The organism is Rothia mucilaginosa ATCC 25296, from assembly GCF_000175615.1.
GTDB classification, from domain to species: Bacteria; Actinomycetota; Actinomycetes; order Actinomycetales; family Micrococcaceae; genus Rothia; species Rothia mucilaginosa.
This window is the reverse complement of the sequence record NZ_ACVO01000010.1, coordinates 1-57,671: the sequence shown is the minus strand read 5'-3', so window position 1 is coordinate 57,671 and position 57,671 is coordinate 1. Positions and strand designations below refer to the sequence as shown.

Here is a 57,671-nt window from a genome sequence, read left to right as displayed (position 1 = left end):
TCAACAGCGCCGTATTACGGGCCTCAGCGCGGAAACGCTCCAAGAAGCCCGGGTCACCGGTGTACTCCTCCTTGAGGATCTTGACCGCAACGATGCGCCCAAGCACCTTGTCGCGAGCTTTCCACACCTCGCCCATACCGCCAATTGCGATACGTTCGGTTAGGGTGTAGCGCCCGCCCAAAGTGATATCAGCCGCAGGCCTCACTTGTTCAACACCGCCTCAAAGAGTTGCTTACTAGTACTGGTTGCCAACTGGGCACCGGTCGCCACATCAATATCCTCATAAACCACAGCAATCGCAATCTGAGGATCATCAGCCGGCGCGAAACCGGTAAACCAAGAATTATTCAAACCTGCCGTGGTCTCCGCGGTACCGGTCTTACCCGCCACCTTCACACCGGAGACACCAGCATTACGTGCAATACCATTATCAACCGCATTCACCATCCACTGCTTCACCTGGTTGGCAATTTCAGGGCTAGTGGACGTACGCAGCTTCTCAGGAGAGAACTCCTGCAAAGTGCTCAGGTTGCTGGTCTTCACCGAACGAATCAGGTTCGGCTTCATCTGCACGCCGCCATTCGCAATCGCCGCAGAAGTCATCGCCACCTGCAGCGGAGTGGTCTTCACGTCGTACTGACCAATCGCCGACTGAGCCAACTGGCTCTGCGTCAGATTCGACGGGAAAGACGACTTAGAAACCGTCAAAGGAATCTTCAAATCCTGGCCGTAACCAAAATTCTCAGCGGTCTTCGCGATACGCTCCTGACCCAAATCCATCGCAATCTGCGCAAACGGCGTATTACAGGACTGAGCCAAAGCCCACTCAATCGTCGCCTGAGTGCGGGTCGAACACTGACCGCCCGTATAGTTCGGCAGGCTGATGTTCGTGCCCGGCAGCGGCAACTGCGCGGGGTTCGCAATGACCGAAGATGCGTTGTACTTGCCGGACTCCAGCGCCGCCACCGCATCAATAATCTTGAAGGTCGAACCCGGCGAATAGGTGTTACCCGCAATCGCACGGTTAAACAGGGGACTGTCCTCGTCAGAAGTCAGCGCCTGGTAATTCGCCAACACCGAAGAGCTCGTATGAGACGACAGAAGATTCGGATCATAGGACGGCGAAGAAGCCATCGCCAGAATCTCACCGGTCTTCGGGTTCAACGCCACCACAGCACCCTTACGGCCCTGCAACGCGTTGTAGGCAATATCCTGAAGCTTCGAATTAATCGTCAGCTCCACGCTAGCGCCCTGCGCGGAAGAACCACTGAACAGCTGCGCCACACGGTCGTAGAACTGGCTATCGCTCGTGCCCGCAAGCTCCTTATCGAGTGCAGCCTCCAGACCGGTCGCGCCATAAATCGTGGAGAAATAACCCGTCAGAGCCGCATACTTGAGCGGGTGGTTATACACACGCTGGTAGTTGTACTCATCATCGGACTTCACCGACGAAGCAATCTCCGTACCGTCAACCACAATCGAACCACGTGCCGAACCGTAATTGTCGTAGAGCGCTCGAGAATTCCACTGATTATTCATCAGCGTCTTCGAATCGAAGAACTGAATATAGCTGAGGGTACCCATCAGCAGGACAAACACGCACGCGGCAGACATCCACATGCGGCGAATAGCCCTATCCATTCTTCTCACCTCCAGAATCCTTAGCCGTAATACGCGCCAGAACGCTAGTAGCACCCTCCGGCTCGTAGCTAGTGTCCGCATGGTCAATACCCTGCGGCGCATCATAACCAGCCACCAGGTGAGGTGCGCGGGCACTATGAGAAATAGACAACCACAGCGCCACAATAATCCAGTTAGCCACCAACGAGGAGCCACCGGCAGACATGAAAGGAGTCGTCAGACCAGTCAGCGGAATCAAACGAGTCACGCCGCCAATCACCACGAACAGCTGCAAAACCATGACCGTAGACAGGCCGGCAGCCAACAGCTTGCCGAAACCGTCACGAGTACCCAACGCCGCACGGTAACCGCGCGAAACCAGAAGCATGAACATCATCAGGATCGCGCCCAGACCCACCAGGCCAAGCTCCTCACCCAACGAGGAAATAATCATGTCCGAATTAGCGTACGGGACGAGGTTCGCGCGGCCCTGGCCCCAACCGCGGCCAAAAAGACCGCCGTAAGCCAGACCGAAAACGCCCTGCAGAATCTGACCCGAACCGCCAGGAGACGCCTGGTAAATCTCCGGATCAAAAGCATGCACCCACGCATAAATACGGGCGTGCACGTGCGAGACATAGTGGTACGCGAAATAGCCACCCACAGCCATGCCGATACCCGCAACCACCAGCCACGAAATACGGCCGGTCGACAGGTACAGCATCGCCATGAACAGGCCAAAGAACATAATTGCCGAACCAAGGTCCTTCTGGAACACCAGAACACCCAGGCTCACAATCCACGCCAAGAACACCGGCGCCAAATCACGCAGACGCGGCAGATTGATAGGGCCGATGCGGCGGCCAGCCACCAGAATCAGGTCACGGTGCGTCGCCAAATAGCCGGCGAAGAAAATCGCCAAAGTAATCTTCGCGACCTCACCCGGCTGGAACGTGCGGTTACCGATATGAATCCAAATACGAGCACCATTGAGTTCCATACCCAGACCCGGAACCAGCGGCATGATGAGCAGAATCATCGACAGCACCAGAGAGGTGTACGTGACCTTACGCAGCAGACGATAATCCCTGAGCACGAACACGATAATCGCGCACAGCACCATAGACACGCCGGTCCACATCAGCTGACCATCACCCACCGGAGCCGCAATCTGCGGGTCCAGACGATAAATCATGGTCAAACCAATACCGTTCAGAGCCACCACCAGCGGCAGAATAAACGGATCAGCATAACGGGCGCGGAACTGCATGACCAGGTGAATCAGAAGAGCACCAGCACCCAGCACCACCGTGCACGGCAGCCACTGGCTCTTCGACGTATCAAAAGCATGCTCCGGATCAATCAGGTACATGCCGAACGAGCTGATACCTACCGCCAAAACCAGCAGGAAAAGCTCCGTGAAACGGCGTGCACGAGGCGCATCCGACTCACGACGGAACGAGAACTTAGCCATTGTTCTCACCGCCCTCTGCCACAGGCGCGGAGGAAACCGTAGCCAGCTCAGGAGCCGGGGACGCCGAGTCAGAACTCGGAGCCTCAGAGCTTGGAGCCGTAGCGGGCGCCTCAGCACTTGGGGAAGCAGATGCCGAGGCAGAAGCGGAAGCAGACGCAGCGGCCTGCTCCGCCTTCTCACGAGACTGATCTGCCTGAGTCTTCAAACGAGTCACAATCTGGTGCGCATCATCCAGGTCCTTCGCCGTAATCGCATTACGCAACAAAGAACGAGTATGATCGCTCAGCTCACTCGTAGGAATATCGGTATTCTCCACCACGTAAGAAAGACGAATCGGACCCAACGCATGCGGAATACCGTTGTACACCGCAACCGTGCCGTCACTCTCACCCACATAGTAGCTACGCTCCACATAGCGCAGACCAGTCCACGCAGCCAGCGTCACAATAGCCGCAACCAGCAGAGTAATGAACAGGCGAATCGACCACGACCGCGGACGCGAACGCTCAACAGTATCCTCAGCGATCAGCTCCTCCAGCTCAGCCGGCAAGGTCGCCTCATCAGACTCAACCTTCAAAGGCACACGCTGAGCCACCGTCGCACGATGCTCCAGGGTACGCGAAGTCACCGCCGGAATCATGCCGGTCTCAGTAGCCACCGAAGCGGCACCAACCAGCTGATGCGGGCGGGAACCCAATTCGCTACGCAAGATCGCAGCATTCGTAAGAGCCGCATCCACGGCGTTATCGTACGTACCGATATGGTGACGCACCGCCCCAGAACCACTGTGCAACAGGGTTCCAGAGAAGTCACGAGCACGACGGAAACGGCGCAACGACCGACGATGAGGCTCCTCAGAGTCCTCATCATGGTGCGCACCCAAAATAGCCTCAGCAGCCTCAGCCGTGGCAGCAACCTCGGGAAGCTTCTGAGTATTCGTGCTGACCTCCTGCTCCGCCACAATCGAATCAGGCAGAGCAGACTCAGGCAGGCTCGAAGGACCCACCGGCTCATCCACCGGCAGAACCTCACGGTCAATCACCTGCAGGGACACAACCGTCACGTTATCCGGAGCGCCACGCTCCAAAGTCATCGCAATCAGAGTGTCAGCAATCTCAGACAGGTCATCAGTAGAACGCATCACCTGCTCAATCTCCGATAGGGACACCACAGCATCCAAACCGTCAGAAGAGAGCACCCAGCGCTCGCCGGGAACAGCGTCCAGAGTCTTCAACTCCAGCTCAGGGGACGCGTCAACGTCACCCAGAACGCGCATAATCACGTTCTTATGCGGGTGGTTCTCCGCCTCCTGCGGGGTAATACGACCCTCATTGAGCAGACGCTGCACAAACGTATGGTCAGTAGAAATCTGCTCAAACTCACCATCAGCACCCGGGCGCAGACGATACGCACGCGAGTCACCAATATGAGCCAGCTCAATACAATCGCCATCAATCAGCAGGGCAGTACAGGTCGTACCCATACCCGCCAGCTGCGGGTCATTCGCCGCCAGCTCATTAATAATCAGGTTCGCACTCTGAATCTCATCAGCCAGATAAACGCCGCCAGTACCATCCTCAAAATCAGGGTGATCAAGCGGAGTCAGATTCAGAACCGTCGTAGCCGACGCAACATCGCCGCCTACGTGGCCGCCCATGCCGTCAGCAACGACAGCAAGGAAACGACCACCGTAGCCGGAGTCATCATTCTTCGAGCGTTTCAGACCCGTATCAGAGCGGGCCTCAAAACGAAAAGCAATCTTCATACACTAGCCCCTCAACTGCATGGTGGTACCGCCAACGCGGAAATCATCACCGGGCTCAATCGGGGTCGCACGAGTCAGACGCTCGCCATTGACGAACGTACCATTAGTAGAATTCAAATCCTCCAGGAACCAACGGGAACCCTGAGGGAACAGGCGCGCATGGCGACCCGAGGCGTAATCATCCTGCAGGGACACCTCAATGTCATTAGCGCGGCCAATAGTAATCGGGTGGTCCCCCAGCTGCATCATCGCGCCAGCCTGCGCCCCCGCAGTAATCACAAGCTGCGAAGGACGAGTCGGCGGAGGCGCAATATGGGTAGCCTCCGGAACCGCATCAACCGGTGCCGCACGATAGTTCTTACCCAAACCAAGGTCACGGCGAGCCGCCGAAACCACCAGGAAAACAAAGAACCAAATCAGAGCCAGAAAAGCGTAACGAAGGATAGTAACGGTCAATTCAGACGCCATTAACGGACACCTCCGGTCGAACTATGGAAGATGATGCGGGTATTACCCATGCGAAGCAGCGAACCGTTCGCCAGCACCACCGGCGCACGCAGAGGCGCACCATTAATCAACGTGCCGTTGGTAGAACCCATATCGGTGGCGACCACCGCACCACCCTGCATCGAAAGCTGCAGGTGACGGCGAGAAACGCCCTTATCGTCCAGACGAAGATCAGCATCAGAACCGCGGCCCAGCACAAACGGCAGGTGGTTCACCGGGTGCATGCGCCCCTCAATCTCCAAGAAGAAACGGGGAGCCGCCGCAGGGGGCGCTACAGGCATGTTCAGGCGAGCCGCAGGAGCCTGCTGAGGTGCAGGGCTGGGTGCAGGCTGAGCCGGCTGGGCAGCCGGCTTCGTAATGCGGGTCGGCAAAGAAGACTCACGCGGCGGACGCACCGGCGCGTAGTTAGTAGCACCGCGCAGAGACGGGGACGCCGGAGCCTCCGGCACAGAGAACGGCTCGAAAGTCGCAACAACCTCAAACTCGCCCTCAGAGAGAGAATCAAGAACGTTGAACGTCACGCGAACCGCGCCAATGAGGGTGTAACCCTGCGCGCGGGCGTGCGAAATCGCCAAATCGCACAGCTCAACAGCGAACGGGTTACCCCACTCGCGCACGCGCGGGAAATCGACCGGCGCAAAACGGAGAGTATAGACATTAGGAGCCATAGTGCGACCACTGCCGTCCACGTAGGACTCGTCATCCATCATGATGCGGACGCGGTTAGCGACATCCGCCTTCGCAAAGGTGCCGAAGCCCTTGGAAAGGCCGACAGTGCGGCCGATGCCTTGCTCCAGCTTGCCCAGCTTGTCGAAAAACTTCATGCCGCCTCCTTCTCAACGACCATTCCGAGCAACAGACCGCGCAAACGGTCTTTATCCGAAAGGCTCAGTTTAACGAGCGTGTCTGTGCGTTAGCTGTGTGTCCTGTGAATGAACACACCCGGTTCTATTTTAGGTGATGCACTCGCCATCGCTCTGGAACCCCGTCATTTAGCGGGGAATTGGTTATGGATATGAAAAAATCCCCGGTTCTTTCGAACCGGGGATCGTTGGTGCGCGAGGGGGGAGTTGAACCCCCACGCCCTCACGGGCACACGGACCTGAACCGTGCGCGTCTGCCTATTCCGCCACTCGCGCATGTGTCTTACGGTGTATCACCGCAGGCAACACATAAAACTATACGGACTGCATGCGGTGCTGTCCAATCGAGAATGTGTGACCTTCGTTACTTAGCCTTGGTGGGGGTGTCAGAAAGAGCCTCCGAAGCATTATCGGGGGCACTGTCGGTCACTCCACCGGAAGCAGCCGCGGAACCCCGCTCCCGCGCCGTACGCTCGTGTTCAGCACGCTCCCGGTCAATACGTTCCAAACGCGCACGCAACAACCACGTCACCGGACCCACATACGGCAGGCACAACACCAGCAGAAGCCACTTCAGCTTCTGTACCTCCGAAAAATGCGGGTTCCGATGAATCGTCACCAAGCACAGCAGCGCCAACGCAATACCTGCCAGAAAAACAACCGTGACCACCAATTCCAGTACGGCATGCCAATCCATAAGCCCTCCTAACATCCTTCCTAAGCATACAGACCCGGAGGAATCCACAAGCCCTCAGGGTAGTTCAAGGAGGCGTTCAGAGCCTACCCCGATGGGCAGCCCCATACGCCCCTCAAGCACGCAAAAGGGCCCGCCCCGCGCACAGCAGGACGGACCCTCCGCAAAGCCTTACGCAGAAACCTGCGTGTAGCTCACAAACTAGCGGCTAACCTTCTTAGCCTTCTTCGCTGCACGACGCTCAGCAGCCTTCGCATCATACTCAGCCCAGAACTCACGGGTAGTCACCGCATCGGTACCATCCCACGCCGCAAGATTCTTCAACTCAGGCATATCCGAAGCCTTGAAAATCGGCTCCAAACCAGCCTTACGCTGAGCCTCATAGTTCCTCAACACCGCAACAACCTGCGGAGTCATCAACAGAACCGCCGTCAAGTTCACAATCACCATGCCGGCATTCAACATATCCGCGGTAGTCCACACCAGATCCAGCGAAGAAATCGCACCGAAGAACACGAACACCAGAACCAGTGCACGGAAAATATTCATCGGCAGCTTACGCTCAGTCACGAAACGCATATTCGACTCGCCGTAGTAGTAGTTACCAATCACAGTCGAGAACGCAAACATGAAAATCGCGATAGTCAGGAAGTGAACCGCCCAATCGCCCAGCTGCATAGCCAACGCCGACTGAGTCAGCGACGCACCACGAGAACGATCACCATAAGTCGGGTTCGACAGCAGAACAATAAACGCAGTCACAGTACACGCCATCATCGTGTCAAAGTAAACACCCAAAGTCTGCACGTAACCCTGCTTAGCCGGGTGAGAAATAGTAGCGGTCGCACCAGCGTTCGGAGCAGTACCCATACCCGCCTCGTTAGTCAGCAGGCCACGCTTCATACCCCAAATCACGGCACCCATGGTACCGCCGGTCACAAACTCCTTAATGCCAAAAGCGCCCTGGAAAATCATCAGCAGCATATTCGGAACCTCGGTAATGTTCAGCAGAACAACCAGCAGACCCAGCAGCAGATACAGTACCGCCATAATCGGAACCAGCCACTCAGTCACCGAAGAAATCGCGCGAATACCACCGAAAATAATAGCCGCGGTCAAAGCCACCATAATCAGACCAATAGTGATGCGGAAGCCCATCGAGTTAGTACCCGAAACATCAATGCTGAACGAGTTCGCCGCAGCATCCACCACAGCATTCGTCTGAACCGCCACAAACACGAACGCATAAGTGACCACAATGAACGCCACAAAGATGTAACCCATCCACGGAGCATTCAGGCCGCGCTTCATGTAGTACGCCGGACCACCAATATAGGAATCCTTACCGCGCTCCTTATACAGCTGACCCAGAAGGGACTCCGCAAAAGCAGAAGCCGCACCAACAGCAGCAATAACCCACATCCAGAACACAGCACCCGGGCCGCCCATAGCAATAGCCAAAGCAACACCCGCAACAGTACCGGTACCCACACGAGAAGCCGCCGAAACAGTAAACGCACGGAACGAAGAAATGCTCTTCTTACCGTCAGCCTCACGAGCAACCGGGTCACCCAGGACACGGACCATTTCCTTAATGGAACGCCACTGCACACCGCGAGTACGGATCGTAATGTACAGACCAGCCGCAATCAGAGCGTAGTAGAGGAAATTACTCCACATCCAGTTCTGCACGGCATCCACGGAGGAAGTCAGTTCCGCAGTCTGCGTATTAATGTCCCCGATGATATTCAGAAGAAAATCCACTCGGCACTCCAATCTTGAAAGCAAAAAGCCCGCACGCTCAAATCCGAAAGACGGACAACGTGTGGGCTACATTGCTGGGTGGCGCGGACTCAAAGCCGCGTAACGGAGACAGATACACTCCGTATGATTAGTCACCTCATTGTGTCGGCTACGCCACCCGCTCGGCAACTTAAAAAAGGGGCCCAAGCCAAAATGTAACGAATACTTAATATATGGGCAGAGTAAATATAGACTCCGTGGAGGTGTTGACGGCACCGGCAGGGCGGGCACAAAAAGCCCGGTACAAGGCACAAAACCTCGCACCGGGCTTAGCGGAGAAGCGGGGGCATCGGATGGGCTATGAGCGTTCAGGCTTCACAAACGGGAACGACAACACCCCACGAATCTGCGTCTGAGCCAACAGCATCACCAAACGGTCCACGCCCAGACCCAAACCACCCGTCGGCGGCATACCCGTCTCCAAGGCGTAGAGGAAATCCTCATCCACCTCCATCGCCTCCAGATCACCCGAAGCCGCCTTCAACGACTGCTCCGTCAGACGCTCACGCTGCACCAGCGGGTCCGCCAGCTCAGAATAAGCACAGCCCATCTCCATGCCGTTAATCACCAAATCCCAACGCTCCGCCAAACCCGGAACACTACGATGCGGCGCCGCAAGCGGACTCGTCTCGGCAGGGAAATCCGTATAGAACGTCGGCTCCACCGTATGTGCCTCAACCAGCTCACCATACAGCTCCTCAACGATGGCACCCGGACCCATACCCTCATGAACACGCACACCGTGCTGCTGCGCCAAAGCCAGCAGCTCCTCAAAATCTGTCTGCACATCCACGCGGCGACCCAGCGCCTCCGACAGGGCATCACACACCGACACCACACGCCACGGACCCGACACATCAGATACCGTGCGCTCGCTCAAAGCCTTACGACCCAGCGGCAACGACACCGAACCAAACACCGCCTGAGCGGCATCCTTAATCAGACGCTCCGTCAACTCGCGCATCTGCACATAATCCGCATACGGACGATACGCCTCAAGCACCGTAAACTCCGGATTATGGGTTGCATCAGCGCCCTCATTGCGGAAATCACGACCCAGCTCATACACCGGACCGCTACCGCCCACCACCAGACGCTTCAAATACAGCTCCGGCGCAATACGCAGCGTCAAATCCTCGCCGTACGCATTGATATACGTGCGGAACGGGCGCGCGCTCGCGCCACCGTGCACCGTATGCAGAATCGGGGTCTCCACCTCAAGAAAACCCTCCGCATCCAGTCGGGCACGCAGCGCCTTAATGACCGCGGTACGCAGACGCAGATTCTGCATCTGATCCGGATGCACCAACAGGTCCGTGGAACGGCGACGCAGACGCGCCTCCGGATCAGTAAAGGAGTCGAAGGGGATGGGGTGCAGGCTCTTCGACGCCATGTGCCAGGAGGTGGCAATCAGCGATTGGGTACCGTTACGGCTCACCCCGTAGGTACCCTGCACGGTGATGATGTCACCGGTATCCAGATTGCGGGAGGCGAGGCTCAACGGGAGCTCGCCCACCAGGCCGCGTTCCATGATGACCTGCAGGGTTTCATCCCCTTCAATCAGAGTTGCAAAGAGGACTCCACCGTGGTTGCGAAGCGCGCGAATACGCCCCGAAACTATGAATTCTGAATCTGGAATATTTTCAGAAGAGAATATACGCAGGGCATCCTTCACACCCAGCACAGGAGCACTGGTACTGCCCAAAGAACCACCCAGCGGATACGGCTCCATGCCCGCCGCACGCAGCGCCTCCAAATGACGCAGACGGTGCTGAGTCTGATCGCTACGCGACACCTCAGGAAGCTCTTCCACAGTAGCGAGCTGCATCTGGCGAAGAGCCTCCAGCTCATCTGCAGAAAGAACCTGCTCCTGATCCTGCAAACGGCGCGCCGACAAATTCGGTAAAAAGCCCTCCGCCATACCCGACGCAACCACAACATTCGCCATCGCCAACGTCGGCTCCGTCGCCAAAAAACGAGGAACCCACAGCGGGGCAAACTTCAGATTGAAACGATACAGGCGGCGCAACTGCAGAAAACGATCCAGCACACCCAAAGAGCGGGAAGCAAAACGGTTCCACGCCGACGCACCCACCTGATCAGCAGCCTCAAAAATATGGCCAAACATCGCAAAATTCAGCGACACCCGACGCACACCCAAAGACGCCGCCTGCTCCATCAGCGACGCCACCATAAACTCCACCACACCATTAGGTGCCTCAGGGGAGCGGCGCATAACATCCAAAGACAGCCCCGTAGGACCCCACGGGACGAACGACAGCAGAGCCACCATCTGACCAGCCTCATCATGAGCCGACACCAGAACAGACGAAGAATCCGCCGGATCATTCACACGATTCAGCGCCATCGAGAAGCCGCGCTCCACACGCCCATGACGCCACGCAGAAATATTCTCCGCAACCTGCTGACGCTGCTGCTCATCCAGCTCCGCAAAGCGACGCATCTGCGCCGTGTACCCGCCGCGACGCACACGCTGAACCGCCTGACGCACCGGTAGCATCGACGTGTCATTGAGCGTGAAACGGTCCGCCTCAAGGACCGCCTCCTCACCCATCTGAATAATCGACAGGCCCGCACGGTTATAGGCGCGCGCACCCGCCTCACTCACGCTCAGCGCCGCAGGAACCCAACCATAGCTACGCGCCTGCAGCATCCACTGCTCAATGGCGGCATCCCACGAATCAGGGTCACCCACCGGGTCGCTCGACGCCAAACACACCGAACCCACCGAACGGTACGTAATCGCCGCCCTCTGATCCGGAGAGAAAATGACCTGCTTATCGCGGCGCGTCGCAAAATAGGAGAGCGAATCATTGGCACCGTACTGCTGCAGCAGAGCGCGAATCTTCAGCTCCTTCTCGCCGGTCCACGCATCCGGGGCACGGTAACCGCGCGCTAACAGGTACAGCGCCGCAACCAGTGAAGCACCGTAACCGAAGGACGCCAAGAAACCCACCACATCCGCAGACCAAACACCAGGATGGGTACGCTCAATACCCATGCCGTGCATCAGCAACTCCCACGGGGTCACCGAACGCAACGGCTCCCACACACCAATGTGGCAGAGGTACCAGAGCACCAGAGTAGTCAGCAGGATACCGCCAACGGCTGTCGACGCCGCACCCACCCACGAGAGGCGACCAATACGCGCCGGGAACGCTGAACGAATTGAGAAAAGGAAAGGCACCAGCGCGCACGCAAACACGATGGAGAGCGTATCGACCGTCGAGGAGAAAATACGGTCCTTCGGCATAATCCCCGCGGGGAACACCAGAGTGAATGCGCTATGGCTGGCGATCAGCACACCAAGCACCTGAAAAACGATGGCCGCAATGAGAGCGGCACGCTTGCGCACAATCAGCCCGGACACAAGCACAATCATCGTAATGGCGCTGGGTAGCGTGTGCGTGGAGGGAATATTCAGCAGGTCAGCGGTGACTTCCCACCAAGTGAAGCCGCGACCGTGCCGCAGAGGAGAAAGAATCCACGCGAACGTGGTCAGTAGCGCGGCAAAAGAATACACCCCAATCACCACGCGTGCTGATATCTCTGCATACCTTGAAGGAGGCGCGGGCGCCTGCCCTGCTCGTGCTGTACGGCGACGTGAGGTAGTGCGGTGAGACATCATTATCAGCGGGGGATTGGGGTGTAGGGAAGGTGCTAGACCTTAGGAGTTCTTACTAGGCTTCGGTCTTCGGGTCACGGTAGGTGCCCTCGAAGACGTCGGGGATGCCGTTGTCGTCAGCATCTACGCTTTCCTTCTCAGCCAGGGCACGGTAGTGCTTGTTACGGCGTGAAAGGATAACGGCACCAACAATCGCGGCGAGCACGGAACCGAAGAGAATCGCAATCTTTGCATCCTCGGTGTGCGGGGAGCCGTGCGGGAAGGACAGCTCAGCCACCAATAGGGACACGGTGAAGCCGATACCGCCGGTTGCAGCCAGGCCGACCACGTCAATCCAGGCGACGTCCGGGTCGAGGTTAGCGTTCTTGAAGCGAGTCACGAGCCAGGTGGTGCCGAAAATACCGATGGTTTTACCGGCGACCAGCGCAACCATGATGCCGACCGCCACCGAGTCGGTGAGGGCGCGTCCGAGGCCTTCAAAGCCGCCAACGGCCACACCCGCGCTGAAGAACGCGAAGACGGGCACGCAGATGCCCGTGGAGAGGGGACGGAAGCGATGCTCCAGCACCTCTGCCAGACCGTGTTCTGCGTGTGCCGCTTCGGAGCGTGCGGACATCTTCACGGGCACCAGGAAGCCCAGAACCACGCCGGAAATGGTGGCGTGAATACCGGACTCGAGGAAGAGTGCCCAGGTGATGATGCCCAGGGGCAATAGCAGAACCCATGCGGCGAGAGGCTTCAGATGCAGCATGGTCTCGCCACGGTAGGCGATGAACGCGAAAAGTGCGAGCGGAATCAGTGCGAAGAGCAGGTACTCGCCGTGGAAGTTATTGGTGTAGAAGATTGCGATAATGCAGATTGCGATCAGGTCGTCGACCACAGCCAGGGTCAGCAGGAAGACGCGCATCGCCGAGGGGAGGAAAGTACCCACGGCGGCGAGAACAGACACCGCGAACGCGATATCGGTTGCGGTGGGGATCGCCCAGCCGTGCAGAGCGGTGGGGCTGGTGAAGTTCAGCGCCGTGTAGATAATCGCGGGCACTGCCACGCCACCGAAGGCAGCCGCAATCGGCACAATCGCGGTGGAAGGCGACTTGAGGTCACCAATCACAAATTCCTTCTTCAACTCCAGACCTGTGAGGAAGAAGAAAACGACGAGCAGGCCGTCTGCCGCCCAGGTACCGATGCTCATCTGCAGGTGGTTGAAACCGGGGATGACCGGGCCAACAACGGTGTCTCGCAGACCGAAGTAGAAGCTGGATGCGGGGGTGTTGGCGAGTACTACTGCCAGCACCGTCGCAATCAGAAGTACGGTACCGCCGACTGATTCTGCACGCAGAATGTCGGCTACGCGGCGTGAGTTGCTATATGAGCCGCGGCTGAGGGTATCTGGGTTGGTGTGAGTCATTCTCTCCTCTTTCTGCCGCGATATTATGCGGCATCTAAGGCTTTTAAGTTTACTCTGCACTGTATGAGTATTCGAGTACCCGCTGGCGGCTTTTAGCTCCTGGACGATGCACCGCGGTGTGCTTTTTTGTCGTATATGCATAAACGTTCCGCCCTCGCCGCGTGGTGCGGTGAGAGCGGAACGTTTAGTATTTCTGCAGCTATTCTGCGTGTTCGACTAGCGCTCTAGTCGTGCGAATGCGAGATTATGCGCCTGCGATAGCGGGTGCGCCGGACTCCTGGCCGTGGTCGTGTGCCAGCTCGCGTGCAACGTAGTTCTCCAGGTCGAAGAGGTTGCCGTTTGCGCGCTTCACGATGGTCACCAGGGTCTCCATGGTTGCAACTTCCTCAACCTGTTCCTTCAGGAACCAGAGGATGAACTGCTCGCCCAGTGCGTAGTTCTCAGCGCGTGCTGCGGAGAACAGAGCCTCGATCTGACCGGTGACAACCTTCTCCTGTGCCAGGGACATGTCAACGATTTCCTGAACGTTCGCGAAGTCGTTCTTCACAGCGGGAACAGCGGGGATCTCGACCTTGTGGCCGCGGTCCAGCTTGTACTGAACCATCATGAGTGCGTGCTCGCGCTCTTCGAGGGACTGCTGGTAGAAGAACTTAGCCAGCTGGGGCAGGTCCTCACCGTCGAGCCAGATAGCCATGGACAGGTACTGGTGAGATGCTGCGAACTCGTGGCCGATCTGCTCGTTCAGAAGGTCGTAGAAAGACTTAGACATATGGTTTCTCCTTATGTGGTGGTTGCTTTTGGGTGCCGGGATGGCGCGGTGCAACCTGTTGATATTTATCGTAAGGGGTGGGGTGCGTCATGTACAGAGAGAAAAGGCTAATCGGTGAATCAGATAAGGTACCCCTGACATATTGTCACCACAACCCTTAGTGCGGATGCCCTGAATGCTTTCTTTGGGTTATGTGGTATTGGGTGGTTTTCCTTGAGATTTCGCGGTTTAAAGCGGTATTAGATACCCCAACATCCCGCGTATACGCATGATGCCCCTGCGCCCGACAGCCGGTCATCCGACATTTCATAGCGGTACGTGATGCCGCAAAAATTTTTTAAAATTCTTCGAATGTATCGATGCTCGGGGCAACTTTAGGCGGCTTTAAGGTTCGTGCGTACCGCAGCGCTCGCGGCTACAAGAGCCTATTTAAGAAATCTGTTAAAGAGATAAGGCACGTTCCCAGTGGGGAATGTGCCTTATCTCTGATTCTCTCAACTCTCGCCCGGGGCGAATCTTACCCGAAGGCGGAGGAGGTTATTGTGTGGGGTAGTCCCCACGCTGCAGTGCATCAATCGAGATGACGTTTGAGGGGGTGTTGCCGAGGACTGCCTCGCCAATTTCTGCGAGATGCTCAACCTGTTCGGTGGTCAGGTGGTCGAAAATCTGGCGGCGTACTTCGCTCACGTGGCCGGGTGCGACCTCCTGCACCTTCTGCTCGCCTGCGGGGAGCAAGTGGCAGATGCTGACGCGGCGGTCTTCTGCGCTGAGGGAGCGGCGGACGTAGCCGTCCTTCTCCAGGCGTGCCACAACGCGGGAGAGGCGTGCCGGGAGGGTGTTGGTAGTAACTGCCAGCTCGGTCATGGTGAGGGAATGATCCTTGGACTCGGAGAGCATCGCGAGCACCATGTATTCGACAAAGCTAATGCCAGCTTCGCTCTGCAACTGGTTTTCCAGTTTGCGGGTGAGGCTGAAGATGATGGAACTGATAAAGAGCCAGCCTTCTCGCTCTTGCGGGGAGAGCCACTGGATGGATTCGCTGTGTGCGGTATTGTCAGCCCGCTGCGCAGACGTGGTTGGTATGGACACGGGATTGGTTCCTCTTTTATCGGATATGGAGCTCCCTTATTAAGGGGAGGTGTGGTGTGCTGGCACCCATTGTAGCGAAAGGTCTTGCCCGGTAACCCTAAATTGGTACGGTCAAGTAATGGTTGACACTTTGGTGCTAATTTTTTGGAGGGTGCTAGGGTCATCTTTTTGCACGCAGTGACTATAAAAACCTAGGGTAGACAAGTGATGCACGACATATTTAAAAAGATTTCCGGTACAAGTATAGATGAGAACGTACCAAGAAGCATACTCATGAATTGAGTCAACTTCCGCGGAATATCAAGGGTTTTAGGGGTGTGGATGAAAATTCTAGGGAGTGTAAAGAGCTTGCCAAGGGTGAAAAATAACGAAACGATAACAAAATTTTTAAAAAAATCTCGGTTTTGGCTTTGCAACCGTAATGAAACCGTGTACACTAATTACATAACGGGGTCGAAGGAAGCCTCCGAGGCGAGACCGGAAGCTCGCTTCGATAGGTTCGACTCTCTATTTATCGGTGATTGTCGTCGGTGTACGAGTAACTCGTATTTCTACCGACGGATGTGCGGTGCGGGTGCAGTTCGTGGTTGGGCTGCATTCCGTACCGTATCTTTTTAACTGAAATCTCTATCAACTCACTCTAAGAGCATCCAATGGTCGGGTGCTCTTTTTCTTTGCCCTCATAGGGATTAGCAAGAGCGCCCCTGCGAACTAGGGGAGGAGCATGAGTTGGGGGGTCTGCGTATCTGCACTGTGCACCTTGCAGCTGTGGTGTTGCTGCGCCGTATCGCGCCAGGAATGTTATCCATAGGGGTTATCCACAATGGTTATCCACAGTGTGGAGAACTTACACGCATGTGATTTGGTGAAGCTGGCGATGGTGGCAATGCAAGATGCAAAGAGGGGCCCAGTCGAAAAATTCTTGTAATTACAGGCTTTCGAGGCTGTTAAAAGCGAGGGTAAGTTCTTAAATAGAAGACCTTTTCACCTTTAAAACTGCGGAACCCGAAAATTTCCACAGCTGTGGATAACCCTGTGCACTTAATCCACCGCCTCCGGCGTAAAGAGGCGCGTAAGATCGCTCGGCGGCCCTGTGGGCACTCAATATTTTGGCTAGTAGAAGGAAAAACACCCCGAATGAGGGCGAAAATTCTGCAGTTTATCCCCCTCGCATCCCCAAAATAGGATGTTATCCACAGCAGTTATCCACAGTGTGGAGAACTTACAGCACTGTTATTCATATGAGTGCATACCCCGGTATTTCAAGGCAGAATAGGGTGCCGGCCCTGAAAATCCTGTCGATACACAGGGTTATCCACAGCTGTGGGGAAAAGTCTCCGCCTAAAATCCACAGGCTCGAGCGAGGTCTTACATAAATGTGACGCTCCCCAACTCATGAAAAGTAAAGTAAACGCTACGCTGGTAATCTTTAATACAAGCCAAGTTTTCTAATGAAAGGCATCATCATGGCTGAAAAGTACACTCTCCCCGAACTCCCCTACGACTACGCGGCGCTCGAGCCCCACATCTCCGCAAAGATCATGGAGCTGCACCACGACAAGCACCACGCAGCATACGTTGCAGGCGCTAACGCAGCTCTCGAGCAGCTTGAAGAGGCACGCGAGAACGGTGCATACGGCAACGTCTCCAAGCTCTCCAAGGACCTGGCGTTCAACCTGGGTGGCCACACCAACCACTCCATCTTCTGGAACAACCTGTCCCCCGAGGGCGGCGACAAGCCCACCGGCGAGCTGGCAGCGGCAATCGACGAGTTCTTCGGCTCCTTCGACAAGTTCCGTGAGCACTTCACCAACGTTGCACTGACCATTCAGGGCTCCGGCTGGGCAATCCTCGCATGGGACACCGTTGGCAAGCGCCTCATCATCGAGCAGCTTTACGACCAGCAGGGCAACATCTCCGTTGCACTGATCCCCGTTCTGCAGCTGGACATGTGGGAGCACGCATTCTACCTGGACTACCAGAACGTCAAGGGCGAGTACGTCAAGGCATTCTGGAACATTGTGAACTGGGCTGACGTTCAGGCTCGCTTCGAGCGCGCAGTGTCCCAGACCAAGGGCCTGGTCCTCTAATCTAAGTTTTCGTCAGCGCGGTGAAGTAGCCGCGGTGAGATAACTGAAACGGGTGCCCGGCGCCTCCAATATTCGGAGGTGCCGGGCACCCGTTCGTTAAGCCCCGGGTAGCACCCGCGGGGTTGGGTTCGGAACCTTAGACGGAACCCTAGTTAGAGCGCCATCGTGCGGTCAATGCGGATGCGGCGGCAGAAATCCTCATCATGGCTCACCACGATGAGCGCACCGGTATAGGCTTCGAGCGCCTGCACCAACCAATCCACCGAAGAAATGTCGAGGTTATTCGTCGGCTCATCCAGCATGAGTAGCTGTGGTACCGGATCTGCCAGAAGCACCTGCGCCACCGCGGCACGGAAACGCTCACCACCGGAGAGCTCGCCGGTCTTATGGTGCACGCTCTCTCGGCGGAAAAGCAGGCGCGCCAACTGGTCACGCAGATGCTGCTCGCTCACTCCGGGGTTTGCCCGCTGCACGCTCTGTAGGAGGGTGAGCTGCGGGTCGAGGGTGATGCGCTGAGGAATGTACGCCCCCTCGATGCAGTAGTCGACGCGGTAGGCGGGCTGCACGGGGGAGCGGTACTCCGGGTCTTGTGCGTGGGCAATTGCCTCAAGGAGGGTGGTCTTGCCGCTACCGTTTGCGCCGGTGATGCGCAGATGCTCGGGGCCGCTGAGAATCAGGTGTTCGGGGTGCTCCGCAAGGGTTCCCTGCCGGCTCTCGCCATCTGCCTCAACGGGTGAAAAATGCAGAGAATCAACCTTAGTGGGTTGCTGAGCGGTAAATGTTTCACGTGAAACCTGCTGAGGGTTAGTCCCACGAGAATCAACCCTGTGCAGCTCCAGCACCTTGCGCCCCGCGGGTAGGGGCTGCTGGCTCAGCTCGGCATAGATTTTCTCCTGCACGCGCACCTCATCCTGGGCGTTCTGGTATTCCTCCTGAGCCTGCTCCTGCTTGCCGACGCGCAGAACTCGAAGCTTTGCCGCCGCCTGACGTGAGGCGTCCTTGGCGAGGGCAAGAATCGTATCCGGCTGGTCGTCCTTCCACACCTGCGCCATGTTCTTCGAGATAATCTCCTGCGCCTGCACCCACTCGCGATGCGCCGAACGCACCCGGTTCTTCGCCTCGGTCACGCGATGCTGAGCCGCCTGCTGTTCGGTCTCCAGCGCCTGCCGGTATGTGCTGTAGTTACCCTCGAAGAGGCGCAGATGCGCCAGCCCCTGGCGGTCGGCGTGAAGCTCCGCAATCATGTGCATGCGCTCCAGTAGGTCACGGTCGTGGCTAATGATGAGCGCCGGGCAGGGCAGCGCCTCCAGTGCGGTGAAGAGCTGAGCCTTCGCCGAGGAGTCCAGGTTGTTCGTCGGCTCATCGAGCAGAATGAACTCGGGGTCAGAAATCATCAGCGAGGCAAGCGCGGCAATGACCGCCTCACCACCGGAGAAGCTGCGCATGCTACGGGCAAAGAGCGCCCGAACCGCCTCCGAGTTGTCACTATTAACCACGGTCGCCGGGGTGAATCCGTAGGTCGCAAGAGCCGCGAGGGTGCGCTCCTCAACGTCCCAGTTATCCCCGATGGTCTCGTAGAGTTCGGGGGAGTATTCGCCGGATTCCACCGCCTGCAGTGCCCACAGAATCTCGGTGATTCCGCAGAGCTCGGCGAGGGTTTGATTCCGATTCAGACCCATATCCTGAGGTAGATACGCCATGTGTTCCGGCGCCGCCAAAGAACCGGAACTCGGGGCCAAATCGCCCAAAATCAACCGCATAAGGGTTGTTTTTCCGCAACCATTGTCACCAATGAGTCCGGTGAGTGGCGCAGAAAATACCGCCGAAAGATCCGCAAAAAGCGGAGGCTGGCTCGGATGCGCAAAGTGCAGATGAGCGATACTAATGTGCGCCGCTGCATGGGAAGTGGCGTGCGAGCGGGCATCGCGGGAAGAAGCGGAACGGGGAAAGGTCGCCTGCGGCTGAAGTACGTGTGTCATACGAGCTCCTTGAGGTATGGATGCTCGGGTGCTCTCAAACTCCGACGGTGGTGCGTTGCAGTAGTGTGCCGGCGGTTTGGGGGTGCCTATGCTGAGCGCGTGGCGGTAAGAGGATCGCCCCAAAAAGGGTGCGAAAAAACCCGAGCGTAACGGTGGATGTACCTGTGCCCGGGTGCGTGCGCGCTGATTGGAACACGTAGGAAACGTGTCCGTAGAGCTGTTGCGTGAGCGCGCGAAAAATTCTTCTGAGTCCGGGCTTATGCTCGGTGGGTCATTTCTTTGATGCCTCCTAGATTCCGAAGGGCACCCCGGTCGCGCCTTGGGTGGCTTCGGTCAAACGATACGTTCAGCTCCGCCAGCTACCCCCGTGGTGGGGCAACATGGATAGAGAGCTGAGGACTCCAGCATAGGAACTGACTGGGCGCTGAGTCAAACACCTTCTCATGTAGGAGAAGATTCAGCGTGCTGATTCCCCGAATGGTTCCTTCCCGAGAGTTTTTGTTGAAAGGTTGAGTGTGCGGTCAATGCGGATGCGGCGGCAGAAATCCTCATCATGGCTCACCACGATGAGCGCGCCGGTGTATGCTTCGAGCGCCTGCACCAGCCAATCCACCGAAGAAATGTCGAGGTTATTCGTCGGCTCATCCAATATGAGTAGCTGCGGCACCGGGTTGGCCAGAAGCACCTGCGCCACCGCGGCACGGAAGCGCTCACCTCCGGATAAATCCCCAATGCACTGATGTACGCTTTCGCGACGGAAGAGCAGGCGCGCCAGCTGGTCACGCAGATGCTGTTCACTCGCACCGGGATTCGCCCTCTGTACGGTTTCAAGGAGGGTGAGCTCCGGGTCGAGGATGATGCGCTGCGGCAGGTATGCGGTGTTGTCCAGGCGGTAGAGCACTTGGTATGCAGGCGGCACTGGGGAACGGTAATCAGGGTCATTCGCGTGCGCTATCGCATTGAGAAGCACAGTCTTGCCACTGCCGTTTGCTCCCGTGATGTGCAGGTGTTCGGGTCCGGTCAGGATAAGAACCTCGGGAAAATCTTGGATTTGAAGCAGATAATCAACTTTATAAGGTTGTGTTTCACGTGAAACAGTGTTTTGGGTGTATGCATTCTTAAGGTCGGCGCTCTGCGGTGTAGACGCGCAAGAGTCGTTCTTCACCCGATGTAATTCCAGTACCTTCCGCCCCAATGGGAGCGCATCCTGAGCAAGTTCCAGATAGATACGCTCCTGCATGCGCAGGTTCTCTTGGGCTTCTCCAACTGCCGCCCGCGCATCCGCCACCATGCTTTCGTGGGCTGTGTGAAGTTTCCCGGCAGAGCGCTCTGAACTGTTTTTATCCAGGCCCATAGCCATGCCAGGTTTCCGCTTTGACCGCTCAAATTCGCGACCTCGGCGGGCGTTGCGATCGAGCTTAATCTGGTTCTCGGCACGCTCACGCACAGCCTTACGCGCCTCATTCTTCGCCTCGGTCACGCGACGCTGAGCTGCCTGCTGTTCGGTCTCCAGTGCCTGCCGGTATGTGCTGTAGTTACCCTCGAAGAGGCGCAGATGAGCTAGCCCCTGGCGGTCGGCATGAAGCTCGGCAATTACGTTCACGCGCTCCAGCAGGTCACGGTCGTGGCTAATAATCAGCGCCGGGCAGGGTAGCGCCTCCAGTGTCGTGAAGAGCTGGGCTTTCGCTGCGGAGTCCAGGTTGTTCGTCGGTTCGTCGAGCAGAATGAACTCTGGGTCTGAATACAGAAGCGCGGTGAGTGCGGCTGTGACCGTCTGGCCACCTGAAAAGGTGCTAAGGGGACGCATCAGAAGGTTGCGACGGGCCTGTGTATCGGTCGTAGTGAGGGCAGGACCAAAACCATGTTCGGCAAGGGCTGCGAGGGTACGTTCTTCAATATCCCAGGCGTCGCCTATAGTGTCGTAAAGGCAGGGGGAATAGTCGCCCGATTCCAGCGCATCAAGCGCCTGCAGTATTTTTGTAATTCCAAAAATATCAGCAAGATGCTGATGCCCACTCAACCCTAAATCTTGCGGTAGGTACGCTATGCGCGGTGGGGTACTGATTGTGCCTTGACTAGGATTTATGTCGCCAAGAATAAGTCTGAAGAGGGTAGTTTTTCCGGCGCCGTTATCGCCGATAAGTCCGGTCAGAGGTGCCGAAAATACCGCCGAAAGATCCGCAAAAAGCGGAGGCTGGCTCGGGTGTGCGTACGAAATATGGTCGAGTGTAATGTGACGTGACATGGGCCGAGTTCCTTCGAGTAGGTGCTCGGATTCCTGCCAGCGCACATGAAGGCCTGAAGGCATGAAAAAACCCGAGCGTAACGGTGGATGTACCTGTGCCCGGGTGCGTGCGCGCTGATGGAGACACGCAGAAAAATGGACGTGCGCAGGGGAATATGTCTGCGCAAATAGCTGCGTGAGCGCGCGAAAAATTCTTCTGAGTCCGGGCTTATGCTCGGTGGGTCATTTCTTTGATGCCTCCTAGATTCCGAATACCGCCCCGGTCGCGCCTTGGGCGGCTTCGGTCAAACATTGCGTTCAGCCCCTTAGGTTACCCCCACGGCGGGGCAGTATGGATAGAGAGCTGATGGCTCCAGCATAGGGAGCGTGCGGGTACTGAGTCAAATACCCTCCCGCAAAACCGCCTGACAAGTGCCGATACCCCTTAGAGAACGCAAAAAGAGGGGCGACACCAATCGGTGCCGCCCCTCCTTTTAAGCATTAAATCTGCGCGCGTACAACACGCGAAACGCTATTACGCTTCGTGGCGTTCACGGTACATACCCAGCGGGCCCGCATCCGCGTACGCCTGAGCGTCGTTGTAACGGTACAGGCGCGGCGGGCGGTGACGGGTGCCCTCCACGCGGCGGCCGGTGTCAATAATCGACTTCGACGCCGCAATCTGGCGGCGGAAGTTCGCCGGATCCAGGGTGCGACCCAGAATCGCCTCGTACACCTCACGCAGCTGCGCCAGGGTGAACTCTTCACCCAAGAAAGAGTGCGCAATACGCGAGTACTCCACCTTGTTCTGCAGGCGGTAGAGCGCGTACTCAATGATTTCGTTGTGGTCGAAGGCGAGCTCGGGCAGCTCATCCACCGGGAACCAGCGGATGTTCTCGTGCACGCGAGTGTTCGCGACCTCGGTGGCGGGAATCGACGCCCAGTACACCACGGAAACCACGCGCTCGTGATCAGTACCGGGTGCCGGTTCAGGCTCGCCCACAACGCGGGCGGCACGCGCCTCGGGGGTGCGCAGAACGTCGCCGAATGCGTAGAGCTGCTCCAGGTAGCCGGGCTGCAGGTTGGTTGCGCGCTTCAGGGTCGAAGCCGCTGCCTCTTCGAGGGAAAGATTCGGGTTGAGCGGACCGCCGGGCAGCGCCCACTGGCCCTTATAGGGCTCGCGGAGGCGGCGAACCAGCGGCAGCCACAGGGTCGGGTGGATTTCGTTTTCCTTGGGGCGCAGTGCCAGAATAACGGTCGATACGGCGAGGGATACAGAGGTGTGGTCCACGTCGTTGTGCTCTTCAGCGGCGACTGCGCCGGGAAGAGGCTGGGATGCGATGCTCATTCAAGCCTCCTGTGCGAATGGGTATCGATAGGTGTGCATACTCTATCCATTTTAAGGGGTTAATAGGGTAAAAATGCACGCAAGGCACTCGCTGAGTCGAAAACCGGTACCATCCGCGTCGTATCAAGGGGAAAAGTTCAGGTACCGGACACGCCAAAGCACCCCTCCTACCTGTCCAATAGAACAGGCAGGAGAGGCGCTTTGGCGTCTACTTATGCAACATCTAACTATGCAATTTTAGATGCAGAGTAGGGGTGCAGACTAGTCGATCTGTAGCTCGCCCATAGCGTCCCAGCCGTCGCCGTCAACCAGGCGAGAAACAATCTTCGGGGTTGCGGTCAGCATGGGGCGCATGTCCTTCAGAGCCTGCTGGAAGTGGTCAGAGTTCACGTGCGGGCCAGCTGCGTCGTCGTTGAAAGCCTCGAGCAGAACGAACTCGTTCGGGTCCTCGATGCTGCGGGACCACTCGAAGAACTTGTTGCCTTCCTCGGCGCGGGTTGCCTCGGTGAAAGCGCGGGTCTTCTCAATCCACTGGTCGGCGTATTCGGGCTTGACGGGGAACTTTACAGCAATGAAAATCATCGGAACTCCTTAGGTTGAAGAGTAGATACGTACCCTTCCAGTTTAAGCCCCGGGTGCTCGCCGGCGCTGAAGAATAGGGTGTGAGGCAACGGTTTTAGCTTGTGGCTTTAACCGCTGTGTTGGGTGGTTTTTGTGGTCTAACGAGTCGCCGCCTTAAGGACATGCAGGGCGCATTCCAGCGCCGCTCGGTCTGCCGCGATGGCTGCAGCCCTCTGCGGGCTGGCGGAGTCACCTCCGAACGCCGCGTTGTAGTACATGCCGTCGCCCAAAAGCAACACGGTGCGGGCAATCTGTTCATCACCCAGCTCAGCGAGAACGAGCGCATGCCAGCCATCCTGTACGCGACTCATGGTCTGCTGGGCGAGCTCATTATTGTTCTGCGCCAGGCGGCTGAGGGCAATGAGGGCACGGTCGAACGGGGTGTTATCCGGCGTGGAGGAATTGATGTAGTAGGCGCTTGCCCCCTCGGGTGCCTGCTCCATTGCCGCGAAGTCCTCTTCAGCCAGGGTGAGGGTGCGTTCTGCGAGCGCTTCAAGGAGCGCCTTCTTGGATGAGAAGTGGTAGAGTAGCCCGCCCTTGGAAACCTTGGCGGCGGTGGCGACGGCGTCGAGGGTTGCGGCGCGTTCTCCCGAGCGAATCAGCAGGTCGACGTAGGTGTCGAGGATGTGTTCGCGGGAGTTGTTGGCGCGTTGTTTTCGGTGGTTGGGGGTGGTCATGTGTACCAGTTTAACCGCTTGAAACTATACCGTCCAGTTGGTATAGTTAATCTTCGTTTGTGGACCCGCCCGGACCCCTAAAAACTCCGGGTAAGCCCCGAAAACCTCACTAAAAGACCTAGTCCAAAAGATAGGCCGAGCTGATGCCGCCGCGTCCGCCGCATCAGCCGATACCTTATAGACGCACGAAAACAACCCATGACGAATCACAATCCGCACACCACGGCTCTGCCCATTCACGCCCCCGACCAGAAGACCAAACGCTGGGCGGCACTCGGCGTGCTCATGCTCCCGGTGCTCCTGGTCTCTATCGACAACACGGTGCTTGCCTTCGCGGTGCCCGCAATCGCTAAGGCGCTGAGCCCCTCCTCCGCGGAGCAGCTGTGGATCGTTGACTCCTACCCGCTGGTGCTCTCCGCCCTGCTCGTGCCCATGGGCGCTATCGGTGACCGTATCGGCCGCCGCAAGCTACTGCTCATCGGTTCGACCGGCTTCGCGGCAATCTCTGCGCTCGCGGCATTCGCTCCCTCCGCGCTGATGCTCGTGGTTGCCCGTGCCTTGCTCGGTATTTTCGGTGCGATGCTCATGCCGGCAACCCTGTCGATTATCCGCAATATCTTTGTGGACGCAACCGAGCGCCGCATCGCTATTGCCGTGTGGGCTTCGGGCTTCTCCGCCGGTGCGGCGCTGGGTCCGATTGTGGGTGGCTTCCTGCTGGAGCACTTCGACTGGGGTTCGGTGTTCCTGCTCGCTGTGCCGATTCTGATTCCTCTGCTGATTCTTGCCCCGATCATGGTGCCCGAGTCGAAGGACCCACACCCCAGCCCGGTGGATCCGCTGAGCATCCTGCTGATTATGACCGGTATGACCGGCATTACCTTCGGCCTGACTCACACCTCCGAAACCGGTTTCGATGCAGTGGCTATTAGCACCATCCTTGCCGGCCTGTGCTTCATCGTCCTGTTCGTGCTGCGTCAGCTCAACCGCGAGAAGAACGATATTCAGCCCATGCTGGACGTGCGCCTCTTCCGCAACACCGTGTTCACCGGTGCGATTACCGCAAACCTCATCTCGATGATGGTGGACGTTGGCTTCATCTACTTCGCCTCACAGCACCTGCAACTGGTCTCCGGCCTGCCGCCCATGTACGCCGGTATGCTGCTGATTCCCGGTACTCTGGCGACCATTATCGCCGGTCTGGTGATTGCGCGCGTGGCGGTGCACTTCCACCCGGCGCAGGTGGTGTCCTTCGGTCTGGCGCTCAACGCTGCCGCGTTCGCGGTGCTCGCCTTCCTGGGTGCGCACAACGACTTGGTGATTATCCTGATCTTCATTGTGCTCGGTACCGGCATCGGTATTGCGCAGACCATTTCGAACGACCTGATGCTCTCCAGCGTGCCGCCGCGTAAGGCTGGTGCGGCATCCGCGATCTCGGAGACCTCCTACGAGACGGGTGCGGTGCTCGGCACCGTCATCATTGGTGGCATGCTCACCGCCGTCTACCGCGCAAATGTGGTTGTACCCGACGGCCTGGATGAGACTCTCGCCGACCACGCCCACGAAACCCTCGGCGGTGCCGTGTCCGTCGCCAGCCATGTAGGTGGCGAGCAGGCGAACCAGCTGCTCTCCTCCGCATTCGCTGCCTTCGACTCGGGCGTGGTGCTGAGCTCCGCATTCAGCGCCGTGCTCATGGGTGTTATGGCTGTCATCAGCTACCTCATGATTCGTAAGGCACCGCGCGAAATGAAGCCCGCAGAACACTAATTCGGAATACATGAGCCCCGCCTCCTGACGCTACCGCAGCATCGGGAGGCGGGGCTTAATTTACGCACCCACCTGCGCATTTAAAGGTTCAGCACAGGTGCCGGTGGTACGGTAAAAACAGCGGGCTCGCGCCCGCAAAGGACGCCCCAAAAAGACGTCCTGAAAAGACGCGCTGAAAAGACCGAGGAACCAGCGGCTCCACACAACTCAAGGAGGAACGCCACCATGGGACTCAAAGACTGGATAGCACCCTTCATTACGCTACTGATTGGTGCCAGCACCATCTTCATTTCCTACAAGAACTACCAGGCGCAGGCGGCGGCAAAACCCTCCGAACTGGCGCGCCTAGAGCTGTGGAGCAAGCTACTGACCGAAGCTGGCATGGACATCAGTGCGCTACCCGACCCGGAGAGCCTCACCTCCGACCAGCGCGTCGTCCTCGAAAACTACCGGGTCTTCCTCAAACGTGCCTCCCTCGAATCGAAGCTACGTAAAGTCGGCATCGACAGCAACCGCGTGTTCAGCCTGCTCATGAAGCGTGCGCACTCCTCCGTGAAGCCCACGCCCATCGCCATTGGGGACTCGGTACGCTACTACCGCCTGATTCTGCGCGGCCTGCTGTACATTTGGACGCCCCTCGCCGCGGTGTTCATTGGTGTGCCGATTATCGTGGCAACCATTGCCTACCTGGTGCGTATCTTCACCGGCCAGCCGGTGGACTGGACCAGCTACAGCCTGCCGCCCATCGCAGTGGTTCTGCTGCTGGTGGGTGCCGGTGCGGTGGGTGCCCTCGTGTACCTGCAGGACCGCATTATCTACGCGATTATCGCGAACAACGTGTACTTCTACTTCTGGGATATTTACGGCTCTAAGAAGGGCACCCGCGATTCGAAGGACGCCTACAGCGAGCGCCTGGCGGCTAAAACCTACGCCGACCAGCTGTTCTTGGGTCAGCAGGAGTTCGCCCAGCAGTTCCGCGAAAATATGTACATGGCGGGTATTCAGGAGATTGACGAGTACCCGCGCGTGCTCAGTGATAGCGTGATGCTGCCGCGTAACTACCGGGTTGTTGAAACTACCGAGGGTGAGGACCGCATCGACCGGATGGTGAACTGGGTGCGTTCCAAGATCGGTTTTGAGCGTATGGAACCGCGCATCATCTACACGCTCGAACATAAGGACGCGCACAAGGATGCGCAGAAGGGTTCTGCGCACGGTGAGCCGGTAGCTACTGAGCAGGGTGTTTCTGGGCAGCCCGTAGAGACTCCGGCTCAGGATAAGCAGGAGGATGCGCAGAAGGCTCCGGAGGCGTCTGTTTCGGAGGAGCCCATCGTTGCGGAGGTGCCCGTTGACGCGCCTGCCGAGGATCCGGCTGATGCACCCACCGAGCCCGTCACCGGAAGCGCCACCGAACCCTCCGACGCAGTTGCCGTATCTGGGGCAGACGACCCCACGGAGGCGTTCACCCGCATCCCGCACGATACCGCCAGTGAGGAACCCGGCGCTGAGAAGCCCAAAAACTAAATAGCCGCCCGGAGCACCACAATCCGGGCATGAGAAAAGGGTCGCAGCCTACGAATCGCCATTGAACCGTAAGCGTGCGACCCTTTTCCTTTCCCTTCAAGGAGGAGCAGAATCGGAGGTACCGCCCGACCAAGAAGAGCCAAATGATGCGCCCCTCCACCAGTAGAGGTTGCCTGGCAGAAGAACCCGCAAGAGCGGGTCGGCAGAGCGCCCGGCAGAGGAGGCATCACGCTTGAGGAACCGCCCCTCAACCCATCAAAGAACAGATTGAGGGAACAGAAAACCCCGAGCTGGCGTATCTCTTGAATCTTTAGAAAATCTTGTCTCTATAGAAAATAACTACATCTCGGGGTAGGGGAGGGCGATTCGCGCTCCGGGTGGGACCTACCCTCTCCCACCCGGAGGCGAATCGTGGGGATGTTCGCAGTGTAATGAAGACATCCCACCGAAATCCCTAACAAAAGTTTGGGGTTTCAGTATGAGCGGTATATGAGCCTACCGCTGTCTATGCCGCAACCTCGGGGTTACGGGAGATAACAACCTTCACCACGTTGTGCTCGGCAGCGTGGGTGAACAGGTCGTATGCTTCCTCGAACTGGTCGAAGGTGAAGCGGTGGGTTGCCATAGCCTTAGCGTTCAGGCGACCCGAGCGGACCATGTTCAGCAGGTTACCGACGGTGTTGCAGTTGACCAGACCCATGTTAATGCGAACGTTAGAAATCCACATGGTGTTCAGGGGCAGCTCAACGGGCTTGCCGTGCACGCCGGCGTTAGCGATGTTGCCGTAGGGGCGAACAATCTTGGTGCAGGTCTCGAAGGTCTGCGGAACACCCACAGCCTCAATTGCCACGTCCACGCCCAGGCCGTCGGGGGAGAGAGCCTTAATCTTCTCGATGAAGTCCGGGTCGCCCGCGTTGACCTTATCGGTTGCGCCCAGCTCCAGTGCCTTGTTCATGCGGTTGTCGTCGAAGTCGACGGTGATGACACGGCCGGCACCGCAGAGGTTAGCGGTCATAATCGCGCCCAGACCCACGGGGCCTGCACCCACGACAGCGACGGTGTCGCCGGGCTTGGTGTTGCCGTTCAGAATACCGATCTCGAAGCCGGTGGGCAGTGCGTCGGTGAGGAAGAGGACGTCCTCATCGGTCAGGCCCTCCGGAACCAGGTGAACCGAGGTCTCTGCGTAGGGAACACGCACGTACTCTGCCTGGGTGCCGTCAATCATGTAACCGAAAATCCAGCCGACACCACCAACGGTCTGGCAGTGCGAAGGCTGGTTCGCCTTACAGTAGGAGCACTTACCGCAGCTGGTCACGGCGGGAATGATGATGCGGTCGCCGACCTTCAGGTCAGTCACCGCGGAGCCAACCTCGGTAATGGTACCGACAGCCTCGTGGCCCAGGATGCGTCCGTGGTCCACCTCGGGGCAGTCGCCCTTCAGGATGTGCAGGTCAGTACCGCAAATGGTGGTGGTGTCGACACGGGCGATAACGTCCGTGGGCTCAAGAATGGTGGGGTTCGGGACTTCCTCCCAGGCGCCCTTCTGGTCGGGGCCGTGGTATACATATGCCTTCATGATGACTCCTTCTTTGAAGCTCTAATGAGGGTGCAGTGACTGCTTTATCACTACATGTATCAACCCATAAGAAATATTTGATAGGTTGTATTTTCATTAAACCCGACGTGTTGAATTATGCGCTTTTATTACGCGGAGTGTATCTTTTAGTTCTTTAAACATGAACATGATTCACTTTGGGTATTTAATACCTGTAAATAACGCACGAGGCGCACCCCCCAAACAGGGATGCGCCTCGTGCGTTTAGTCGAGAAAAGTTGGATTGAGTCGAGGTTGAGCTGGGCTTAGCTCTTCAACTGGGTTTAGCCCTTCAGCTGGGCACGCGCTCGCGAACGAACCGCCGTCACCGCCCACACCAGCACAAAAGCCGCCACCATCGACAGCACAATCGTGCCACCAGTCGGCAGGTTAAACGCCCACGACAGGTACAGGCCAACAATCGAGCAGATACCGCCAAACACCGGCGAGAACACCATCATCGACCCCAGTCGGCGGCACGCCAGGCGGGCTGCCGACGCCGGAATCACCAGAAGCGCCAACACCAGCACATTACCGAGTGTCTGCAGGCCCAGCACCACAGAAATGGTCACCAGAACGTACAGCACAATATCCAGGGCAAGCACCGGCAGGCCCATCGCGCGGGCACTCTCACGGTCCAGGCTGACCGTCACAATCTGGCGGTGGAACAGCCACAGCACCAGCAGAATAACGGCACCCATAATCGCCGCCTGGGTAATGTCCTCATTCGAAACACCCACAATCGAGCCGAACAAGAAATCCTGCACCGACCCCGAATAGCCCGGCGCCAACGAAATAATCACAATACCCAACGCAAAGGACGCCGCGAAGAAAATACCGATCACGGAATCCTCGCGTAGCCGCTGATTCTGGCTAAAAATAGCCACCAGAATAGCTGTCACCACGCCCGCGGTTAGACCGCCCATGACCAGGTTGCCGCCCAGCACGAACGCTACCGCAAGACCCGGGAACACCGAGTGCGCCACCGCATCGCCAATGAAGACCATGCCGCGCATCAGCACGTGGCAACCCACCACACCGGTCACCACCGACGCGAGCAGCACTGCCGCCAGGGCGCGCGGAAGGAACGCCAGAGACGGGTTGAACAGGTCGGCAAGAAAATCGATAGGAGTAATCAACGGGCACCCCCGGTAGAAGCAGTATGGGCGGGGGAGAGAGAAGAGTCAGAAGCGCAGGAATCGGGCAGCTCGTGGCCGTACTCATCCAACGCACCACCGGCACAGGTGAAGCCCGTGCGGGCGTGACCCTGCGCCTCCTCAATATCGTGACCGTGCAACCACGTATGCAGCTGCTCCAGGCTAAAGGAGTCCGCCGGACCATCCAGGTGAATATTGCCGCGCACACCGCACAGACGTGAGCAGGACTCACGCGCCGCCAGCATGTCGTGCGTAGACATCAGAATCGTGATGCCCTCACCCGCCAACTCACGGTACAGGCGAGTCAGAGTGGTCTGAGTCGGCGCGTCCACGCCCGTAAACGGCTCATCCAACAGTAGCAGGGAGGGGTTCGCCGCCAAAGCGCGCGCCAAAAGAACCCTCTGACGCTGACCACCGGAAAGCTCCGCAATGGAAGCATCCTGCAGGTGCAGAACATCGGTGCGTTCCATCGCCGAAAAAACCTGCACCCAATCCTTCTTCGCCGGGCGGCGGAAGAACCCAATCTCACGCACGCGACCGGTCATCACCGTGTCCTTAACGGTCAGCGGAAAATCCCACTGGAACTGGTGCTTCTGCGGAACATAACCAATATGCGCACGCGCCACACGCGGCGACTCACCCAGCACCCGAACCTGACCGGACGCCGGGCGAATCAGACCCAAAATGGTGCGCAGTAGCGTGGTCTTACCGGCACCATTAGCACCAATCAGACCCGCAAACTCGCCGCGCTCCAGGGTCAGGGACAGATCCTGGAGGATGGAACGGCGCGCGTAGCCGGCGTACAGGTTTGAAATCTCTAGGACGGGCTCAGTACCCGCTGTTACCGATGCGCTCACGAACGGTCACCGCGCACTTCATCCAGAGCCTCACGCTGCGCGGAGGAGCGGCGACGTCGGGAGGCGATGAATGCGCCCACGCCCACCACGACCACGATGCCAGCGACAATAGGACTCCAGGAAATCGTGAACTCAGCACGGAAACCGCTCTGATCGCTCGCTGCGGCGGCAGAAGAAGAACCGGATGCCTGGGTACCGGCGGCCTGAGAAGCAGAAGAAGCCGAACCCGAGGATGCAGAATCCGAGGAACCGCGCGCCTGCGCCTCCATCGCGTACAGGGTATCAGCATTCGCAGAATCACCCACCGCAAACTTCAGGTAGCGGGTATCAGACACAGTCGAACCGTCAGACAGCTCAGCGCTCGCGGTGACCTTCAGCAGGTACTCGCCGGGGGCGGTGAACACCCAGTTCGCGTGGGTGTGAGTGTTCTTCTCCACCCACAGCTTCTGCGGCTCACTCTTGGTCGAGGACCACAGCACCTGCGGTGCCGAGAAGTTGCCGTTCTCCAGGTACAGGCTGAACGTGCCGGGGCCGCTCACCTGCTCCAGGGTCAGGTTCACGCCGCGGTTCAGCTTGGACACCAGCTGCGGATCCTGAGTGTTCCAACCCGGCCAGATTACGCCCTTAGTTTCGGTCTGCGGAATGACGTACACCTTAGAGCCGGCGGGCGCACCCACGAAGGAGTAGCGCGGGTCGTTCGGCACCTCAAGGATTGCCTGGTCGCTACCGCGGTAGATGACCTCGTCCAGGCTGCGCCAGACGGGGGTTTCGCCGTGGTCGTCGTGGAGCATGAGCTCAAACTTGCCGTTATTGAAACGCGGACCCATATCCACGTGGCCGGCGGAAATTTCGGTGCGGCCGGATGCGACCGGCTGCTCCGCAGACAGGGTCTGGGTGAGGGCGCGCTCGCCGCGGCTGAGGTTGCTGTCGCTTGGCTGAGCCGAGGCGCTCTCTGCGGTTGCCGGGGTGGTCTCCGCGTGTGCCACACCCAGGGGTGCAAGTATGAGGCTGGCGCCCAGAGCCAGGGCGGGCAGGGCGCGGCTACGTGAGGAACGGGAGGGGGTGGTTGAGTTCATCATGAGGACTTCCTTGGATCATGACCGAAACGGTGTGTGAAAGATTATCTATATGCTGATACGGCTATATGAGCTTGTGGGTAGCTTAAAACCGGGTTATGAGGTGCTTGCCTCCGAGCAGCTAGCACCCGAAGAATTGCCGCCAGAACTAGCCCCCGAGCACAGCGCAATCGTGTGAGCATTCGCCAGCATCATCTGCGCGTAGTGAGGAGCCTGCGCATCCAGAGTGTCCGAATAGAGTACCCCGGTACGCACCTGAGCCTCCCGAGCCAGTTCCGTCAGAACTGGCGAACGCATCGCCGTGGACTTGTCTAGATAAATTGCTGGAACCTTCAAATCCTCGACCGTGCGACGCAGACGCTGACGCTGCTGAATGCTCGGCTCGCCGCTGGCACTGGCACTCACAAAACCGGCAATGTGCAACCCGTAGGTGCTCGCCAGGTAGCGGTAGCCGTCGTGCGTGGTGACCAGGTTGCGTGCCGACTCCGGCAGGCCTCCGTACACCTGACGCAGCTGAGCGTCCAAGGCGTCAAGCTCCTTCATGACCTGCTCGGTGCGGGTCACATACTCGCTCGCACCCTCCGGATCGGCGGAGGTGAGCGCGTCACGAATGACCTGCACGCTCGCCTTCGCGTTCGGCACCGAATGCCAAATGTGCGGGTCGATTTCGCCGTGCACGTGCTTGCCCAGAACGGCCTGCGCCAGCAGGTACACCTGACCGCGATGCTCCGAAGCACCCGACCGCAGGAAACGGTAGCTACCGCCGGCGGGCACCTCCTGCAGGGTGCGGGAGGGGACCGCGACCACGGTGTGGTTCAGTTCGTACTCTACGGCGCCCTGGGAGGAATCCGCGCGAAGCACGAGCCTGCCGTCGCCGGTGCGTGCCGTAATATCGGCGTGGCCTGCGGAAAGAACCTTGATGTCCGAGACAGAAACGTTCTGTTCCTTCGCCAGACGGTCCACCAGCTGTTGCGGGTCACGACCGACCGCGCAGTACAGGGTGCCGCGCGAAGAACGCACCGACTCCGGCGCATTGACCGCGGTGGCGCTCAGCTCGATGGCGTACTCGCCGGCATCACTAAACGCCCACGACAGGTGCGTATGCGCCTGCAACGGAAGCTCCAGCGAACCCATATCGCCGGTGCGGATCGCGGTGTCCCCCTCATGGGTGAGGTTCACGCCGCGCGCATGCGAATCGCACAGCATCTCCACCGCACCGAAGGTCTGCGTAATGAACGCCGCCAACTGCGCATTCGACGAATCGGTAGAGGTCCGCGCCCGCACGCTCTGCACTTCAAAGCGCATGCCTGCATCCGAAGAGTCGGCGGGGGCAGATTCGTTCTGCCCGCCCTCTTCAACACGCAAACCCAGCCAGATGGAGTCCAGGGAGGCATCCTCAACAATGGCTTCCAGCTTGCCGCCGTACTGCTCAATCTTCTCCGCAACCGCCACGGACACAACCCCGGCGGGCAGGTTCGCCTCAACCATTTTGCTGAGCTTACGCTGCTCCAGCAGCAGACCGTTCGTCAGGGCGCAGCGGGCGTAGGCGACATCGCGGATATCGCGCAGGCTCGGCTCATACGAGTGCGGGTCAGCACCGGCGGGCACCAGGGAGTGCACGCTGGCGCGCTCTCCTGCAATCTGCTGTGCCAAATCCGCCAGAATTGGGGTTGTGGCGACCACGCGCATCCGGTCGGAGGAAGCGTTCACGGTGCTGGCGCATCCGCTCAGTGCGAAGGCACCAGCCCCCACCCCCGCGCCCACCGCAATACGGGAGGCGAGGGTGAGGGCGGTTCGCCGACTATAAGCGTGTGCGTGGTTGCCGGTATGCCCGCTATGCGGTGTCACCGCTGCGGCCCTTTCGGCGTGCCGAACGCAGAATCATGGCACCGAGTGCCAGCGCCAGAATGGAGGTGCTGACCATGAACGGGTCGATGACCACACCGGTGTTCGGCAGCTTACCCGCCGCGGCTGCCTTCTGGGCGTTCGCGAGTTCCTGGCTGGTCAGGGCGCAATCCTCACCGGAGGCGGTCTTACCGACGATGCGCACCTTGGATCCGTCGGGCTTGGTGACGATGCCGGTGGCTTCGTCTACGGTACCGTTGACGGGGTTCTTTGCGGTGCTCTTCTCGCCGCCGTTGTTGGCGCCGTTAGCGCTGTTAGCGTTGCCGCCGTCCTGCTTGGTGTCTGCCGAACCCTGCGCGTTGTTGCTTGCCGGGGCGTTATCGGGGTTGCCGACGGTGAAGTGCAGAACCGATTCGCTGCTGACCTGCTGGCCGTTCTTCAGGCGTGCAGTCCAGCCGATGGTCACGGTGTAGCGACCCTCAGCGGTGAACACCCAGTTGCTGTGCTGGTGGGTGTTTGCGGGCACCTGGAAGGAGCCGCCGCTCCGCGAATCGAAGACCTGCTGACCGGCGGAACCGAAGTTGCCGGAGAGGAAGGTGGACATGGTGCCAGGGCCCTCAAAACCGTTGAGGCTCATGGTGACGGGGCCGTCGAGCTGCTTGAGCAGTTCGGGGTCCTGGGTGCTCCAGCCGAGCCAGGGCACGCCCTGCTGCTGGGTTGCACCGATCATGTGCACGGGGGTGCCCGCCGGGGCGATGTTCTCCATGCCTGCGGGCAGGTTGATCTTCGCGGCGTCATTGAGCACGAACTCGAGGGCGCCGGGGGAGATGTGGCGGGCGGGGCTGGTGCGGTCGTCCTTCACGCTGCTGGTGAGGTTGCCGCCGTTGAGGATCGGGCCCACGTCGAAGTGGCCGTGGGTGACTTCTTCACGGCCGCTGTGCTCGGCGGTGTTGACCACGGCGAGGGTGGGGATGCTGGTCGGTGCCTGGGCTGCCTGGTTGCTCTGCTTGTTGTCCTTCTGAGCGTCCTTGGAGTCCTTAGAGCCCTTGGCATCTTCGGCGGGAACCTCGGTGGCGATGCACTGCTGGTTCAGGCTGCCGGGCAGACCGGAGGACAGTACGCCGTTGCCGGTAATACCGCCGCCGTTACCGCTATTGCTGGGCGCGCTGATGTTCTGGGCGTTGGAGCCCTTCACACTGGATCCCTTCGCGCTGGTGGCATTGCCGTCCTTGTTTTCACCCTTGTCAGAGCCGTTATTGGTGTTGTCGGTGCCGCTGATAGCGGTTACACCGGATCCGCCCTGGGACGCCTGCTCACCATTCGCCGCCGCCTTCGCACCGTTCGGGTCGGTCACCTGCGCGGCGTTCTGACCGTTCACGGATTCATCCACGCGGCGAATACCGGTGGATGCGCTCGCCTCAGCAGATGCACTCGCCTCAGCACTCGCGGAGGTAGATGCGCTGGGGCTGCTGGTGGCGCTCTCGGTAGCGGTGGAGGTCGCCTCGGGGGTAGTGGTTGCCTCACTCGTGGCGTCCTTGGTCGCTTCCTTTGCGGCGTTCTGTGCGTTCAGGAGCTTGAAGCCGTCCTCAGCGTTAGTGCCCACGGCGATGGTGTAGGTCGCCTCGGAGCTGACCGGGGTGCCGTCGGCAAGGGTTGCGGTGGCGCGGAACGTCAGCTGGTAGATGCCTGCGCGGGTGAATGCCCAGCTGAGGTGCTCGTGACCGCCAGAGGTGATGGTGTGCGGTGCGAGCTTGTCGTTGGTGCTGAAAACGCGCGGGTTGTCGCGGCCGGATTCGGTGAAGACTTCGGCGCGGCCGCCTTCGGGTACGCTGCTGCGCACGAGTTCAAGGTTGATGGTGTTGTCCTTGAGCGCGCCGGGGCGGATTCCTTCCGCGCCGAGGCCGGGGTAGAGCAGGCCGCGGGTGCGGGTGGAGGGAATGTAGAAGATGTCGGTGCCTTCGGGGGCAATGTAGTCGTAGCCTGCTACGACCTTGGTGTGTGCATCCTCGACGTCGGGCAGGTGGAAGACGGTGCGGGCGGGGTTGAATCGTCCCTGCTGGCCCGGGGCGGTGTCTGCGAGGGTGGCGAGGGTGAACTGGTTGCCGTCGAGGAATGCGTTGAGCATTTCGGTGTGTACGCCCGCGATGACGTAGTCGCCTTCGTAGTTGACGTAACCGCGCGACTCGGTGCCTGCCTGGGTGCCGGTCTGGTTTTCCTGCGCCTGGTTTTCCTGCGCCTGTGCGGCGGTGAAGGTGCCGACCTGGGGGAGGGCGAGGGGTGCCCCGAGTGCGAGGGTGCATCCGAGGGTGGTTGCGCTGAGTAGGCTCAGAGGTTTGGTGCGTCCTTGCATGGTGGCTCCTTGGATGACTGCTCGTTGGCTGGCGCGTTGCCCGATGCTTTCGGGGCTTGCCCGGTGCTGGGTCCGGCGGCCTGTTGCCGGTTTCTCCCCTGCGTCCGGGGTGCGCTCTGCCGTGTTTTTCTCTTTGTGGATGTACGTGGTGTGCGTTTTTGGGCGCGCCTCGGCGCACACGTGTTTCTGAGAATCACTATACTCACTTAGGTTCTAAATGACAATTATTTGCAAAAGAGCTACCCTAAGAAATAGAAAAATGAGAAAGGTTGTCATGAGCTCTCAGAAGCAGACCCAACGACGGGTCACCACACACACCCCCGCACTCTTCATCCCTGGCGGCAAGCCCGCCCTCCGCCGCGCAGCCGCATTCCTTTCCGCCGCAGCACTGCTCGCGCTCGCCGGCGCTGCCCCCTCCCTGCCCGCCGCAGCAGGCCCCGACGACGGCAAAATCGTCACCACCAAGGGCCACGTTGACGCCCCCAAGGCATACTGGGACGAGCAGAACGGCACCTTCGTCCTCATGAACGAGGCGAACCCCTACAAGACCGGTGCAGACACCTACGAACTGGACAAGACCGTCAACTGGGTCGGCAAGGGCTACAGCACCAGGGACGGCAAGTCGCAGTACACCATGACCCTGGGCGACTCGCCCTCCCTGGCGTTCCTCGGCGAACCCGGCCAGACCCTCTACATGGCACCGCACCTGACCTACGGCAACCAGGACCCCATCTGGGCTGGCCTGGGCGCATCCACGAAGGTGCCCACTGAGCGTTTCCGTGACGGCGTGTTCGCTACCGACATTCTCTCCGTTGAGGGCCCCGGCCGTATGGAGCTCTTCCGCTACAACCCGGACGACGCCCCCGCTGACGTGTACCGTATGCTCTCCAGCAGCTCGACCGGCTGGCACTCCTGGCTGCTCGACAAAGGTAGCCACACCCACAACACCACGACCTTCACCCGCCCCGGCCGCTACGTGGTCACCTACCGCACCGTGGCGCGCTCCACCGACGGCCGCATCATTAGCTCCAAGCCGTCGAAGCTGGTCTGGCAGGTTGGTGGCATGCAGCCCGTGCTCGGTGACGGCACCCCCACCGCCGTGCCCACCGTCGACCGCTACAACGCGGCACCCGTCGGTGACCTGGACGCCGCAAAGTACGTGCTGTCCGTGGCACCGCACCGCCTGGACGCCGACCCGGCTAAGAACAAGGACGCCGACGACAAGCTCAGCGACATCACCTTCACCGCCGCGAACAAGAACCTCAAGGGCACCCTGACCCTGTACAACAACGGCTACTTCCTGACCGACCTGCCGGTCGTGAACGGTACCGCCACCTGGTCTGAAATGCTCGGTAGCGAGGGTTCCCAGCTGCAGGCTGTCTTCACCCCCGACACCTCCGATGCGAACAGCGCGGAGGCGTCCCGCTGGATCTCGCACAAGCTCACCTACGAGCCCGGCAAGGCTGAGAGCGTGTACAGCGATGACGGTAACGGTTCCTGGCCCGAAGAAATCCCGGATCAGGCGAACACCGTACTCAGCACCCAGCAGTACACGCCGACCAGCATGGACTACGACGTGACCGTCACCCCGAACGGCAACGGCTTCAGCACCGTTGAGGTCCGCTTCAAGGACCCGAAGGTGCGCGGCTTCATGCGCGGCGGCTTCTACGCCCAGGATGACCCGGTCTACCCGTACCTCGACCTGGAAGGCTCCGTTGAGGATGGTGTGGCGCGTTTTACCTTCCGTGATGAGTCGTTCTACAAGGGCACGGCTCTGCGCGTGAAGATGCTGACCCACCCGGATATGAACGCTTCCGCCTCCACCACTGAGGTTGCGGCGAACTACGAGCCGGGCACCAAGTACACTGCGCACGGTGCTTTGGCTCCCGATAGCGCACCCATTAGTGATGCGCCGAAGCCTGCTCCGGTGGATCCGTCGCCGAGCGCTGAGCCTACCGTCGCGCCGACTGAAGCTCCTAGCGCTGAGCCGAGCGAGGCTCCTTCCGAGGCTCCGACCGCTGAGCCCAGCACCGTTCCGTCGGTGTCCCCCAGCGAGGTTCCGACCGTGCCTGCGGTGCCGACCCCCTCCGCAGAGCCGAGCGTGCCTGCTCCGGTGCCCTCCACTCCGGCTCCGACGACTCCGGCGCCCGCGAACCCGACCCCGAGCGCACCTGCTCCGACTAGCCCGGCGCCGTCTGCGCAGCCGTCCACCCCCGGAACCCCGGGTAACCAGTGCGTGCCTGGTCAGATTGACGGTCGCACCAAGATTTCGCACGGCCACCTGGACATTCAGGCGACCCTGAAGGACCGCCAGCTGTCCGTGGGTCTGCGTGATGACAGCGGCATCATTGACGCTGATTCGACGGTGCGCCCGCTCGATTCGGTCGTGTGGACGGTCAGCGAGAACGCCCGCCGTGTGCGCACCGAACGTATGGCTGATGAGAAGCTGAACTTCATGGGCCCGGTCGGTACCGCCTTCTACGGCCTGCCGCAGACCCAGCAGAGCGGCCTGCCCTGGCCCGGCTACAACACGCAGGACATTGACTACTCGCAGCTGCGCGGCCCCGTGCGCCTGCACGTGGTTCCGAAGGTTATGCCTGAGGGTGCGCGCTTTGGCATGTTCACTGAGTCGCTGAATGGTGCGGATGTGCTGCTGGATTCGACGACCGGCAAGACCACGATCGACATTGATTACGCGACGCACGCGCACGCGAACTGGGTGTTCTCTGAGCCCGGTCAGTACATGTTTGACGTGCACTATTCCGCGACCCTGGCTGATGGTACTGAGGTGAACAGCCCGGTGCAGCAGCTTGCGGTTGCTGTGGGTAAGAAGGCGTCGGATGCGTGCTCGTTTGAGACTGCCGTGCCGAAGGACCCGAACGCGGCTGCGGACGACTTTAGTGGTGTGCGCCGTGTGGATTCGGCAACCCCGGGCGGTACCGCTGGTGCCAACCAGCCCGGCTCCGCGAAGTCTGGTGCCGCGCAGGCTGGTCAGTCCGGTCAGGCTGGTGCTTCTGGCGCTGCCGGTGATGTGAACGCGCAGGGCTCCTCTGAGGGTTCGGCTGATGGTTCTGCTGGCGGCGTGTACCCGGGTGGTGTCTCCGGTGGTGGTACTGGTGGCGGCTCTTTGGGTCAGTCCGGTGTGTCTGCTGCGTCGGGTGGCGTGAGCTCCCAGCAGGGCGGCCTGGCGCGTACTGGTTTCGGTGCGGTGTCTGTGGCTGTGGGTGGCGCACTGGTGCTCGGTGCTGGCACTGCGATGGTGCTGCGTTCTCGCCGCCGCGCCTCTTAACGCTCGCCGCGTGAGGATGCGCTGATACGATAAAGCCCCCGCGGCTGAGAGGATGACTCTCGGCTGCGGGGGCTTTCCTGTGCTTGATTCTCGGGGTTGATGCGGTGCTACATATCCACGTCGGCAAGACCAGTTACCTTCTTGCGCTCCCTAAAGTAGGGGACTATCTCACGACCATCATCTAGCTCATCCACCCGAGCAATATCACTTGGATTATTCATATCAGGCCAGCGGTCATTATCAATCCTGAACCGCACAATCGCCATCAGACGATAATTCTTGTGAATAATCGGAGAGAAAGCAGCAATCAACTTCCCAGACTTGCTATAGAAAGAGACGAGGTCCTGACTATCTACAGCAAGTGCCTTATAGTATTCAATTCCGTCAATAGCGTTGACCGGGTAAACAGTTGTACGCGCCGACCACATACGCTGCTCAATACCTTCAGGGGAGATCTTCACATAGGCAATGTGTACGTACCAGGCATACATCATGAGCCCGATTGACCCAAGTAATGCAATCGATTCATAGAAGATACCCGCAGAACCCTCGTCAACAATATGAAGGTAGAGAAAAAGGCACGGAATCCCAGGGGTAAATATTGTTAGAAGAGCCTCGGCCTGATTAACTCGTCGGATGTACGCACCTTGGCGGCGGCGCTCCATATCCTTCCAGCGCTGAATCTCATAGTTGATAATGATGTAGAGCGTCCCGGTTACCGAGATGAAGGCCATAATGCCCCAGATAATAATCAGGAAAATGCGCATGACAGGTTCTCGTTTCGTGTGGTTGGTGAATATCCGGAAGCGCACCACCGGCAGGTGGCGTACCTTCCCCAAGGATACCCCGGTGTGCGAATCGTCCTAGACCGTGCGCTTGGCGCACAAGGCTCCTCAACCCGCGGGGCTCCACGGTTTAGCTTGCTGCAGGTTCAGCCTCCGGGTCCTCCTCATCTTCCTTCTCGGGGATAGCAACACCCACGGTCACGTACCTCTTCACCAGCAGGTACGAGGCGATCACCGGCACCACATACACCAGCGACAACCCGCTACCTGACTGCACAACATCAGCGGCAAGACGGACCGCCGCCAAACATCCACCCAAACCCACCAGGGCTACGCAGAAGCCACGCAACACGCCATACCCGGCAGTGCCCTCCTCAAAGGTCGACGCCCACAGCTTGAACAGGGTGCGGCGCACAAAAATCAGGAAAACCGGCACCAGGCACAGCACCACCGAAATACCCACAGGCTCATAACCGGCAGCAGCGAAAGAAACCACCGGAATCAGCAGGCAGAAGAGCACCATCAGGGCGCTCACACCCAGCACCACCGCGCGCACATACCGGTTGATGCGCTCCATACGGCGCAGGTTAGGGATCTCGTCGCTCGGCTGCGCGGCATTGTAGAAGAACAGCAACAGAACCAGTGCGGACGCCGCCACATACCAGGGCGCGAAATTGATGCCGTCCACCTGCGGGGTGAAGGCAACCTGCGGGACACCCGCCAGGGAGAGAGCAGCGAGCAGAACAATCACGGCGACGCAGAGCGTGCCCACCGTCAGCAGAAAGTAGTGGTACGCGCCGCCGTTCTTGGTGTTTTTCACGCACTGCTCATGCGTGCCGTCAATCGTCACGACCGAAAACAGCATGATCGAGATGGATAGGATGCTCCACGCGTATTCACCCGTCATGACGGGGACAAGCATGAGAAGAATGGATATAGAGAAAAGAATCCACAGGCATACTCGCTGCAGTGTTGGTGAGGAGGCGAGGGCCTCTCCAAAAAAGCCGATGATAAAGTCGCCGATAAAGCTCACGGTGGATTCCTTTCTGCGGGGGTGGGGTTACTCTTTGATCTCTTCAAAGCGGAGGACGCTGAAGTCGAATTCATCGTTTCGGGTCAGCAGAGACTTATATGCCCTGTATTTCTTGCCCGTCTTGAAGTTCTGGAGGTAGGGGTAGATACGTTCTCCATCGGGGGCGTTCGATGTTGTGATGATTCCGCACTCTTCCGTTTCGAATTCACCGGAGATTGAGTAGGGGTCCTCATGTTCAATGATTTCGACTGAGGTAACAGTGCAGATAGTGGAGTCGTTGTATGGGTTGACATAAAAAATGAAATATAAGGACGCGGGAAATGCCAGAATGCACAACATCAGTAGGATTCTCTCGCGGTCACGCCAAATATCGTTAGCCTTTGAGCGAAGAAAATTCTTGAAAGCGACTTTCTTTGTGGGCTTCTTCGTGATAATAGATTTTTTCTTTGGGTAACCATTTTTCTTTGAACTGTTTCTTTTCTTTGAAACATTCTTTTTCCTTGGGGAGTTCTTTTTCACTGCTTTTCACCTTCTTTCTGGGCTAGAGGCTGTTGCTCTGTGATGTCTTCAAAGCGGGTTGCCTCAAAGAGCTGCACTCATGGTGTGTACGTCCTTGTGCGGTAGTGGTTGGTGAATCATGCTCGCTACGGCGAGGTGGCGGGCACATCCTTAGCCTATCGCACGGTATCTGACCAGAAGGTTAACTCGACGCAATGCTCGGGTGAAGACTGGGCGACCATTCATCAGAGGGCCGGGCCCTGTGTGTGACCACCCGATTTCCTGAGATGCCCCGAGGGGGAGCCTACCCCTCCTGAATTGTTGAAGGTGAAGGGTGGCGCGAAATGGTTTGCCGATTTCATATGGAAAGCCCCGGACGGTGCGAGTTGAAGACTCGCGCCACCCGGGGCTTTATTTATGGCTCATGAGCTGGTTATTCTTTGATTTCTTCAAAGCGGATGGCGGTGAAGCCTGTTTCATCGTTACGGGTATCGAAGGACTTATAGGCCCTATATTTCTTACCCGCCTCAATACTGTTGAGGTAGGGGTAGATACGTTCCCCATCGGGAGCGTGCCACATCGTGATAGTTCCGCACTCTTCCGTCTCAAAGACACCGGAGATTGCGTAAGGGTCCTCGTGCTCAATAATTTCAACCGACTCGATAGTGCATATTTCAGAGTCATTATTCGGGTTGTAATGAGTCATGAAATATAAAAAACCAAATACGGCGATAACACCTACACAAAATATAATGGCTTCACGGTCATACCAAATATCTCTTCCTTTTCTACGAAGATACTCTTTGAAGGTAACTTTATTCTTCTTTTTCTTTGAACTATTCCTTTTCTTCGAAACATTATTTTTCACCGTGAATCACCTCTTCCCAGCGTAGAAATTTACAGCTTCACTAACTCATTCCTTTTCGCGGCGTGCCTCTTCGCGCGCCTGCTGACGCTCCAGCCTACGCGCCTCATTACGCGCAGCCCTACGGCGGCGCTTCTGACGCTCACTCTTCGTCACACCCACCACATACTTCGTCTTACACAAGTCATAAAACTGGGCATAAATATCGCGCGAAGAGCCATACATCCCCACCACACTCATCACATCCAGACCGTCCTCCTCAGCCCAACGCCCGTGATCGTCACGGTACAGCACCTGCGCCATAAGAATCGTCGCATCGAACTGATACGGGTCAAAGCTGCAGGTACGCTTACCCATTTCGGTACTGCCGATGCGCAAGAACCCGTTCTTGCCGTTGTTCTCCACATGTGCGAACGTAATCGAGGGGTAGGTGAAAGTGCGTTCCTTCCACCGCCAATTACGCCACCGCACGTGATCCTCACGCAGCTCAAGGTAGAAGGCGTAGCAGTGGTTCAGCGGGATAGCGCCCAGCAGACCAAGAGACACGATACTAAAAATGAGGCCAGAAATTGCAACAGTAAATTCTTCTGTTCCTGGTTGGGCATCCCAGCGACCAAGAGATAGCCAAATAAGCGGTGCACCGACAAACCCGAGAATAGTCACAAACCAGAAGAAGATAAACGCCGCGATGGGTCTCTTCTGCCTCTTATTCAGGGTGGGTTTGCCGAGCTTAATACGGATACCCGGTATCAGGGCGACGATAAGCCCCCAAAGGGTTCCGGTTTCAGCAGCGTTCATAGTGTGTACGTCCTTGTGCGGTAGTGGTTGGTGAATCGTGCTCGCTACGGCGAGGTGGCGGGCACATCCTTAGCCTATCGCACGGTATCTGACCAGAAGGTTAACTCGACGCAATGCTCCGGTGAAGACTCGGCAACCACTCTGCAGATAACCCGAATCTGGGCTTAACCACCCAATTTCCTCGGCTACTCTGAGAACGAACCCGCACCCTCCGCATCGTTGCCGGAAGGCTGCCGGTCACCGATAAAACAGAAAGGGTAGTTGACCACCATGATGATGAACTACACCATGATTGCCCTCTGGGGCGTAGTAAATGTCCTACAGATGTACAAGATGGTCCGGTCCATCATTGTCTACGAAATCAACCGACGCCGAGACAAGAAGCTGTACGCCAAAAACATTTACATTACTCGAAGCGACCGCTCCGAAATAATTGTGCTTGCCGTCGCGCTTCCCATGACCCCTGCTCTGATGTTTATGGTGCATCTGCTGGGCGATATAGGATTCCATTTTCTATATGATGTCGGAGCTTTCCTCTTCACGTGCTTTCTTCTATATGTCTTTAACGAAACCGCTGGTTCTTACACTAAAATCTCGCCGGAAGGATTCGAAGAGGACAACGGGCACGACAATAAAACCTTCTACCCGCTCAACGCGATCGATAAGGTCACGTATACGCAGAGTTCCGACAGTGAAATTTCAGACTCCGTCTCCTTCGACACGAAATCGGGTAAGCGCATTGCGCGTTTCGGGCCCATCTATGAGGGCTACCCCCTCCTCGCAATGACCCGATTCAGGATCGAAAACGACCGCTGGCCAGATATGAACAACCCCGAAGAAGCTGCGCAGGTCAAGGCGTGGATGAACTGGAACTCCACCATCCCGCACATCAAGGACAAGGAAATTTCGGGCCTCGCCGAAGTAGACATGTAGCCCGCAATTCAGCCCGTATTTAGCGTGTGCCCGGCGTGTTTCTCAACCAATATTTCCGTAATTTTTCTGCCGGAAAAACGTTGACTAGCCCGCATGGTCTAACCCTCAACTAGAAGGTGCACTCTGCGCGCAAAAACATTAACGTTGAGGCTTACAATAAGAAATGGTTAATGCACAGCCGCACGCCGTGCACACGCCACGTCACTTCACAGAAACACCAACCCCGAAAGGCATATCATGGCCACCAAGAAGCCCGCACGCCTCACCCGCCGCGCAGCACTCGCCGCCGCAGGCGCAGGCGCAGCAACCGCCCTCGGCGCACTGCTCACCCCCGCACAGGCAACCACCTACCGCCCCACCGTGCGCCGCACCCCCTACAACGGCTACTACTCGCACCGTTACGGCCGCCGCGGCCGCATCGTCATCAGCGACTACTACGGTAGCTCCTACAGCCACTACTACTATTACGGCGGCTAAAGAATCCCAAGCCCAATAAACATATACTGGAAGACGGCACTACACTCACGTAGTGCCGTCTTCCCGTTAGATGCCGTAGGCATCACCCGCACCACGGTGCGGAAAATGCACCACAGATAGAGAGAACCCATGAAGAACGTAACCCGCCGATCCGCCCTCGGCCTGCTTGCAGTAACCGGCGGCGCAACCCTCCTGGCAGCCTGCGGTGCTCAGCCCCAGGCAACCAGCGGCAACGCATCCGGTAGCGCATCTGCTTCCGCAACTACGTCCAAGACCGCACGCACCGACTACTCCGGCGTTGCAACCCTCGACGGCTACACCTCCAAGCCTTCCGACTACCAGCCCGCAACCCGCACCGAGCCGTCCAAGAACGCCCCCGTGCCGACCAAGCCCGCCGTCGCCAACGAGAACAGCGTAGAAGGCCTGTACCAGTCCATCGCATTCTTCGGCGCAGCCATTGAGTACTACATGCGTACCGGCAAGACCGAACCCCTGCGTGAATGCGCGGTTGACAACTCCGAGCTGAAGAACATGCTCGAACCCGAAGAAGGCACCCTGGGTGCTGGCCTGCAGCAGGGCAAGATTTGGATGCAGGACCCCTCCGTCACCATCACCATGCTTACCGCACAGCCCGAGCGTGATGGCGACGCCTACAACTGGAATATCCGCCTGACCATGGACAGCGGTGAGTTCATCGCAAGCAAGGACCGTGTGGAGAACGCTTCCTCCGATTCGGACCGTAAGAACGATGTGGAGCGCACCCTGCACGGTGTCTACGAGAACGGTGCGTGGAAGCTGACCGGTATGCGTACTTCTTCCTCTTCGTCCTCGGCTTCTGCTTCCTAAAAGCTTCAGCCTAGAAGCGCGTAGCTTCTACACCTAAAAGGCGCCCGCTCCGTGGAATAAACCCACGAGGCGGGCGCCTCTCTCATGCGGTGAAGGACCTACCCTGCTTTTACCTATGCAGAAGCAAGCTTCGCCTCAAGCTCCTTCACAATCTTCGCGTGTTCCTTCTCAGAGATAGAAACCTTGAAGAAGAAGGCGAGGAACGAGCACACAATAATGGCCAGCGGCACATAGAAAGCAGCCGTGTTGAACGTCTGAATGTTCTGCGCGGTGAGGCTATTAGGATCTGCACCGTTAGTCATAGCGGCAGCAACAGCAACCACACCCACGATGCTGTTAGAGAGAGCACCAGCGATCTTGTCGAGCATCGGGCGGACGGACAGGGTAACTGCCTCGTTGCGCTGACCGGTCTTCAGCTGGCCGTACTCAATGGAGTCGGTCAGCGCCAAGATAGCGGTCATCTGGATGAAGGTGTTCGGGGTGTAGAACAGGACCAGTGCCACGTAGACCAGAGCCAAGTTCTGCGGGAAAAGAATGAACAGAATGTAGGCGGCAATCATCACGCCTTCCGGCATCCTTAAAGGGACCAAACAAAGATGTATACGAGAGGAAGGAAGACATGTCTTCCACCGAACAAACGACTCCCGTAGTCTCCTCCCAGTCACCCTCAGCAGCGTGGCTTGATGACCCCACTGTGTACGCTGTCAACAGGGAAGCAGCGCACTCCGACCATCACTCCTCAAACCCCCAGCAGAGCCTCAACGGCACGTGGGCTGTCCGCACTGCATGGGCCTCAGAAATTGATGTCACCACCGCAGAATTCGCCGCCCCCGCCCTCGACGAAAGCGACTACCAGAGCATCCCCGTCCCCGCCACCCTGGAAACTGAGGGACTCTGGCGCCCCGCCTACGTCAACATCCAGATGCCCTGGGACGGCCACGAAAACCCCGAAGCTCCTCACATCCCCGAGAAGAACCACGTAGCCCTCTACCGCAAGCACTTCACCCTGGAGGGCGACCTCAAGAAGATGCTGAGCGAATCAGGCCGCATCACGCTCGCCTTCGAAGGCTTCGCAACCGCAATTTACGTGTGGGTCGACGGCATCTTCGTTGGTTACGCAGAAGACGGTTACACCACCACCTCCTTCGACATCACCGATATCGTCAGCAAGGGCGCAGAAGGCAACCACACCCTGACCGTCGCATGCTACGAATACTCGAGCGCTTCATGGCTGGAAGGCCAGGACTCGTGGCGTTTCCACGGCCTCTTCCGCGCTGTGAACCTGGTAGCCCGCCCCGCAGTCAGCATCGCCTCCCTCACCGTTGAAGCAGACTACGATGCACCCACCGGCGAAGCACACCTGGACGCTCTCGTCACCCTCAATGGTGAAGAAATCAAGGCGTACACCCTGCAGGCTAGCGTCCTTGACGGCACCCAGGTCATCTGGTCTGGTACCGTCGCCGCCGAAGACGCATCCGTGCGCATCTCCTCCGACGCCCTTGAAGGTATCGCTCCCTGGTCGGCTGAATCTCCCTCTCTCTACACTCTGACGGTGGATCTGCTCCACGACGGCAAGACCGTAGAATCCACCAGCCAGCGCGTCGGATTCCGTCGCTTCCGCATCGAGAACGGAATCATGACCCTCAACGGTCACCGAGTCCTCTTCAAGGGTGTCAACCGCCACGAGTTCCACCCGCGTACCGGCCGCGTCCTGACCGTTGAAGACATGACTTCAGAGATTCTCTTCTGCAAGCAGCACAACATCAACGCTATCCGCACCAGCCACTACCCCAACGATTCACGCTTCTACGCCCTGGCCGACGGATACGGTATCTACCTGGTTGACGAAGCAAACCTGGAAACTCACGGCTCCTGGTGCACCCCCGGTGACATTCCCACCCCCGAGACCACAATCCCCGGCTCCCGCATGGAATGGGAAGGCGCCTGCGTTGACCGCGTAGAATCCATGATGCGCCGCGACTACAACCACCCCTCCGTAGTAATCTGGTCGCTCGGTAACGAAGCATACGGCGGCGAAGTATTCCGCTCCATGTACCGCCGAGTCCACGAACTGGACCCCAACCGCCCCGTACACTACGAAGGCATCACCTGGCACCGCGAATTTGATGACGTCACCGACATCGAATCCGGTATGTACACCCACGCTGACGTCGTTGAAAAGTACCTGTCGAACAACCCTGAGAAGCCCTTCATCATGTGCGAATACATGCACGCAATGGGCAACTCGGTCGGCGCTATCGACGAATACGTCGCACTGGAACGCTACCCCCACTACCAGGGCGGTTTCATCTGGGACATGATTGACCAGGCACTCTGGCACCCCGGTGAGAGCGAAGGCGCCCCCGAATACCTCGCCTACGGTGGCGCATTCGGCGAACGCCCCTGCGACTACGAATTCTCCGGTGACGGTATCCTCTTCGCCGACCGCAAGGTAAGCCCCAAGGTCGCTGAAGTGAAGGCAGTGTACTCCAACCTGCGCATCACCCCCGACCAGAAGGGCGTGACGGTCGTCAACGACAACCTCTTCACCTCCACCGCAGACTACACCTTCAAAGCTAGCCTGCTGGTCAACGGCGTTCCTCAGTGGCAGGAAGACTACTTCTTCGGCGTAGCCCCGGAATCCACCCACGAGCTGGCAATTCCCTGGCCCCTGGAAGAATACGCTACCGACAACGCAGAAGTAACCCTGGACGTCAGCCTCGTGCTCACTGAAGACGCCGCATGGGCTCCTGCAGGACACGAAATTGCCTTCGGTCAGTACGTCATCCCCGCATCGCAGGCTGAAGCAAACACCGCTGAAGGCGCAGCAGATGCGACGGTGACCGTCGGCCGCTGGAACGTCGGTCTGCGCAACAACCAGGCTGAAGTTATTCTGTCCCGCACTCAGGGCGGCATCGTCTCCTGGGTACACAACGGCACCGAGCATGTTATTCGCCCCCCGAAGCTCACCACCTTCAGGCCCCTGACCGACAACGACCGCGGCGCCGGACACGGTTTCGAACGCGCCCAGTGGACCGTTGCAGGCCGCTACGCCCGTTGCGCTAACGTTGCTGTCGAGCAGCCCAGCGATGACAGCGTGGCAGTGACCTACACCTATGAGCTGGCAACCCCCGCTCACACCGCTGTTACGGTCCGCTACGAAGCACAGAGCACCGGCAACGTGCGAGTAACCATCGACTACCCCGGCGAGAAGGACGCACCGTCCCTGCCCGCATTCGGTCTGGAATGGGCACTGCCCGGCGAGTTCTCACACCTGCGTTACTACGGCCTCGGCCCCGGTGACTCCTACCCCGACCGTTGCAGCGGCGTCCGCCTGGGCGTGTGGGAAAGCACCCCCGAGCAGGACTACGCACCGTACCTGGTACCTCAGGAAAGCGGCAACCACATGGGTGTCCGTTGGGCTGAAGTGACGAACGACAGCAACCACGGCTTCCGTGTCCGCCAGCTGCAGACTGCCGGTGAGGGCCTGCACGTATCGCTCCTGCCCTACTCCTCCTACCAGATTGAGGAAGCTTCCTACCAGTGGGAGCTGCCCGAGAACAACCGCACCTACCTGCGTATCCTGGCAGGTCAGCTTGGCGTTGGTGGAGATGACTCGTGGGGCTCGCCGGTACACAGCCAGTACCACATCGATGCAACCGAGCCGCTGCACATGGATATTGCGCTAGAAATTATCTAACGCAACGCTTAGCACAGTAGCAGTGGATACCTACCTTCGTGTAGCGTCCGCAGTTCTCTAGAAAAGAGGCGCCCGCCTCGTGGAATAAACCCACGAGGCGGGCGCTTTTCTTATATGCGCAATAAAGCATATACCCTTATCGGGATGCTACCAGATGCGCACGCGCTCCTCCGGAGCCAGGTACAGTGCATCGCCCTCAGAGACGCCAAACGCCTCATAGAACTCATCAATATTGCGCACCACACCGTTCACACGGAACTCATCCGGCGAATGCGGATCCACCGAAATCATCACCTCAGCATGCTGCGGGCGGGACTTCGTGCACCAGCCGCGAGCATTCGAGAAGAAGAAACGCTGAATACCGGTCATGCCGTCAATCACCGGCGCGTCAGCCAGCGACTCAATGCCCTGCTTCTTCAAAGCCAGACGGTACGCCTTCAACGCAATCGACATGCCAGCCAGGTCGCCAATGTTCTCGCCCAGAGTCAGCTCACCGTTCACGTGGAACTTCGGGTCCAGACCCACCGGAACGTACGCGTTGTACTGCTCCACCAGGGCTGCGGTACGCTCCTTGAACTTCGCGTAATCCTCCTCAGTCCACCAGCTCTCCAGCTTGCCGTCACCGTCATAGCGGGAACCCTGATCGTCAAAACCGTGACCAATCTCGTGGCCAATAATCATGCCGATATTGCCGTAGTTCGCCGCATCGTCAGCATCCGGGTTGAAGTACGGCGGCTGCAGAATCGCTGCCGGGAACACAATCTCATTCGCCGGCGGCATGTAGTACGCGTTCACGGTCTGCGGAGTCATCAGCCACTCCGCCTTATCCACCGGCTGACCCTTACGGGCAATCAGCCAGTCAGCATCGAACGCACCGGTGCGGCGCAGGTTCTCGAACAGGTCACCGGGAACGAGCTCCAGCGCGGAGAAGTCACGCCACTTATCGGGGTAACCGATCTTGGTGACGAACTTCGACAGCTTCTCCAGCGCCTTCTGACGGGTTGCCTCAGTCATCCAGTCCAGCGACTCAATAGACTCGCGGTACGCCTCAAGGAGGTTGCCGACCAGAACCAGCATCTTCTCCTTGTGCGAGGGCGGGAAGTGCACAGCTACGTACTCCTGGCCAATCTCCTCACCCAGAGCCTTCTCGACAGCGCCCACGCCGCGCTTCCAACGCTCACGAATCTGCTGAGTACCGGAAAGGGTCTTGCCGTAGAAGTTGAAGCTCTCCTGAACCAGCTCGTCGTACATGAACGGCGCACGCGAACGCAGAACAGTCCACACAGCCCACAGCTTCCAGCTCATCAGCGGGATGGAGGTGAACAGCTTCGCCGCACCCTCAAAGAAGGACGGCTGAGCCACAATAACCTGACCCAGGGTCTCCGGGTCAGCACCCAGAGCCAGCAGCCACTGCGAGAACGGGAAGCCGGGGAACTTCTCGTCCAGCTCGGTCGCCTGGTACGGGTTGTAGGTCGCCTCAGCGTCGCGGTTCTCCACGACGTTCCAGTGCAGACGAGCCAGCTCAGACTCGTGGGTGAACACCAGCTGAGCCGCCTGCTCCGGGGTGAGACCGAAGCCCTCAGCCAGACCGGTCAGCTGGAACATGCGGGCAATATGCTCAACATACGCCGCGCATGCAGCCTCGTGCTTCTCTTCACGGTAGTAGGATTCATCCGGCAGACCCAGGCCCGACTGGTACAGGAAGAACGTGTAATTCTTCGGGTCCTTCGGGTCGTTGCTGGTGTACCAGGCGAACAGCTGCGGCAGACCCGCACGAGACAGCAGCGCCAAGGTCACAGCCAGGTGGGAGGGGGTTGCCGAGTTCAGAATCGGGGCGATTTCCTTCAGCAGAGGTTCCAGGCCGTCCGCCTCAATCTTCTCAACATCCATGAAGGAGTTGTACAGCGCGCCGATGCGGGACTCCGGCTGCTCCTTCGCGATCTTCTCCACCAGCTCACGCACGTGCTTCTCTGCGTTATCGCGGAGGGTGTACAGGCCGCCGTCCTTGGGGCGGTCCGCCGGGATTTCGTGGGTAGCAAGCCACTTGCCGTTGACGTGGCGGAAGAAATCGTCGCCCGGCTTGACGGTTTCATCCACCCATTCTTTAGTGATTCCAGAGTTAGTAGTCATGGTTCCATTCTATGTTCTTACGCCCCCAAGCCACAGGATGCCCGGCACGGCACCAGATGGTGGCTCACCGGTACAGACGCTTCTCAGGGGCATTTTGCCGCTCCTCAGCGGGCTACGCGGGTGGCAGAGAAAGCGGTAGCCCCTCCAGGATGCAGAAAACCCGCCCGCACGGTGCAGAAGAAAAACCGTACGGGCGGGCCTGTTATCTATCCCCAAAAGCTCGGCATACAGTCGGTACGCATACCGGCACGAAGCCGAACAGCCGCCACCTGCCGCAGGTTACCGCGAGCAAACCATCATCCGGTCAACCCACGGCAGGCAGCGGAACCAATAGGCGCCTCCTAGAGGGATGCGCGAATCGCCTTGGTGGCATCCACCAAGTGACGCAGAGACTGCTTGGTCTCCTCGTAATCACGAGTCTTCAGACCGCAGTCAGGGTTCACCCACAGGTCAGCAATAGTGCCGTAACCAATCGCAGCCTTCAGCAGGGACTCAATCTCCTCCTGCGAAGGAACACGCGGGGAGTGGATGTCCCACACGCCCGGGCCCAGACCGGAAACGAAGCTCTCCGGAATATCAGCCAGCAGCTCCATGTGCGAACGAGCCGCCTCAATGCTGGTCACGTCAGCGTTCAGAGCGTTAATCGAGTCGATAATCTCGTTGAACTCCGAGTAGCACAGGTGGGTGTGAATCTGAGTGGAATCCTTCACCGCGCTGGTTGCCAGGCGGAAGGAGTTCACCGACCAGTCCAGGTACTGCGGCTGCTCATCGCGGCGCAGGGGCAGCAGCTCACGCAGAGCCGGCTCATCCACCTGAATGATGCGGATGCCTGCCTGCTCCAGGTCAGCAATCTCGTCGGCAAGAGCCAGAGCAACCTGGTTAGCGGTCTCGCGGCGCGGCTGGTCGTCACGCACGAAGGACCACGCCAGAATCGTCACCGGGCCGGTGAGCATGCCCTTGACGGGCTTGTCGCTCAGCGACTGTGCGTGGGAGCTCCACGGAACGGTGAACGCCTCACCGCGCAGGCCCTCACCGTGACGCTTCACGTCACCGAACAGGATCGAGGGGCGGGTGCAACGCGAACCGTAGGACTGAACCCAGCCGTGGCGGGTGGTTGCGAAACCGTCGAAGTTCTCGGCGAAGTACTGAACCATGTCGTTACGCTCGGCCTCACCGTGAACCAGCACGTCCAGGCCCAGCTCCTCCTGCAGTGCGATAACCGAGGCAATCTCGTCACGCAGGAAGCCGTTCAGCTCCTCAGCGGAAATCTTGCCCGCACGAGCCTCCGCACGGCGGCGGCGAATCTCAGCGGTCTGCGGGAAGGAACCGATGGTGGTGGTCGGCAGCTTCGGCAGGTTCAGGTCAGCCTGAGCCTCACGGCGAACGTCAATGGTCGGGCGGTCGAAGTCCTCGGGAGTCACAGCTGCGGCGCGGGCACGAATCTCGTCGTTGTGCTTGCGCGGGTCAGCGGCGAAGCGAGCCAGCGCCTCATCAGCAGCCTTCAGCTCCGGCTCAACAGCGGCCTCACCCTCAGCCAGGCCACGAGCCAGCAGAGCAATCTCGGCGACCTTCTGATCGGCGAACGCCAGGCCGTCCACGGGAACCTCGGCGGGGTCTTCCAGAGCCAGGTCGTGCGGCACATGCTGCAGGGAGGTCGAAGAAGCCACAGACACGGCACCCTCGGATGCGCCGGGCAGCGCCTCCAGAGTCTTCAGTGCGGCACGAACATCGGCACGCCACACGTTACGGCCGTTCACAACACCGGCAACCAGGTGAACACCCGCAGCAGAAACAGACTCCAGCTCAGCCTTCGAGTACACGCCGTGCACCAGGTCAAGATGCAGAGCCTCAATGCCGGTACCCAGCAGTGCCGGCAGGTTCTCACGCAGGGAACCGTAGGGGCTGGTCACCAGAATCTGCGGGCGCTTCTCGCCAGCAGCCAGGGCACGGTAGGTGCGCTCAGCCAGCTGCGCAACCTTCGCGTTGTCGGCACGGTCCACGGTCAGGCCCGGCTCGTCCAGCTGAACCCACTCAACACCGCGCTCAGCCAGCTGCTCCAGCACCTGAGCGTACGCGGCAACGAACTCATCCAGACGGTCAACGGGGGAGAAGTCCTCAGCGGAACCCTGCTCAGCCTTAGCACCCAGCAGCAGGGTCAGCGGGCCAACAATCTGCGGGCGAACCTTCACGCCAGCCTGCTTTGCAACCTCAAGCTGCTCGTCAATAGCCTCAAGGTTCAGCTTAATCTCGGTACCGGCACCAATCTCGGGCACCAGGTAGTGGTAGTTGGTGTCGAACCACTTAGTCATCTCCAGAGGAGGCAGGGTCTCGGTACCGCGCGCCAGGGCGAAGTAGCCGGGCAGATCCAGCAGGCCGCGTGCATCCTTAGCCTCGGCCAGACGCTCGGGAACCAGGGTGAACAGGCGAACAACGTCGAGCACCTGGTCGTAGTAGGAGAAGGTCGCCGGAATCGAGTAGTTGTCAGCCTTCAGGCCGGCGGCGGTCACGCGCTCAAAGTAGGTGCGCTGCACGTCAGCGGCGGTATCCTGCAGCTCCTGCAGGGTGGCCTTGCCCTTCCAGAAAGCCTCCTGAGCCTTCTTCAGCTCACGGAAGCGGCCCACGCGGGGGTAGCCAACAATAGTTGCGGCGGGGAAAGCAACGTTAGACATAGTGCATATTCCTTTACTGGGGATAGAACTGGGAGAATCAGCGGGCCCTGCCGGCCCCGTCGATGGGGCCTAGGTCCGCGGGACGCTCCCGGGGTACTTTGGGGGAAACTTGGGTGGCGCATCCGCGCCGGGCGGAGCGGGTCGCGTTTAGGCGAATTCCAGCTCGCTCAGGGGCTGGGAGAAACGGTTGCTGTATCGGGGCAGGTCCAGCTGGTCCAGAACGTCCAGCACCGCGGCATGCTCGTTGAAGGTGAAGAAGTGCAGGCCCGGTGCGCCCGCATCCATCACGGCGCGGCACTGGTTCAGCGCGTAATCAACACCGATGCGGTGCAACTCTGCGTTGCTGGTCGCCGTCTCTAGGGCGTAAGCGAGGTCCGTCGGGACTTCCATGCCCGCCATCTGGCAAAGATTCTGCAGGCGCTTCAGCGAGGTTACCGGCATGATGCCCGGAATAATCGGAATATCTACGCCTGCCAGGTGCGCCGAATCGACCAGGGCGCTATAGCGTTCATCCTCAAAGAACACCTGAGTAATCGCGAAATCTGCGCCGGCACGCTGCTTCGACAGCAGAATCTCAATATCCTGCAGCAGGGACGCCGACTCGGGGTGCTTCTGCGGGTACGCCGCCACACCAATCGACACCTTGCCAGCTGCCAGGTGGGCGAAATCTTCACGCTCCACGCGGCGAATGAGCTCCACCAGGTAGCGGGCGAAAGGAAGCTCAGAAACCTGACCTTCCTGAATATCACCGCGAAGAGCCAGGAAACCGCGCACACCCAGACCCAGAATCAGGCGGACCGCACGCTCCAGCTCATGCACCGAATGGCCTGCGCAAATCAGGTGAGCCAGCGGGGTGAGGGATGTTTCGTGTACCAGGTGGTCGAGCAGCGCCAAGGTCTTCTGGCGGCGCTTAGCGTCACCGGCGTAGGTGACCGACACGTAGTCGGGGTTGGTGCCCTCAAGCTCCGCAATGGTGCGGAGCAGCGACTCACAGCTCGCCTGTGAGCGCGGAGGGAATAGCTCAAAAGAAAGAGCCGGGTGAACTGTAGCCATAACCATCCTTCGTGTTCACCCGATAGATACGCACCGTGAGGATGCGCGAATTCTTCTGCAGGATGCGCTGTACCGGTTTGCGGGTACGACTCATCAAGGGGTGCCGAAGGGTATTCTTCTCTATCGGTTCTGGCGGGAGCACCTTGTCCGTACCCTGCACCGTAACGGTGGGGGATACTGGCGAGGTTGCTGCGACGTCGACGAGCCAGATCTCTCGGTCGCTCTTGATAGATAACGCTTTCACTCTACCCACCGCCTCCGAGGGCGTGCAAGGGATACGGCGGTTGATGTCCTAATATTTCTGGACATGACATTGGGGAGAAATATGAACTTAATATGACCGACTATGACGAAGGGTGCTGGGGGCGTTGCGGGTAGAGCTGTCGGCTGACCCCTGGATGCCCGGAACTATCACAGATATATCTGCTTAATATTCTTGGACACGCACGAATATATGTGTTTTATATTTCATTGAAGAGTAGGGTTAGTTAGTGAGGCACGGGTAGTGTTTCAATGTCCGCTCATCGAGGAGTTTCAGGGCTCAAAGATGAGTTCAATACGACTTTGTGAGCGTGGTGAGAATGAAAAATCTATTTTCTTCTGTACTCTGGTCCTTCCGCCTAGCCTGGAAAACCTGTCCTGGGACCCTAGTGAGCGTCGCCCTATCACTAGCCGTCATAGCCTGCATTCCCCTGAGCCAATCCTTGCTAATCGGTAATACAGTATCAGCCTTGAGCGGTTCAAATGGTGGCGCGGCCTGGATTTATATCGTTGCTCTTGCCCTTGTTGTCGGAATTAATATCATTGCTCAACGCTGGGTAAGAAGTAACATGCTTATCCTCAAATCAAAGATGAACTATCGGGTTCACCGCATGTTAAATAACAGGTTATCTACTTTTCCGTTGTCTGATATTGGTAGCACAAAATCACAGGAAGATATACGTGCTGCAAGAGAGGCAATATCGAAACAGGAATTGCAGGTTCACACCATGTCAGTTATGACACTGGTGAGTTCCTTTGCGATGGTTTTCCTCCTCTGTTTTAATATTGCAAACGTCAGCATTGTGGCAGCAATTTTTGCGGCACTGTGTTCACTACCCCTATCTATTGCAATGGTAATCCTCGCTAAACGTGATTACGCTATATACACCCTAATGTACGAGGACTATCGGGTAGAGAACTACTATCTAGACAATCTGATGGCTCAAAGTCGCGCCCAAGAACTTCACCTCATGAGAGCCTCCCGATTTTTCTCGCAACGCGTAGCGTCCTGGCGACGCCGGGCAGCCGGTAGGGAATTGAGCCTTGAAAGTGTTAGAGGAATCATCTCCATAGTTGCAGGGCTACTCTGCTCTGTCTTACTTTTTGCGTCCCTGTACTTCCTCGTGGATTCAGGCGCCGATATATCGTATGTGGCCGGATCGCTGATTGGAATCATTACCTGTGTTAACGCGACCCAAGAGGTGGGATATTCATTTGGTCAGATTATTAATGGAGCATTATCTGTTCAGCAATTCCGAAGGGTATGCGACTCTGATACTTACGACCATGCTTCTGAGATAAAAACTTCTAACCCTAACCATGAAAATATTTCAAAAATTATATGCAAAGATGTATCCGTTCAGTATGAGGGCGCGTCGTCTTTTGCGCTTAAAGATATTAATCTTGAGCTGATGAATAATCAAATGATTGCAGTAGTTGGTGCCTCGGGCGCGGGAAAAACAACGCTAATAAATGCAATTCTTGGAATTACACCAATTGCCCAGGGGAGCATAACGTATAAGGGTGCTTCTTCTGAGAGTAAATACAACATGTTGGCAAATGTTGGTTTGGTGAGTCAAGACTACGGAC

The 57,671-nt window shown here is 58.4% G+C and carries 41 protein-coding genes, 1 tRNA gene and 1 riboswitch (1 of these 43 running past the window's edge); of the genes, 9 read left to right on the top strand and 33 right to left on the bottom strand.

The genetic code is table 11. From position 1 onward, the window contains the following. The 13 genes from ROTMU0001_RS03115 to ROTMU0001_RS03055 form a co-directional block, all read right to left on the bottom strand. Positions 1-205: the 5' portion of a protein kinase domain-containing protein gene (locus ROTMU0001_RS03115; RefSeq protein WP_005508082.1), read on the bottom strand. 1,553 nt of this gene lie to the left of the window's left edge; 205 of the gene's 1,758 nt are visible here — the first part of the coding sequence; its start codon is at positions 203-205; the stop codon falls past the left edge of the window. Further along, the gene (locus ROTMU0001_RS03110) at positions 202-1,641 is read right to left on the bottom strand and encodes a peptidoglycan D,D-transpeptidase FtsI family protein (RefSeq protein ID WP_005507382.1); all 1,440 of its coding nucleotides are present in this window, start codon (positions 1,639-1,641) and stop codon (positions 202-204) included. Before ROTMU0001_RS03110 ends, ROTMU0001_RS03115 begins: the two co-directional genes overlap by 4 nt. Beyond that, positions 1,634-3,094 carry an FtsW/RodA/SpoVE family cell cycle protein gene (locus ROTMU0001_RS03105; RefSeq protein WP_005507381.1) on the bottom strand — a complete coding sequence of 487 codons (1,461 nt, stop codon included), beginning with the start codon at positions 3,092-3,094 and terminating at the stop codon, positions 1,634-1,636. Before ROTMU0001_RS03105 ends, ROTMU0001_RS03110 begins: the two co-directional genes overlap by 8 nt. Then, on the bottom strand, positions 3,087-4,859 hold the full coding sequence (locus tag ROTMU0001_RS03100) for a PP2C family protein-serine/threonine phosphatase (RefSeq protein WP_005508080.1): 1,773 nt from the start codon (positions 4,857-4,859) through the stop codon (positions 3,087-3,089). The genes ROTMU0001_RS03105 and ROTMU0001_RS03100 overlap by 8 nt, the downstream gene beginning before the upstream one ends. A 3-nt stretch (positions 4,860-4,862) precedes the next feature. Next, positions 4,863-5,327, bottom strand: a complete 465-nt coding sequence (locus tag ROTMU0001_RS03095; RefSeq protein ID WP_005507379.1) for an FHA domain-containing protein FhaB/FipA — start codon at positions 5,325-5,327, stop codon at positions 4,863-4,865. Beyond that, complete coding sequence (locus tag ROTMU0001_RS03090) at positions 5,327-6,190, bottom strand: FHA domain-containing protein (protein WP_005508079.1); 864 nt, start codon at positions 6,188-6,190, stop codon at positions 5,327-5,329. The genes ROTMU0001_RS03095 and ROTMU0001_RS03090 overlap by 1 nt, the downstream gene beginning before the upstream one ends. A 228-nt stretch (positions 6,191-6,418) precedes the next feature. Beyond that, positions 6,419-6,505 (bottom strand) — tRNA-Leu (locus tag ROTMU0001_RS03085). Positions 6,506-6,593: 88 nt separating this feature from the next. Further along, a complete protein-coding gene (locus ROTMU0001_RS03080) occupies positions 6,594-6,926 on the bottom strand; it encodes a PLDc N-terminal domain-containing protein (protein WP_005508078.1) in 333 nt (110 codons plus the stop codon). 198 nt (positions 6,927-7,124) lie between these two features. Further along, a complete protein-coding gene (locus ROTMU0001_RS03075; RefSeq protein ID WP_005508076.1) occupies positions 7,125-8,687 on the bottom strand; it encodes an alanine/glycine:cation symporter family protein in 1,563 nt (520 codons plus the stop codon). Between the two features lie 337 nt (positions 8,688-9,024). Further along, positions 9,025-12,375, bottom strand: coding sequence for a bifunctional lysylphosphatidylglycerol synthetase/lysine--tRNA ligase LysX (gene lysX, locus ROTMU0001_RS03070; protein WP_080548159.1), 3,351 nt, complete (start codon positions 12,373-12,375; stop codon positions 9,025-9,027). A 52-nt stretch (positions 12,376-12,427) separates the two neighbouring features. Continuing rightward, entirely contained in the window at positions 12,428-13,780 is a 1,353-nt protein-coding gene (gene nhaA, locus ROTMU0001_RS03065) for a Na+/H+ antiporter NhaA (protein WP_005508072.1), read from the bottom strand. Between the two features lie 244 nt (positions 13,781-14,024). Beyond that, positions 14,025-14,549, bottom strand: coding sequence for a ferritin (locus ROTMU0001_RS03060; protein WP_005507373.1), 525 nt, complete (start codon positions 14,547-14,549; stop codon positions 14,025-14,027). A gap of 537 nt (positions 14,550-15,086) precedes the next feature. Continuing rightward, the gene (locus tag ROTMU0001_RS03055; protein ID WP_005508068.1) at positions 15,087-15,638 is read right to left on the bottom strand and encodes a MarR family winged helix-turn-helix transcriptional regulator; all 552 of its coding nucleotides are present in this window, start codon (positions 15,636-15,638) and stop codon (positions 15,087-15,089) included. 1,466 nt (positions 15,639-17,104) lie between these two features. On the opposite strand from ROTMU0001_RS03055, the gene ROTMU0001_RS03050 reads away from it, so the two are divergent. Then, positions 17,105-17,728 (top strand): superoxide dismutase, encoded by a 624-nt coding sequence (locus ROTMU0001_RS03050; protein WP_005507370.1) that lies wholly within the window; start codon positions 17,105-17,107, stop codon positions 17,726-17,728. Between the two features lie 152 nt (positions 17,729-17,880). On the opposite strand, the gene ROTMU0001_RS03045 is transcribed toward ROTMU0001_RS03050, so the two are convergent. From ROTMU0001_RS03045 to ROTMU0001_RS03025, 5 genes are all read right to left on the bottom strand, one after another. Next, positions 17,881-19,707, bottom strand: coding sequence for an ATP-binding cassette domain-containing protein (locus tag ROTMU0001_RS03045; RefSeq protein WP_005508066.1), 1,827 nt, complete (start codon positions 19,705-19,707; stop codon positions 17,881-17,883). A 457-nt stretch (positions 19,708-20,164) separates the two neighbouring features. Beyond that, positions 20,165-21,952, bottom strand: coding sequence for an ATP-binding cassette domain-containing protein (locus ROTMU0001_RS03040; protein WP_005508065.1), 1,788 nt, complete (start codon positions 21,950-21,952; stop codon positions 20,165-20,167). Between the two features lie 514 nt (positions 21,953-22,466). Continuing rightward, positions 22,467-23,279, bottom strand: coding sequence for an NUDIX hydrolase (locus tag ROTMU0001_RS03035; RefSeq protein WP_005508064.1), 813 nt, complete (start codon positions 23,277-23,279; stop codon positions 22,467-22,469). A 261-nt stretch (positions 23,280-23,540) separates the two neighbouring features. Continuing rightward, positions 23,541-23,861, bottom strand: a complete 321-nt coding sequence (locus ROTMU0001_RS03030; protein WP_005508062.1) for a putative quinol monooxygenase — start codon at positions 23,859-23,861, stop codon at positions 23,541-23,543. 137 nt (positions 23,862-23,998) lie between these two features. Then, positions 23,999-24,577, bottom strand: coding sequence for a TetR/AcrR family transcriptional regulator (locus ROTMU0001_RS03025; protein WP_005508061.1), 579 nt, complete (start codon positions 24,575-24,577; stop codon positions 23,999-24,001). Positions 24,578-24,775: 198 nt separating this feature from the next. On the opposite strand from ROTMU0001_RS03025, the gene ROTMU0001_RS03020 reads away from it, so the two are divergent. After that, the gene (locus ROTMU0001_RS03020) at positions 24,776-26,341 is read left to right on the top strand and encodes an MFS transporter (protein ID WP_005508060.1); all 1,566 of its coding nucleotides are present in this window, start codon (positions 24,776-24,778) and stop codon (positions 26,339-26,341) included. A gap of 225 nt (positions 26,342-26,566) precedes the next feature. After that, positions 26,567-27,865, top strand: coding sequence for a hypothetical protein (locus tag ROTMU0001_RS03015; protein ID WP_005508059.1), 1,299 nt, complete (start codon positions 26,567-26,569; stop codon positions 27,863-27,865). Between the two features lie 505 nt (positions 27,866-28,370). On the opposite strand, the gene ROTMU0001_RS03010 is transcribed toward ROTMU0001_RS03015, so the two are convergent. From ROTMU0001_RS03010 to ROTMU0001_RS02985, 6 genes are all read right to left on the bottom strand, one after another. Beyond that, on the bottom strand, positions 28,371-29,441 hold the full coding sequence (locus ROTMU0001_RS03010) for an alcohol dehydrogenase catalytic domain-containing protein (RefSeq protein ID WP_005508058.1): 1,071 nt from the start codon (positions 29,439-29,441) through the stop codon (positions 28,371-28,373). Positions 29,442-29,743: 302 nt separating this feature from the next. Continuing rightward, positions 29,744-30,598, bottom strand: a complete 855-nt coding sequence (locus ROTMU0001_RS03005; protein WP_005508056.1) for an anchored repeat-type ABC transporter permease subunit — start codon at positions 30,596-30,598, stop codon at positions 29,744-29,746. Further along, positions 30,595-31,473 (bottom strand): metal ABC transporter ATP-binding protein, encoded by an 879-nt coding sequence (locus ROTMU0001_RS03000; RefSeq protein ID WP_005508053.1) that lies wholly within the window; start codon positions 31,471-31,473, stop codon positions 30,595-30,597. The genes ROTMU0001_RS03005 and ROTMU0001_RS03000 overlap by 4 nt, the downstream gene beginning before the upstream one ends. Then, positions 31,470-32,552, bottom strand: coding sequence for a TIGR03773 family transporter-associated surface protein (locus tag ROTMU0001_RS02995; protein WP_005508051.1), 1,083 nt, complete (start codon positions 32,550-32,552; stop codon positions 31,470-31,472). Before ROTMU0001_RS02995 ends, ROTMU0001_RS03000 begins: the two co-directional genes overlap by 4 nt. A gap of 93 nt (positions 32,553-32,645) precedes the next feature. Beyond that, positions 32,646-34,397 (bottom strand): anchored repeat ABC transporter, substrate-binding protein, encoded by a 1,752-nt coding sequence (locus ROTMU0001_RS02990; protein WP_005508049.1) that lies wholly within the window; start codon positions 34,395-34,397, stop codon positions 32,646-32,648. Then, the gene (locus tag ROTMU0001_RS02985) at positions 34,384-36,744 is read right to left on the bottom strand and encodes a TIGR03773 family transporter-associated surface protein (protein ID WP_005508048.1); all 2,361 of its coding nucleotides are present in this window, start codon (positions 36,742-36,744) and stop codon (positions 34,384-34,386) included. The genes ROTMU0001_RS02990 and ROTMU0001_RS02985 overlap by 14 nt, the downstream gene beginning before the upstream one ends. A 274-nt stretch (positions 36,745-37,018) precedes the next feature. On the opposite strand from ROTMU0001_RS02985, the gene ROTMU0001_RS02980 reads away from it, so the two are divergent. Continuing rightward, positions 37,019-40,033: a choice-of-anchor M domain-containing protein gene (locus ROTMU0001_RS02980; protein ID WP_005508047.1), complete on the top strand. Its 3,015-nt coding sequence runs from the start codon at positions 37,019-37,021 to the stop codon at positions 40,031-40,033. A 107-nt stretch (positions 40,034-40,140) separates the two neighbouring features. Here the strand turns inward: ROTMU0001_RS02980 and ROTMU0001_RS02975 are convergent, their stop codons facing one another. The 5 genes from ROTMU0001_RS02975 to ROTMU0001_RS02955 all read right to left on the bottom strand — a co-directional run bounded on the left by ROTMU0001_RS02975 (position 40,141) and on the right by ROTMU0001_RS02955 (position 44,012). Then, on the bottom strand, positions 40,141-40,800 hold the full coding sequence (locus tag ROTMU0001_RS02975; protein WP_005508046.1) for a hypothetical protein: 660 nt from the start codon (positions 40,798-40,800) through the stop codon (positions 40,141-40,143). 148 nt (positions 40,801-40,948) lie between these two features. Next, positions 40,949-41,725: a hypothetical protein gene (locus tag ROTMU0001_RS02970; RefSeq protein WP_245534276.1), complete on the bottom strand. Its 777-nt coding sequence runs from the start codon at positions 41,723-41,725 to the stop codon at positions 40,949-40,951. Positions 41,726-41,878: 153 nt separating this feature from the next. Then, a complete protein-coding gene (locus ROTMU0001_RS02965; protein ID WP_044142267.1) occupies positions 41,879-42,370 on the bottom strand; it encodes a hypothetical protein in 492 nt (163 codons plus the stop codon). A gap of 412 nt (positions 42,371-42,782) precedes the next feature. Further along, positions 42,783-43,217 carry a hypothetical protein gene (locus tag ROTMU0001_RS02960; RefSeq protein WP_005508043.1) on the bottom strand — a complete coding sequence of 145 codons (435 nt, stop codon included), beginning with the start codon at positions 43,215-43,217 and terminating at the stop codon, positions 42,783-42,785. Between the two features lie 45 nt (positions 43,218-43,262). Beyond that, positions 43,263-44,012, bottom strand: coding sequence for a hypothetical protein (locus ROTMU0001_RS02955; protein WP_005508042.1), 750 nt, complete (start codon positions 44,010-44,012; stop codon positions 43,263-43,265). A 270-nt stretch (positions 44,013-44,282) separates the two neighbouring features. Between ROTMU0001_RS02955 and ROTMU0001_RS02950 the strand changes: the two genes are divergently transcribed. From ROTMU0001_RS02950 to ROTMU0001_RS02940, 3 genes are all read left to right on the top strand, one after another. Continuing rightward, complete coding sequence (locus ROTMU0001_RS02950) at positions 44,283-44,945, top strand: hypothetical protein (RefSeq protein ID WP_005508041.1); 663 nt, start codon at positions 44,283-44,285, stop codon at positions 44,943-44,945. Positions 44,946-45,182: 237 nt separating this feature from the next. Then, complete coding sequence (locus tag ROTMU0001_RS02945; RefSeq protein WP_005507323.1) at positions 45,183-45,422, top strand: hypothetical protein; 240 nt, start codon at positions 45,183-45,185, stop codon at positions 45,420-45,422. A gap of 129 nt (positions 45,423-45,551) precedes the next feature. Continuing rightward, the gene (locus ROTMU0001_RS02940) at positions 45,552-46,268 is read left to right on the top strand and encodes a DUF6318 family protein (RefSeq protein WP_005508039.1); all 717 of its coding nucleotides are present in this window, start codon (positions 45,552-45,554) and stop codon (positions 46,266-46,268) included. A 113-nt stretch (positions 46,269-46,381) separates the two neighbouring features. On the opposite strand, the gene ROTMU0001_RS02935 is transcribed toward ROTMU0001_RS02940, so the two are convergent. Further along, positions 46,382-46,828 (bottom strand): MFS transporter, encoded by a 447-nt coding sequence (locus tag ROTMU0001_RS02935; RefSeq protein ID WP_080548158.1) that lies wholly within the window; start codon positions 46,826-46,828, stop codon positions 46,382-46,384. 59 nt (positions 46,829-46,887) lie between these two features. Here ROTMU0001_RS02935 and lacZ point away from each other — a divergent pair, with 59 nt between their 5' ends. After that, positions 46,888-49,968: a beta-galactosidase, LacZ type gene (gene lacZ, locus ROTMU0001_RS02930; RefSeq protein WP_005508037.1), complete on the top strand. Its 3,081-nt coding sequence runs from the start codon at positions 46,888-46,890 to the stop codon at positions 49,966-49,968. 147 nt (positions 49,969-50,115) lie between these two features. Here lacZ and ROTMU0001_RS02925 read toward each other — a convergent pair whose 3' ends face one another. The 3 genes from ROTMU0001_RS02925 to ROTMU0001_RS02915 all read right to left on the bottom strand — a co-directional run bounded on the left by ROTMU0001_RS02925 (position 50,116) and on the right by ROTMU0001_RS02915 (position 55,820). Then, positions 50,116-52,098 carry a M13 family metallopeptidase gene (locus tag ROTMU0001_RS02925; RefSeq protein ID WP_005508036.1) on the bottom strand — a complete coding sequence of 661 codons (1,983 nt, stop codon included), beginning with the start codon at positions 52,096-52,098 and terminating at the stop codon, positions 50,116-50,118. A 341-nt stretch (positions 52,099-52,439) separates the two neighbouring features. Beyond that, the gene (gene metE, locus ROTMU0001_RS02920) at positions 52,440-54,767 is read right to left on the bottom strand and encodes a 5-methyltetrahydropteroyltriglutamate--homocysteine S-methyltransferase (RefSeq protein ID WP_005508034.1); all 2,328 of its coding nucleotides are present in this window, start codon (positions 54,765-54,767) and stop codon (positions 52,440-52,442) included. A gap of 147 nt (positions 54,768-54,914) precedes the next feature. Continuing rightward, entirely contained in the window at positions 54,915-55,820 is a 906-nt protein-coding gene (locus tag ROTMU0001_RS02915) for a methylenetetrahydrofolate reductase (protein WP_005508033.1), read from the bottom strand. 117 nt (positions 55,821-55,937) lie between these two features. Further along, positions 55,938-56,054: riboswitch (SAM riboswitch) on the bottom strand. A 416-nt stretch (positions 56,055-56,470) separates the two neighbouring features. Between ROTMU0001_RS02915 and ROTMU0001_RS02910 the strand changes: the two genes are divergently transcribed. Continuing rightward, a partial coding sequence (locus ROTMU0001_RS02910; protein ID WP_245534275.1) for an ATP-binding cassette domain-containing protein occupies positions 56,471-57,671 on the top strand: 1,201 nt, incomplete at its 3' end.

Excerpts from the sequence above, each read along its gene's own strand:
- ROTMU0001_RS02935 (WP_080548158.1), bottom strand. The coding sequence starts at position 46,828 with ATGATTGCCGCCTACATTCTGTTCATTCTTTTCCCGCAGAACTTGGCT.
- lysX (WP_080548159.1), bottom strand. The coding sequence starts at position 12,375 with ATGATGTCTCACCGCACTACCTCACGTCGCCGTACAGCACGAGCAGGG.
- ROTMU0001_RS03040 (WP_005508065.1), bottom strand. The coding sequence starts at position 21,952 with ATGTCACGTCACATTACACTCGACCATATTTCGTACGCACACCCGAGC.
- ROTMU0001_RS03100 (WP_005508080.1), bottom strand. The coding sequence starts at position 4,859 with ATGAAGATTGCTTTTCGTTTTGAGGCCCGCTCTGATACGGGTCTGAAA.
- ROTMU0001_RS03080 (WP_005508078.1), bottom strand. The coding sequence starts at position 6,926 with ATGGATTGGCATGCCGTACTGGAATTGGTGGTCACGGTTGTTTTTCTG.
- ROTMU0001_RS03050 (WP_005507370.1), top strand. The coding sequence starts at position 17,105 with ATGGCTGAAAAGTACACTCTCCCCGAACTCCCCTACGACTACGCGGCG.
- lacZ (WP_005508037.1), top strand. The coding sequence starts at position 46,888 with ATGTCTTCCACCGAACAAACGACTCCCGTAGTCTCCTCCCAGTCACCC.
- ROTMU0001_RS03030 (WP_005508062.1), bottom strand. The coding sequence starts at position 23,861 with ATGATTTTCATTGCTGTAAAGTTCCCCGTCAAGCCCGAATACGCCGAC.
- ROTMU0001_RS02950 (WP_005508041.1), top strand. The coding sequence starts at position 44,283 with ATGATGATGAACTACACCATGATTGCCCTCTGGGGCGTAGTAAATGTC.
- metE (WP_005508034.1), bottom strand. The coding sequence starts at position 54,767 with ATGTCTAACGTTGCTTTCCCCGCCGCAACTATTGTTGGCTACCCCCGC.
- ROTMU0001_RS03020 (WP_005508060.1), top strand. The coding sequence starts at position 24,776 with ATGACGAATCACAATCCGCACACCACGGCTCTGCCCATTCACGCCCCC.
- ROTMU0001_RS02925 (WP_005508036.1), bottom strand. The coding sequence starts at position 52,098 with ATGACTACTAACTCTGGAATCACTAAAGAATGGGTGGATGAAACCGTC.
- ROTMU0001_RS02975 (WP_005508046.1), bottom strand. The coding sequence starts at position 40,800 with ATGCGCATTTTCCTGATTATTATCTGGGGCATTATGGCCTTCATCTCG.
- ROTMU0001_RS02915 (WP_005508033.1), bottom strand. The coding sequence starts at position 55,820 with ATGGCTACAGTTCACCCGGCTCTTTCTTTTGAGCTATTCCCTCCGCGC.
- ROTMU0001_RS03045 (WP_005508066.1), bottom strand. The coding sequence starts at position 19,707 with ATGACACACGTACTTCAGCCGCAGGCGACCTTTCCCCGTTCCGCTTCT.
- ROTMU0001_RS03015 (WP_005508059.1), top strand. The coding sequence starts at position 26,567 with ATGGGACTCAAAGACTGGATAGCACCCTTCATTACGCTACTGATTGGT.
- ROTMU0001_RS02995 (WP_005508051.1), bottom strand. The coding sequence starts at position 32,552 with ATGATGAACTCAACCACCCCCTCCCGTTCCTCACGTAGCCGCGCCCTG.
- nhaA (WP_005508072.1), bottom strand. The coding sequence starts at position 13,780 with ATGACTCACACCAACCCAGATACCCTCAGCCGCGGCTCATATAGCAAC.
- ROTMU0001_RS03090 (WP_005508079.1), bottom strand. The coding sequence starts at position 6,190 with ATGAAGTTTTTCGACAAGCTGGGCAAGCTGGAGCAAGGCATCGGCCGC.
- ROTMU0001_RS03110 (WP_005507382.1), bottom strand. The coding sequence starts at position 1,641 with ATGGATAGGGCTATTCGCCGCATGTGGATGTCTGCCGCGTGCGTGTTT.
- ROTMU0001_RS02945 (WP_005507323.1), top strand. The coding sequence starts at position 45,183 with ATGGCCACCAAGAAGCCCGCACGCCTCACCCGCCGCGCAGCACTCGCC.
- ROTMU0001_RS02955 (WP_005508042.1), bottom strand. The coding sequence starts at position 44,012 with ATGAACGCTGCTGAAACCGGAACCCTTTGGGGGCTTATCGTCGCCCTG.
- ROTMU0001_RS02940 (WP_005508039.1), top strand. The coding sequence starts at position 45,552 with ATGAAGAACGTAACCCGCCGATCCGCCCTCGGCCTGCTTGCAGTAACC.
- ROTMU0001_RS03035 (WP_005508064.1), bottom strand. The coding sequence starts at position 23,279 with ATGAGCATCGCATCCCAGCCTCTTCCCGGCGCAGTCGCCGCTGAAGAG.
- ROTMU0001_RS03060 (WP_005507373.1), bottom strand. The coding sequence starts at position 14,549 with ATGTCTAAGTCTTTCTACGACCTTCTGAACGAGCAGATCGGCCACGAG.
- ROTMU0001_RS03010 (WP_005508058.1), bottom strand. The coding sequence starts at position 29,441 with ATGAAGGCATATGTATACCACGGCCCCGACCAGAAGGGCGCCTGGGAG.
- ROTMU0001_RS03095 (WP_005507379.1), bottom strand. The coding sequence starts at position 5,327 with ATGGCGTCTGAATTGACCGTTACTATCCTTCGTTACGCTTTTCTGGCT.
- ROTMU0001_RS02980 (WP_005508047.1), top strand. The coding sequence starts at position 37,019 with ATGAGCTCTCAGAAGCAGACCCAACGACGGGTCACCACACACACCCCC.
- ROTMU0001_RS02985 (WP_005508048.1), bottom strand. The coding sequence starts at position 36,744 with ATGCAAGGACGCACCAAACCTCTGAGCCTACTCAGCGCAACCACCCTC.
- ROTMU0001_RS03025 (WP_005508061.1), bottom strand. The coding sequence starts at position 24,577 with ATGACCACCCCCAACCACCGAAAACAACGCGCCAACAACTCCCGCGAA.
- ROTMU0001_RS03105 (WP_005507381.1), bottom strand. The coding sequence starts at position 3,094 with ATGGCTAAGTTCTCGTTCCGTCGTGAGTCGGATGCGCCTCGTGCACGC.
- ROTMU0001_RS02970 (WP_245534276.1), bottom strand. The coding sequence starts at position 41,725 with ATGACGGGTGAATACGCGTGGAGCATCCTATCCATCTCGATCATGCTG.